At 31.4% G+C, this 57671-nt stretch carries 56 protein-coding genes (1 of these 56 running past the window's edge); 34 read left to right on the forward strand and 22 right to left on the reverse strand.

Translation table 25 applies throughout. The features are described 5' to 3' along the window. The 7 genes from GW846_05655 to GW846_05685 all read left to right on the forward strand — a co-directional run. On the forward strand, positions 1-118 hold a 118-nt coding region (locus tag GW846_05655), incomplete at its 5' end, for an ABC transporter ATP-binding protein (GenBank protein ID NDK10231.1). A 4-nt stretch (positions 119-122) separates the two neighbouring features. After that, positions 123-1172 carry a hypothetical protein gene (locus GW846_05660; GenBank protein NDK10232.1) on the forward strand — a complete coding sequence of 350 codons (1050 nt, stop codon included), beginning with the start codon at positions 123-125 and terminating at the stop codon, positions 1170-1172. A 110-nt stretch (positions 1173-1282) separates the two neighbouring features. Next, entirely contained in the window at positions 1283-3922 is a 2640-nt protein-coding gene (locus GW846_05665; GenBank protein NDK10233.1) for a hypothetical protein, read from the forward strand. Between the two features lie 35 nt (positions 3923-3957). Continuing rightward, a complete protein-coding gene (locus tag GW846_05670; GenBank protein ID NDK10234.1) occupies positions 3958-4185 on the forward strand; it encodes a hypothetical protein in 228 nt (75 codons plus the stop codon). 100 nt (positions 4186-4285) lie between these two features. After that, positions 4286-4522 (forward strand): AbrB/MazE/SpoVT family DNA-binding domain-containing protein, encoded by a 237-nt coding sequence (locus GW846_05675; protein NDK10235.1) that lies wholly within the window; start codon positions 4286-4288, stop codon positions 4520-4522. Positions 4523-4526: 4 nt separating this feature from the next. After that, positions 4527-6488, forward strand: a complete 1962-nt coding sequence (locus tag GW846_05680) for an HlyD family efflux transporter periplasmic adaptor subunit (GenBank protein NDK10236.1) — start codon at positions 4527-4529, stop codon at positions 6486-6488. A gap of 3 nt (positions 6489-6491) precedes the next feature. After that, a complete protein-coding gene (locus GW846_05685; GenBank protein ID NDK10237.1) occupies positions 6492-9743 on the forward strand; it encodes an efflux RND transporter permease subunit in 3252 nt (1083 codons plus the stop codon). A gap of 37 nt (positions 9744-9780) precedes the next feature. Here GW846_05685 and GW846_05690 read toward each other — a convergent pair whose 3' ends face one another. Genes GW846_05690 through GW846_05700 form a run of 3 tightly spaced genes read right to left on the reverse strand, consistent with a single transcriptional unit; the run spans position 9781 to position 11584 of the window. Next, complete coding sequence (locus tag GW846_05690) at positions 9781-9927, reverse strand: DUF2256 domain-containing protein (GenBank protein ID NDK10238.1); 147 nt, start codon at positions 9925-9927, stop codon at positions 9781-9783. Positions 9928-9930: 3 nt separating this feature from the next. Next, a complete protein-coding gene (locus tag GW846_05695; GenBank protein ID NDK10239.1) occupies positions 9931-11262 on the reverse strand; it encodes a deoxyribodipyrimidine photo-lyase in 1332 nt (443 codons plus the stop codon). Beyond that, a complete protein-coding gene (locus tag GW846_05700) occupies positions 11255-11584 on the reverse strand; it encodes a hypothetical protein (GenBank protein ID NDK10240.1) in 330 nt (109 codons plus the stop codon). The genes GW846_05695 and GW846_05700 overlap by 8 nt, the downstream gene beginning before the upstream one ends. Before the next feature lie 71 nt (positions 11585-11655). Between GW846_05700 and GW846_05705 the strand changes: the two genes are divergently transcribed. From GW846_05705 to GW846_05715, 3 genes are all read left to right on the forward strand, one after another. After that, the gene (locus GW846_05705; GenBank protein NDK10241.1) at positions 11656-12681 is read left to right on the forward strand and encodes an AI-2E family transporter; all 1026 of its coding nucleotides are present in this window, start codon (positions 11656-11658) and stop codon (positions 12679-12681) included. Positions 12682-12744: 63 nt separating this feature from the next. Further along, positions 12745-12918 carry a hypothetical protein gene (locus GW846_05710; GenBank protein NDK10242.1) on the forward strand — a complete coding sequence of 58 codons (174 nt, stop codon included), beginning with the start codon at positions 12745-12747 and terminating at the stop codon, positions 12916-12918. A gap of 63 nt (positions 12919-12981) precedes the next feature. Next, a complete protein-coding gene (locus GW846_05715; GenBank protein NDK10243.1) occupies positions 12982-13188 on the forward strand; it encodes a CsbD family protein in 207 nt (68 codons plus the stop codon). A gap of 47 nt (positions 13189-13235) precedes the next feature. Here the strand turns inward: GW846_05715 and GW846_05720 are convergent, their stop codons facing one another. Beyond that, positions 13236-14780, reverse strand: coding sequence for a hypothetical protein (locus GW846_05720; protein NDK10244.1), 1545 nt, complete (start codon positions 14778-14780; stop codon positions 13236-13238). Positions 14781-14914: 134 nt separating this feature from the next. On the opposite strand from GW846_05720, the gene GW846_05725 reads away from it, so the two are divergent. Beyond that, positions 14915-16009, forward strand: a complete 1095-nt coding sequence (locus GW846_05725; protein ID NDK10245.1) for a DNA topoisomerase IB — start codon at positions 14915-14917, stop codon at positions 16007-16009. Here the strand turns inward: GW846_05725 and GW846_05730 are convergent. Next, positions 16006-16773 (reverse strand): hypothetical protein, encoded by a 768-nt coding sequence (locus GW846_05730; GenBank protein NDK10246.1) that lies wholly within the window; start codon positions 16771-16773, stop codon positions 16006-16008. The genes GW846_05725 and GW846_05730 overlap by 4 nt on opposite strands. Positions 16774-16824: 51 nt before the next feature. Here GW846_05730 and GW846_05735 point away from each other — a divergent pair, with 51 nt between their 5' ends. The 3 genes from GW846_05735 to GW846_05745 all read left to right on the forward strand — a co-directional run bounded on the left by GW846_05735 (position 16825) and on the right by GW846_05745 (position 19076). Further along, positions 16825-16971, forward strand: a complete 147-nt coding sequence (locus GW846_05735) for a hypothetical protein (GenBank protein ID NDK10247.1) — start codon at positions 16825-16827, stop codon at positions 16969-16971. A 107-nt stretch (positions 16972-17078) separates the two neighbouring features. Further along, positions 17079-18542 (forward strand): hypothetical protein, encoded by a 1464-nt coding sequence (locus tag GW846_05740; GenBank protein NDK10248.1) that lies wholly within the window; start codon positions 17079-17081, stop codon positions 18540-18542. Between the two features lie 93 nt (positions 18543-18635). Next, positions 18636-19076 carry a hypothetical protein gene (locus GW846_05745; GenBank protein NDK10249.1) on the forward strand — a complete coding sequence of 147 codons (441 nt, stop codon included), beginning with the start codon at positions 18636-18638 and terminating at the stop codon, positions 19074-19076. Between the two features lie 34 nt (positions 19077-19110). Here the strand turns inward: GW846_05745 and GW846_05750 are convergent, their stop codons facing one another. Both GW846_05750 and GW846_05755 read right to left on the reverse strand, forming a co-directional pair. Beyond that, positions 19111-19776: a DUF2461 domain-containing protein gene (locus GW846_05750; GenBank protein ID NDK10250.1), complete on the reverse strand. Its 666-nt coding sequence runs from the start codon at positions 19774-19776 to the stop codon at positions 19111-19113. Between the two features lie 144 nt (positions 19777-19920). After that, positions 19921-20958 (reverse strand): hypothetical protein, encoded by a 1038-nt coding sequence (locus tag GW846_05755; protein NDK10251.1) that lies wholly within the window; start codon positions 20956-20958, stop codon positions 19921-19923. A 67-nt stretch (positions 20959-21025) separates the two neighbouring features. Here GW846_05755 and GW846_05760 point away from each other — a divergent pair, with 67 nt between their 5' ends. Genes GW846_05760 through GW846_05780 form a run of 5 tightly spaced genes read left to right on the forward strand, consistent with a single transcriptional unit; the run spans position 21026 to position 25944 of the window. Beyond that, complete coding sequence (locus GW846_05760) at positions 21026-21454, forward strand: DUF2177 family protein (GenBank protein NDK10252.1); 429 nt, start codon at positions 21026-21028, stop codon at positions 21452-21454. Further along, entirely contained in the window at positions 21454-22218 is a 765-nt protein-coding gene (locus tag GW846_05765) for a DUF1295 domain-containing protein (protein ID NDK10253.1), read from the forward strand. Before GW846_05760 ends, GW846_05765 begins: the two co-directional genes overlap by 1 nt. 8 nt (positions 22219-22226) lie before the next feature. Beyond that, entirely contained in the window at positions 22227-22898 is a 672-nt protein-coding gene (locus GW846_05770) for an arylesterase (GenBank protein ID NDK10254.1), read from the forward strand. A 3-nt stretch (positions 22899-22901) separates the two neighbouring features. Beyond that, the gene (locus GW846_05775) at positions 22902-23561 is read left to right on the forward strand and encodes an ABC transporter ATP-binding protein (protein NDK10255.1); all 660 of its coding nucleotides are present in this window, start codon (positions 22902-22904) and stop codon (positions 23559-23561) included. A gap of 58 nt (positions 23562-23619) precedes the next feature. Continuing rightward, positions 23620-25944, forward strand: a complete 2325-nt coding sequence (locus tag GW846_05780; protein NDK10256.1) for a hypothetical protein — start codon at positions 23620-23622, stop codon at positions 25942-25944. 13 nt (positions 25945-25957) lie between these two features. Here the strand turns inward: GW846_05780 and GW846_05785 are convergent, their stop codons facing one another. Next, a complete protein-coding gene (locus GW846_05785; protein ID NDK10257.1) occupies positions 25958-26830 on the reverse strand; it encodes a hypothetical protein in 873 nt (290 codons plus the stop codon). A gap of 140 nt (positions 26831-26970) precedes the next feature. On the opposite strand from GW846_05785, the gene GW846_05790 reads away from it, so the two are divergent. Then, the gene (locus tag GW846_05790) at positions 26971-27648 is read left to right on the forward strand and encodes a hypothetical protein (GenBank protein ID NDK10258.1); all 678 of its coding nucleotides are present in this window, start codon (positions 26971-26973) and stop codon (positions 27646-27648) included. A 30-nt stretch (positions 27649-27678) separates the two neighbouring features. Further along, positions 27679-28158: a hypothetical protein gene (locus GW846_05795; protein ID NDK10259.1), complete on the forward strand. Its 480-nt coding sequence runs from the start codon at positions 27679-27681 to the stop codon at positions 28156-28158. On the opposite strand, the gene GW846_05800 is transcribed toward GW846_05795, so the two are convergent. Genes GW846_05800 through GW846_05810 form a run of 3 tightly spaced genes read right to left on the reverse strand, consistent with a single transcriptional unit; the run spans position 28155 to position 29935 of the window. After that, the gene (locus GW846_05800) at positions 28155-28922 is read right to left on the reverse strand and encodes an adenylyltransferase/cytidyltransferase family protein (protein ID NDK10260.1); all 768 of its coding nucleotides are present in this window, start codon (positions 28920-28922) and stop codon (positions 28155-28157) included. The genes GW846_05795 and GW846_05800 overlap by 4 nt on opposite strands. After that, the gene (gene ribH, locus GW846_05805; GenBank protein NDK10261.1) at positions 28915-29364 is read right to left on the reverse strand and encodes a 6,7-dimethyl-8-ribityllumazine synthase; all 450 of its coding nucleotides are present in this window, start codon (positions 29362-29364) and stop codon (positions 28915-28917) included. The genes GW846_05800 and ribH overlap by 8 nt, the downstream gene beginning before the upstream one ends. 1 nt (position 29365) lies before the next feature. Further along, a complete protein-coding gene (locus GW846_05810) occupies positions 29366-29935 on the reverse strand; it encodes a riboflavin synthase (protein NDK10262.1) in 570 nt (189 codons plus the stop codon). Positions 29936-30032: 97 nt separating this feature from the next. On the opposite strand from GW846_05810, the gene GW846_05815 reads away from it, so the two are divergent. Further along, positions 30033-31100: a prepilin-type N-terminal cleavage/methylation domain-containing protein gene (locus GW846_05815; protein NDK10263.1), complete on the forward strand. Its 1068-nt coding sequence runs from the start codon at positions 30033-30035 to the stop codon at positions 31098-31100. A gap of 68 nt (positions 31101-31168) precedes the next feature. Here the strand turns inward: GW846_05815 and GW846_05820 are convergent, their stop codons facing one another. Further along, entirely contained in the window at positions 31169-32479 is a 1311-nt protein-coding gene (locus GW846_05820) for a type II/IV secretion system protein (GenBank protein ID NDK10264.1), read from the reverse strand. A gap of 173 nt (positions 32480-32652) precedes the next feature. Between GW846_05820 and GW846_05825 the strand changes: the two genes are divergently transcribed. Together GW846_05825 and GW846_05830 are read left to right on the forward strand one after the other, a co-directional pair. Beyond that, positions 32653-34164, forward strand: coding sequence for an MFS transporter (locus tag GW846_05825; GenBank protein NDK10265.1), 1512 nt, complete (start codon positions 32653-32655; stop codon positions 34162-34164). Between the two features lie 48 nt (positions 34165-34212). Next, positions 34213-34506 (forward strand): hypothetical protein, encoded by a 294-nt coding sequence (locus tag GW846_05830; protein NDK10266.1) that lies wholly within the window; start codon positions 34213-34215, stop codon positions 34504-34506. A 40-nt stretch (positions 34507-34546) separates the two neighbouring features. Here the strand turns inward: GW846_05830 and GW846_05835 are convergent, their stop codons facing one another. Genes GW846_05835 through GW846_05855 form a run of 5 tightly spaced genes read right to left on the reverse strand, consistent with a single transcriptional unit; the run spans position 34547 to position 39045 of the window. Then, positions 34547-34828 carry a hypothetical protein gene (locus GW846_05835; GenBank protein NDK10267.1) on the reverse strand — a complete coding sequence of 94 codons (282 nt, stop codon included), beginning with the start codon at positions 34826-34828 and terminating at the stop codon, positions 34547-34549. Between the two features lie 4 nt (positions 34829-34832). Beyond that, entirely contained in the window at positions 34833-35495 is a 663-nt protein-coding gene (gene rsmI / locus GW846_05840) for a 16S rRNA (cytidine(1402)-2'-O)-methyltransferase (GenBank protein ID NDK10268.1), read from the reverse strand. Between the two features lie 35 nt (positions 35496-35530). After that, a complete protein-coding gene (locus tag GW846_05845; protein NDK10269.1) occupies positions 35531-35971 on the reverse strand; it encodes a hypothetical protein in 441 nt (146 codons plus the stop codon). Positions 35972-35994: 23 nt separating this feature from the next. Then, a complete protein-coding gene (locus tag GW846_05850) occupies positions 35995-36726 on the reverse strand; it encodes a hypothetical protein (GenBank protein NDK10270.1) in 732 nt (243 codons plus the stop codon). A 6-nt stretch (positions 36727-36732) separates the two neighbouring features. Beyond that, positions 36733-39045 carry a type IV secretion system DNA-binding domain-containing protein gene (locus GW846_05855; GenBank protein ID NDK10271.1) on the reverse strand — a complete coding sequence of 771 codons (2313 nt, stop codon included), beginning with the start codon at positions 39043-39045 and terminating at the stop codon, positions 36733-36735. Positions 39046-39344: 299 nt separating this feature from the next. On the opposite strand from GW846_05855, the gene GW846_05860 reads away from it, so the two are divergent. The 6 genes from GW846_05860 to efp all read left to right on the forward strand — a co-directional run bounded on the left by GW846_05860 (position 39345) and on the right by efp (position 48967). Then, the gene (locus tag GW846_05860; protein ID NDK10272.1) at positions 39345-39797 is read left to right on the forward strand and encodes an RNA methyltransferase; all 453 of its coding nucleotides are present in this window, start codon (positions 39345-39347) and stop codon (positions 39795-39797) included. A gap of 15 nt (positions 39798-39812) precedes the next feature. Continuing rightward, positions 39813-42959, forward strand: coding sequence for a PKD domain-containing protein (locus GW846_05865; GenBank protein ID NDK10273.1), 3147 nt, complete (start codon positions 39813-39815; stop codon positions 42957-42959). Positions 42960-42974: 15 nt separating this feature from the next. After that, the gene (locus GW846_05870; protein ID NDK10274.1) at positions 42975-44072 is read left to right on the forward strand and encodes an AI-2E family transporter; all 1098 of its coding nucleotides are present in this window, start codon (positions 42975-42977) and stop codon (positions 44070-44072) included. A 107-nt stretch (positions 44073-44179) separates the two neighbouring features. Then, positions 44180-45979 (forward strand): BspA family leucine-rich repeat surface protein, encoded by a 1800-nt coding sequence (locus tag GW846_05875; protein ID NDK10275.1) that lies wholly within the window; start codon positions 44180-44182, stop codon positions 45977-45979. Between the two features lie 169 nt (positions 45980-46148). Beyond that, positions 46149-48305, forward strand: a complete 2157-nt coding sequence (gene pnp / locus GW846_05880; GenBank protein NDK10276.1) for a polyribonucleotide nucleotidyltransferase — start codon at positions 46149-46151, stop codon at positions 48303-48305. Positions 48306-48403: 98 nt separating this feature from the next. Continuing rightward, positions 48404-48967, forward strand: coding sequence for an elongation factor P (efp, locus tag GW846_05885; protein NDK10277.1), 564 nt, complete (start codon positions 48404-48406; stop codon positions 48965-48967). Between the two features lie 10 nt (positions 48968-48977). On the opposite strand, the gene earP is transcribed toward efp, so the two are convergent. After that, a complete protein-coding gene (earP, locus tag GW846_05890; GenBank protein ID NDK10278.1) occupies positions 48978-49910 on the reverse strand; it encodes an elongation factor P maturation arginine rhamnosyltransferase EarP in 933 nt (310 codons plus the stop codon). A gap of 122 nt (positions 49911-50032) precedes the next feature. On the opposite strand from earP, the gene GW846_05895 reads away from it, so the two are divergent. The 3 genes from GW846_05895 to GW846_05905 all read left to right on the forward strand — a co-directional run bounded on the left by GW846_05895 (position 50033) and on the right by GW846_05905 (position 52306). Beyond that, the gene (locus GW846_05895; protein NDK10279.1) at positions 50033-51283 is read left to right on the forward strand and encodes a CYTH domain-containing protein; all 1251 of its coding nucleotides are present in this window, start codon (positions 50033-50035) and stop codon (positions 51281-51283) included. 79 nt (positions 51284-51362) lie between these two features. Beyond that, positions 51363-51914, forward strand: a complete 552-nt coding sequence (locus tag GW846_05900; GenBank protein ID NDK10280.1) for a CYTH domain-containing protein — start codon at positions 51363-51365, stop codon at positions 51912-51914. A gap of 215 nt (positions 51915-52129) precedes the next feature. Beyond that, positions 52130-52306: a hypothetical protein gene (locus tag GW846_05905; protein ID NDK10281.1), complete on the forward strand. Its 177-nt coding sequence runs from the start codon at positions 52130-52132 to the stop codon at positions 52304-52306. Here GW846_05905 and GW846_05910 read toward each other — a convergent pair. The 4 genes from GW846_05910 to GW846_05925 form a co-directional block, all read right to left on the reverse strand. Continuing rightward, positions 52290-52886, reverse strand: a complete 597-nt coding sequence (locus GW846_05910) for a polyphosphate polymerase domain-containing protein (GenBank protein NDK10282.1) — start codon at positions 52884-52886, stop codon at positions 52290-52292. The genes GW846_05905 and GW846_05910 overlap by 17 nt on opposite strands. A gap of 246 nt (positions 52887-53132) precedes the next feature. Beyond that, entirely contained in the window at positions 53133-54506 is a 1374-nt protein-coding gene (locus GW846_05915; GenBank protein ID NDK10283.1) for an inorganic phosphate transporter, read from the reverse strand. A gap of 93 nt (positions 54507-54599) precedes the next feature. Further along, positions 54600-55649: a UDP-N-acetylglucosamine--N-acetylmuramyl-(pentapeptide) pyrophosphoryl-undecaprenol N-acetylglucosamine transferase gene (locus tag GW846_05920; GenBank protein NDK10284.1), complete on the reverse strand. Its 1050-nt coding sequence runs from the start codon at positions 55647-55649 to the stop codon at positions 54600-54602. Position 55650: 1 nt separating this feature from the next. Further along, positions 55651-56238 carry a phosphatase PAP2 family protein gene (locus GW846_05925; protein NDK10285.1) on the reverse strand — a complete coding sequence of 196 codons (588 nt, stop codon included), beginning with the start codon at positions 56236-56238 and terminating at the stop codon, positions 55651-55653. 115 nt (positions 56239-56353) lie between these two features. Here GW846_05925 and GW846_05930 point away from each other — a divergent pair, with 115 nt between their 5' ends. Further along, positions 56354-57671: the 5' portion of a hypothetical protein gene (locus tag GW846_05930; GenBank protein NDK10286.1), read on the forward strand. Its footprint extends 11 nt past the window's final position; only the first 1318 of its 1329 coding nucleotides appear in the window; the start codon lies at positions 56354-56356; its stop codon lies off the right edge, out of view.

Genomic DNA, 57671 nt, shown 5'->3' on the forward strand with positions numbered 1-57671 from the left:
TGCAGATGATATTATAGTAATTGAAAATGGGAAACTCCTCGAGAGATGAACTCATAAAGAGCTTGTGAAAATGAAATGATTTTATAATGAAATGCTTGAGTTACAAAGTTGATTTTAAACTTATGAAAAAAATACTACATCTCACGATTGCCCTGATTTTTATTGTAGGTTTTGGTTTATATTTTGGTCCAGAATACTGGCAGTTTCGTGATGCTCAAAAGCTAGAATCTAGTAACGCAGAGGTAACTTCGCAATCTATCAAAGATTTTTCTATCAATTCTGTCCCAGACTTTAGGTGAAAATTAGAACTCTACTCAACTCCAAATAAAGAGTTTTTAACACAAATAGTTTCTGAAATAGACGCTGCTCAAAATAATATATATGTAGAAGTCTATATCTTCACAGAAAAGGATATGAGAGACGCAATTATCAGAGCTCATAATCGATGAGTAGAAGTTAAAATACTCCTTGAAAATAATCCATATCAAGCTCCATATCTCAATGATAAGCATTATAATTCTTTTGTAGATGCTGGAATTGATGTGAGATGGTCAGATCCATTGAATTATTCACTCAATCACGCGAAGCTCTTGATGATTGATGAATTTGCCTATATTTCCACATGAAATTTTTCTTATTCATTATTTACTAAAAATCGAGACTTACTTGTAAAAATAGGTGATGTGTGATTTGTTCAAAAATTACGTGAATTATTTTTACTTGATTATGAGAGGATTGCTGGATGAGTGATTGATTCAAGACTCGTTTTATCTCCATCTCAAAGCCGTTTTAAACTAGTGTCGCTTATAGAATCTGCTGCAACAAATTTGGATATTTATTTCCCATATCTTGCTGATGATGCATTGGAAGAACTAATAATTAAAAAATCTAAAGAGTGAGTGCAGGTTCGTCTTGTAGTCGAAAAATTGTATTTTAATGAAAATCCAGAAGTAATTTTGAAACTTACGAATGCATGAATTATGGTTCAAGCTATGAAATGACCTAAACTCCATGCAAAATCTATCTTATCAGATTGAAAACTTCTCTATATATGAAGTATTAATTTTTCCAGATATAGCTTAGATGAAAATAGAGAAATATGAATATTGTTGCAAAATAAGGAAATAATCGAGAAATTTACTCATATATTTAGCTCTGATTTTGACTCATAAATTATCGTGTAGATTCTTTACAAAAAAATATATATGTGTTAATCTTTACTCATATACCTATTAGAAAAAAATCCATGAGATTTATTTTCCGTGTTTTATGAATAATTATTATGACTCTTTGATTCATGGTTCTTATTGTAGTATGATTTTTTTCTGAGTCACAGTCATCTAAAGAAGAAATCGGTTTTTTGCAAAATAGTCTTGTAGATATCTCACTTTCTGAAATAAATAATTGAATTGTATCAACCCATTTCTCTCAAAAGGAATCACTCTATAGTTCTAACAAGACAATTACTAAAAAGTGAACTGATTCACTTGAAGTAGATGTATCTGAGCCATGATTATACCTTAGTTCATTTCGAGACTTAAACTCACAGCATAGTTTTAAAGCTTCTTGATTTGAAATAATTCAAAAATGAATTGGAGAAGTTTACATTGATACACAAACACAAACAGGAAGTGTTATGATTTTTGCACTTAATACTCCAGTTCAGCTTACTCTCAAGAGTAGCGAAACAACACAAAAGTATACAGATATATATCTGCTACCTCATATGTATATTATTTTTGAACCAAGTAGATGAAAATTTTTAGAAAGTGCAGACTTTGTTAGAGTACAAACGGTGTATCAACTTTGATATCTCAGTGAGTCACTGAGTAATATCTTACAAAAAGATAATATAGGAGTATATAAAAATAATTTTGAAAAATTTGTACTTCCACTTATGACGGACATTTACGCAAGAGATACGATACAAAAAAATAATCTCATGGAAATTCAGTCGCAGAACATATCTAATATTCCTGCCTACGATATGATACAACAATATTCAAGTTTATTTTTCAATAAAGAAAAGAAAATTGTGTATTACAAGAATCTTATCTTACAGAATTATCTCGATATTTCTCGAATGAAAGAGATTGACGATGGTTTAATAACAGAAACAAGAGACAATTTACAATCATTAAAATCTTTGAGTTCTGATTCATATATTGAAATGATAGAATTCAAAGAAATATTTGAATCACTTTTAGTTTCGAGTGTTTCAGCTTGAGATAGTATTTCTAGAGTATGATTTGCTCTATTAGATAATAAAAACTCTAATATGAACTCATTTCTCTTTTCATCATATGGGTATTCATTATATTGAAACTTAGATAAAAATCAGAAATATAATGAAGATATAGCAAAAAAATATATTCAGTCATTTCCTGTATTTAATTCTTATATTTCTAAAACAACTCAGCAGTCAGAGCTTTTATACCAGTATTTCAGTTTATTTTTAGAAAAACAACTTACAAGTTTTCTCGATGATGAAAAAGTAAGTCAAAATACAACCATCATAATTGAAACACTGTCTCGATATATTGAAAACTCAAATCTTGCGTTCTCTCGTTCTAATATACTTAAAATTACATCATTATATGTATATAGTTCAATATTAGAAAAACTCGATACGTATATGAGAAGCGCATATTTTCAACCTGAACGTTCTGACGAAAATATACTTGTTCCAAAATCTGGACAAATTCTTTGATTTAAAGATCTTACACAACTAAAAAAACAAATTGAAATAATTTCATCTTTTTACAAAAAAACTTCGTATTTATTAGAGCCAAGCAATACGAGAGATAATGCCATTTCCATTAATATACAAAATTCTCTTACTGATATTTCAGAATATTTTATTGCCTTAGAAAACTATGAACTTTATATTGCGGAATATGATGTTTCAAAACAATGACTTTTTAATCCTGATTCAAATTCTCAGGATGAGGAACTTACTGAAGAAAAAGGATGAGATTTTATATCACAATTTAACGATGTTGTACTTTCAAATACTTCTCTTAAAGTTATAAATAATAACTATTATGAATTTAAAAATGTAGTAATCCAGGGGAAACGCTTTGATTTTGACCTCTATCCTAATGCGTGAAATAAAATTCAAAATATCTCACTAGATTCTAAAAAATTAGGCTTTGTATATAGATTAGATCCGATTCAAAAAGAATGGGAAGAAAAATTTAAATCAGCATCTGAAGAGGAGAAAGATATTTATAACTTTTCCAATTTTTTCCAAATTACATTTTTACAAAAAACTGAATCATGAGTTCAGGAATTTGAGGATAAAAAAGTCATATTAGATGAAGATGCGTCTGAAGTGGTATTTAAAAGAGATATTTTAGTGGCTTCGGAATTTAAGCCTATTAAAAAATTTATAGATATTCAATACAATGATATAACATTAGAAAAAAATAGCTGAAGGTATGATACCTATATTAATGATGTTGAGGTACTCGTACCACAAAATGCTAATGTACAGTCAGAGTATATATCACTTTTTAGTATGCAATATATGTACGGTGAAAACGAAAAATATTTTAAAAATATTAAAGTTAAAATCAAGAAATCTCTAAATTGAGTCCGTGTAGATACTTTTGGGTGAGAGCAAATATCCTTTGCATGAACGATTTCAAAAAATGAATTTATTTCATTTTATGAAAACTTTTTTCTATCACTGATAGATTATTCTGATGTATATGATACAGTGAGCTCAAAATATAAATGAGTTCAAATTGATGTGAGTTATAACAGTATCACAAAGAAGTTAAGCTTAAAATTTGATTCTGCTTGAAAAAAATATACTATTTTATTAGAACAAGAGTGAGTCTATAAAATATTTGAGGGGACAAGAAATATTTTAGATGCTCCAGTTCCTCATTCAGATATACGTACTTATCTTCCTTAATGTAATTTTTAGAAATGAAATATAAACAACGGCTTATGCCAAAAGTAATAGCTGGTATAGCTCTTTTAGCTTTATTTTGAGGTATACTTTGAACATGACTTCTTGTATTAGCAAATATGGCTAGTCAAAATAGTGCTCCAGAAATATCTCAAGATGAGCTTCAAGATTTCCTCAATACTCTTAGTGGTTCAGCGTCCACATGATCTGAAATAGACACTCAAAACTGAGATACTCCTTCTCAAAGTTGAACGAGTAGTAACTAATATTATGGTATAATATAGAAAAAATATTAAAATCCTTTGATTTTAATATTTTTTTTGTATGATTAGTATTACTTTTCATACTTTTATAATTTACCGAGATATGTCTTGTGATAAAAAACTGCAAATTCAATTGTGTGGAACCGCAAATATAGGTTCAAAAGGACAAATAGTCATCCCTAAACAAGCTCGAGAAGTACTTTGACTTCAACCAGGAGATAGTGTGAGTATTGTTATTAAGGATAACAATGCTATTTGTATTATCCCAAACGAATCAATTGAAAATCTCTTAAAGTATATACAAGAAGATGAAAATATGGAACTTATAACTACTCAATAATCTTATGAAAAAAATAGCTCTCTCCATTTGAATACTTTTACTTATCGCGTGATGTAGTTCAAATGATGAAGTAGTTGTTTCAACAGAAAAACAAGATTTTATTGTTGAAACAAAACTTTGAAGCGAATTTCAAGATTCTAGTTTTTTAGAAAAATCTGGAAGAGTTTCTTCAAGCCAAGATATTTTACTCACCTCAAACGCTAATGGGAGAATTAAAACTCTCAGTGTTAAAGTTTGAGATAGTATAAATGCTGGTCAAACTATAGCAAGACTTGATGATACACTTTGAAACTATAGTTTTGCTCTCCAAAGGGCAAAAAACTGAGTTGAGAGATCAAGTATTAATTTTGATTCTCAGAAACTACAACTTGATAAACAACTATTTGATGCCCAAGTGAATCTTCAAAATCTCGAATTGAGTTTAGATACAGCGAAAAAAACAGGTGTACAAAATGTTATTCAAGCTAAAGATTCCATTCAAAATAGTGAATTTACAAATACGAATACTCCTACAAATTTACAAATTGAACAAATAGATAATACTATATCTAGATTAGAACTCGAATATCAAAATAAAATTATTTCAGATCAAGAGACGATTGAGTGATTTAAATCTAACATAAAAAAAGAAATTATATCTCTCACATTTTCAATAGATGATATAATTGAGTTCTCTGATAATATTCTTAAAGTTTCAAATAACGATATTAATAAAAATATTAACTTTGATCAATTGCTTTGAGCGTGAGATTCTGTTCAAAAACAAAGAAGTAAGGATATATTACGAGAGCTCATAGATTATAGAAATAGTTCAACCTACATAACATATCAGGAAAAGCTGAACTCTTGAAATGTAAGTGAGGGAGAACTTTTGGAAATCATTGATTATCTTAATGTGTGATATTCTACTTCAAAAAATCTCCTCACTAATCTCGAAATCACACTTAACAACTCATTGGTGAGTATTGGCCAACTCAGTCAAACTCAGATTGATGCTTTTGTTTCTCAAATCAATTGATATGAATCGAGTATCCAATGAAGTTACAGTGCTTTTATATCTCTTTCAAATACGATTAAAAGTTTTCTGAGAACCTATGAAAATACACAACTATCACTTGTTAAAAATATAGACTTACAAAAAAAAGATAAAGAAATTCAAATAAAAAATAAACAAATTCAGGAAAATAATCTTCAAGCTTCTGAGTTGAATGCTACGATTTGACTAGAAAAAATACAAATATCAAACGCGGATACCATTGCATGACTCCAAAATCAAATTCTTTCTGCCAAAAATACCATTTCAAACTTAAAATCAAGCTATGATGTATCTCTTAGTAGTTTGAAAAATGCAATTGCAGAATCAAATATTGCTCTCGCGTCTGCGCAGAATGATTACGCGAAACTTACTATTCGATCTCCTATAAACTGAACCGTTTGAGAAGTATTTGTTGATGTGTGACAAGAAGTAGCTTCATGAACGCAAATAACTAATTTGCTCAGTGATAATACTCCAGAAATACAAGTAGCATTTTCAAGAGAAGAACTCCAGTATATTACTATTGGTCAGAAAGTATTAGTAAATACAGCAAATGAGTCTATCTCGTGAACTGTATATTCATTATCAGATATTGCAGATAAAAATCTCAATTATGTTTCAACCATAGTATTTGAGAGTGGAGTAAATTTTATTTGAGATTTAGTAGAGGTCCAAATACCTATCAGTACCTCGCAGACTCTCTATCCTATTAATATAATTTCAACAAATGGAGATGGTTCGTGAACGATAAATATTCTGAGAGTTGATGGAATTAAACAAGCACAAGTTGTTCTTTGAGGTATTTATGGTGAATATGTAGAAGTAATATCTTGTACTTTTGAAGAGAGAGATTGTGAAAATCAAAAAATTATTATGACCGATATTTCAAATTATGAGAGTCAGAAATTTATGCTCGTTGAAAAAAAATAAAATATGAAAAAAATAAAACCAGGATTTTTTACTTTTTGGGTTGAAAATTATAAGACATCATTTTTACTTCTTTTTCTCATTATTCTTATTTGAGTTGCGTCTGTAATTGTAATTCCAAAAGAATCAAGCCCAGATATTAAGTTTGGTATCATATCTATTGCTACATTGTATACTGGAGTGAATCCTCAAGATATAGATAGTCTCATAACTGAAAAGATTGAAAATGAGATAGAGGATATAGATGGAGTGAGTAAAATAACTTCAACTTCTTCTGTTTGACTGAGTAGTGTTACAGTTGAGTTTGAAAACTGAATCAATACGAGAGACGCACTGACAGATATTAAGGATGCGGTTGATAGTCTCACTCTGCCTACTGACGCTGAAGATCCTATCGTTCAAGAAATATCTACCAAGAATGAGCTTCTATTTGATGCTCTCTTATATGGACCGAGTGAAGAGTATGATATTTTCACTCTCACATCTCTTGCTATAGAGATGAAAAATGAATTAGAAGGAAAGTGATGAATAGCTTCTATAGATATTTGATGAGCGAGTACAAATCCACTCTGAGGATCTTCATCGTGAGAGAGTGAATATGAGATTCAAGTACTTGTATCAAAAGCGAAGCTTGATAATTTGAACCTGAGTCTTTGAAGTATAGTTTCATCTATCCGTACCTTCAATAAAAATACACCACTTTGAAATTATACTATTTGAGATTTAGAATATGACTTTCGTATAGAAGGAGAACTATCGGATATTAAAGATTTAGAAAATATTATTGTTTCAGGTGACTGAGTTTCGAGAGTCAGACTTTGAGATATTGCGACATTTCAAAAAGAATATCCAAATCAATGAATTAAAAGCCTTTGATTCTATGAAAAAACAGGTCAAAACTATGTAGCACTCTCATTTAATAAACAATCTGGGGATAATGTTTTTTCTGTATCCAAGACTGCAAAGGCAGTGTTACAAGATTATATACAAACACAGCCAGAATTTAAGGAATTGCAAGTTAAATATTCCCAAGATCTCGCTGAAACAATAATTGAGGATTATAAAAACCTTGCTAATACAGCCATTCAAACTCTCGTATTAGTCTTTGTTGTCATATTTCTCTTTGTAGGTTTGAGAGAATCACTTATAACAAGTATACTTCTCCCACTTTCATTTTTTATCACATTTGCAGTACTCAATATCATTGGGATTTCTCTAAACTTTTTGACAAATTTTTCACTCGTTCTCACTCTTTGAATAGCTATTGATACTATTATTGTAATTATAGAATGAGCTTCAGAGCGACAAAAACTGTGATATAGTAGGAAAACTGCAGTCATTCTCGCTGTGCAGGATCTCAAGTCACCACTTATAAGTGGTACTGCAACAACACTCGTTGCTTTTCTCCCCCTTATTTTTCTCCCTGGAATAGTAGGGAAATTTCTCTCATTTATTCCCATAACTGTTTTTGCAACACTTGTTGCTGCTCTAGTACTTTCTCTTACACTGGCTTCTGCATTATTTTATAAGCTGGCTGCCAAGAAAAAGATTTATCATAGTGATCCAGCTCATGAAGAATCACTTTCTGATGAAGAAAAAGCATTTTTACTCGAAGAAAGAGTATGAAAAACAGAAAGGAAAGATGATAAAAAAAATAGAAGAGAAATAGTTCTTGAAAAAATCTCAAACGGATATTTCTATGTTTTAGGAAAATTTATACACAATAAATTTTCGAGACTTATGGCTATTGCGATTCCATTTGTATTACTTGTGCTAAGTTTTGTGTTTCTTTCACCATCAATTTGATTCACACTTTTCCCAGCTTCTGATGAGGGAATTATTAATATAAATATAGAAGCTCAAACGTGAACAGATGAAAAGTCACTTGAAAAATTTATTCCTCAAATAGAAAATACTATCTCGTCTTTTCCTGAGCTCAAAGTATATTATGTTACTGTGAAAGGGAATAGTATGTCAGTGTATGTAGAGCTTACAGATGCAATTCAAAGAGAGGATGATTGACTCAGAGATGTGTTTGAAGTAGAAGAGGAAATTCTTGCTGGCCTTGACTCACTCGTTTCAGCCTGACTCAAAGTTGAAATAGCAACTCAAGCGAATGGTCCTCCTACGTGAGCTCCAGTTTGAGTGAAGCTAAACGCAGCAAGCAGTAATGACATTTGAATCCTCAAAGAAGTTGCCAATGACTTTAAAGAGTATCTGGTTGGAGTTGCTGGAACAAAAAATGTTTCTGTTTCATCAAAAGACAATCCAGGTCAATTTGTATATCGATTTGATACACAAAAACTCTCTTTTTCTTGACTGACTCCTGATGATATAACAGGGTGACTTCGAGCTAATCTTTCCTGACTGAGTGCTGGAACCATAGCATCACAGTATGAGGATAATGAAATCAAGGTTCAAATTGCTGAATATAAAGACTCTGTGAGTCCTACAGATATTCAAAATATTATAATATCTACAGCTCAGTGACAAGTACGAGTAGGAGACTATCTCGATTATTCTTTTGAGCCAGCTCTTTCTAGTATTAATAGACTTGATGGTAAGATTAATATATCAGTAGAATCTGAGCTTGAAAATGGGACTCTTCCAACTGATGTCCAGCCACTTCTCGAAGATTTTGCTGCATCCTATAATTTTCCTTCTGGAGTGAGTTATTCTTCATGATGAGAGAATTCTGAAAATGCAGCCCTAATACAAGCGACCGTATTTTCATTTTTTATCTCTCTCTTTCTTATATTTTCAATTCTTGTTCTTCAATTTAATTCCTACACACAACCTGCTATAATACTTTATTCTGTGATACTTGCACTGTTAGGAGTAAATATAGGTCTCTTTGCTACTGGTAATCCATACTCAATGACTTTTGGTATTGGTTTTATAGCACTTACTTGAGTAGTAGTAAACGATGCAATTATATTGATTGATAGGATTAATAGAAACTTAGATAGACTCAACTCAAATTTTGCACCTGGGACTTTAGTGTTGGAGGATTATGTAAAATGACTCGTTGAAGCTTGAAAATCTCGACTTCAACCGATAATTGTTACGACTCTTACAACGGTATTTTGAGTGCTTCCACTCGCTCTCCAAGACCCATTTTGGGCAGGACTCTGATTTACTATTATATTTGGTCTTGTAGCAGGTTCTGCCATGACTTTATTTGTTATTCCAGCACTGTACTATACTATCTACCTCAAGAAAAAAATGAGGGAATGAGAGATAAAAATAGAAGAATAAAATTTTTTATATCTAACAAAAAGACTCAGGAATGTTCCTAAGTCTTTTTATTTCTTTTACACCTCTCGCTACAGTATAAGACTTCATCAAAAGTATGCTTCCATTTTTTACGAATCGTAAATGGCTTTTGACATATTTTGCATAACTTTGCCTCTTTTATTTGTCATCGGTCTAATATTTTCATAATTTAATCTATGGTATTTTTCGTATAGGATGCTTTATAAATTTCTCTGGCAATTTTTGTTTCTTCTCTATGATCTACAATAGTTCTTATATATCAAAGCTTATTTTCAAGTGGATCATGAATCGATTTTAATTCTTGGTTTTCAAGTTCAGGAATGTATTTTTTTATATATGTAGCTTTTGCATCAAATTTTTGAGATTGTAAAATAGGATTAAATATTCGAAGTGGTTTTGGATCAGCTCATACACTTGCTGACCACTGCCAGTTTCACAAGTTAATAGCTTCATCGTAATCAAGTAATTTAGAAGCAAAGTATTGTTCTCAAAGTCTCCAGTCTATATGCAGATCTTTCGTCAAAAAACTTGCGACTACCATTCTCGCTCTTCCATGCATCCAATTTGTACTATTTAATTGCTTCATAGCTGCATCAACTATAGGATATCATGTTTCTCCATCACACCATTTTTGAAAAAGATATTCATCATTTGACCACTTAATATCCCTATATTTCTCTAAGAATTCTTCTTGTTTTGTATTCGGAAAATTATAAAAAATATGATGCCAAAATTCTCTCCACGCAAGCTCTGATACAAAACTCTCGCTAGTATATTTAGCTTTGTTGTAAATCTGACGAATAGAAAAAACTCAATGTCTATGATAGGGAGAGAGTCTTGAAATCCCATCGATTCATAGGTCATTTCTGTCTTGGTTATAGGATTTTTTGATATGATTTTTGAATCTTTCCTGACCAAATTTCATAGTGAAGTACGGATGTTTTGGTGTATCAACAAAATCCTTTGCTTGAGTTTGCTGGGTAGTTTTGAGTTGTGTAAATTTTTTGAGTTCTAACTCATGAAATTCAAATTCTACTTTTTGCCAGAGTTTATAAAAGGGAGTAAATACTTTTCTTTGTTCCACCTCATGTGGTTCAACGAGTAAAAAGTCTTTATGAGATTCAAATTTACATCAAAGATGCTTTATCTTTTCAGCTACTGTTTCATCTCTTTTTTTTCAATAAGTCCCATAACTTGTATTTGTAAATACACATTCTATTTTATACTCGTGTACTAGACTTGGAATAATATCTTCGGGTTTCCCAGAAAAAACTATAATTTTTTCACCTCATATATTTTTTAAATCTTCAGATGCATATTCAAGTGCTTCTCTGAGAAATCAAAATTTTTGATCTGTAAGTCATCCGAATTTTGGAGTAATGTTTTCATCAAAAATAAAAATAGGAAGCACTTCCTCCGAGTTATGTACTGCCTCAAACAATCAAGTGTTGTCTTGGATTCTGATGTCTTGTCTGAACCAGAAAATTGATTTTTTATACATAGCTTTTTATTAATTGTTTCATAACTTTTATTTCTCACGATTTTATGGGGAATCCATCTTTGAGTATTTCGGCATTTCAGGTTTCTGAATTTTTTATAAGCATAAGATTATCCCAGTTTTTAACTTGGCAAACCTTCGACCACACATTTATAAGATTTATTCTATCTTTTTGTGTGATTTCTAGAAACTTATTTTTAAGAGCTCTGTCGTATTTCATCTTCTCAAATGTATGTAGGTGATGGGGAACTCATCTTGATCCTAGATTAATTCAAGACTTATTTCAACGAACTAATTGGTCTATATGTTCTAATTTTATTTTCATTTGTTTATAAAATAAGTGATTATTTAAAATACTTTGTATACTATCTTATAGTATATTAATAATAATGCTGTATGAATTTAGATAAAAAAATTGCAATGCCTCTTTGGATTATGGTGATATTTTTGTTATTTGTAGTATTATACTTATGAAAAAGTATATTTGTTATGCTTACATTTACATTTATTTTACTCATATTCTTTTCTGGATTATATAGATATTTTTTCAAAATATCACATTCAAATATAATATCAGCAAGTATTACTGGATTTATATTTGTATGATTTTTTGGTATTATTGGATTTATCGTTTCGACTCAGATAGAGAGCTTTACTGAAAATTTTGATAAAATAGGAAAATGATTTCAAGGTCTTATTTCAAGTAATTCTCTTCTAAATGTTTATTTTAAAGATTTTAATATTCAGCAGATATTTTCAAATGTAGATTTTTCTGCCCTTTGAACGAGTGCACTATGAATTATTAGTTGATTTGCAGGATGATTAGTGACAGTTGGTTTACTTTTAGTATTTATACTGATTGAAAAAGATACCTTTGTAAAAAAAATTGATATTATTTTTTCTGATAAATCGGAAAAGAAAATAGAAAATATATATGGTAAAATTTATTCTGATCTCAATATATTTATTGTTTCAAAATTTCTTATAGCACTCCTTAACTGAGTAGTGAGCTGAATTATTATGTTATTATTTTGATTAGAGTTTGCTCTCTTATTTGCCTTGTTTGTTTTTATATTGGATTTCATTCCCTCTGTATGAGGGGCTATTGCAATGACTCTTCCATTTTTGTTTTCCTTTGTACAATTTGATCAAAGTTATATGTCATTTGTCTTGCTAGCGTGTCTTATGGTTCCACAATTTATAACAGGTAACATAATTGAGCCTAGAGTAATGGGGAGTAGGCTAAACCTCAGCTCATTTGTGATTATACTCTCTCTCATTTTTTGGTCGAGTTTATGGTGAGTTTCAGGTGCTTTTTTAGCTATTCCACTTATGGTTAGTATTAATATTGTATTATCTAAGTTTAGCATTACGCAACCAATTGCTATATTTTTGTCTCAGGATGGACAAATAAAAAAATAATTACAATTCTCTTACAATTTAAGATTAATCTTAATATACTTTTAATTTAATAAATTTACTATTATGCAATACGGATGAATACTTTGAATTATACATATTATTATCTTCATTTGGGCACTTGTTCAAATTTTAGGATCAAGCATGCCTTTGGTTAACAAAATAATTTGGTTACTTGTTGTAGGTCTTCTTCCAATAGTAGGACTTATTATATATCTTCTAATAGGAAGAAAAGCGTAATCATACATTTTTTTTACAATTTTATTATAAAATTGAATCACTTTAATATTTAATTTATACATTATGAATTGGGATATCGTAGAAGGAAAATGGGAACAAGCTAAAGGACACATTAGAAAAAAATTTAATGAACTTACAGACGACGAAATAGATGAAGCAAAAGCTGATGGACAAATTCTATCAGGTAAACTCCAAGAAAAATACGGTTGGACAAAAGAAGAAGCTGATGATAAGGTTAATGATATTCAAGATGAAATTTCAAAAATGTAATTTTGAACATCATAAAAAAACTCTCGATTATGAGAGTTTTTTTTGCGTTAAAATAATGTTGTTTGATTATTTTCTGATGTGTGTTTCTTTTTTGAAGAAGTATTATTTTTTCTATCTGAGTGAAATGTACGACTTGCGTGTTTTTTTATAATTTTATTTTTCGTTTCTTTGGATGTATTTCACTTTATTTTCCAAAGTATATCTTTAGCTTCTTTATTTGCTTGTTTAATATCGATAATGGGATGTGGATATTCAAGTGTTTCAAACAAGTCCCAAAGATGTGGTTCATGAATAAAGTCTATTGGTACTGTGCGTAATTCTGGGAGATATTGATAGATAAATTTTCAGAATATATCTTTTTGTTTTCAGTTATATACTGGATTATAAATACGAATAGTGTTTATTCCAGTCGTTGCTGCCTGCATTTGAATTTGTGGATAATGTATACCCGGTTCATAATCTGTAAAGAGTTGAGCTATTTTTGAAGCTACTGATTGCCATGGCTGCATACAAGTATTACATAAAAAACTTACGAGAGTAGCTCTCGAACGAAAATTTGTCCATCAAGTTATCTGTAACTCTCTTACTGTAGCATCTATATAGGGAATTCATGACCTAGCAGAAAAAACAGCATCAATGAGTCACGTATCAGTATCATTTCTAATACTATTAAAATCTGGATTCAAATTTTTGATTTCCATTTCTGGTTCGTCTTCTAGTTTCTGGATGAAGTGTGATTGCCAATGAAGTCTTGATAAAAAATATTCAAGTGATTTTATATGATTTTGAGCTGCTGTTGATCTAAGTTGTCCAAGTTCAAACATTCTTTTTTGAGTTTCTTTGAAAACGTATTTTACTGAGAGGCATCAATATGTTATGTATGGAGAGAGTCTAGAGCAAGTGCTTTGAGATTCAAATGGTTTTGATATATTATACATATAAGAACTACTTCTAGTGCTTAAAAAATTTTTCAAAATACTTTTTCAAAGTTCTTCTCAGCCTTTTTGAAGATTCCTTTGTTGAGCTATAGTTTCAAATAAATGTTTATAATATTTTCTACAATTTTTAGAATTAGAGCTGAACTCTGAAATAAGCTCAAAATCACAAGTCGTTTTCTTTGCTTCATATATTTGATGAGACATACGAGACTTCCATATTTTGTTCCATGAATCTCTACTTTTTAATCTTCGGACCACTCAGTTTGTAGGATATTCGATAAATTTAATATTATTTTTATTAGTGTAATGTATGACATCTTTATCTCGCTCAAAACTTTTCAAATTTCAGGTTTCTTCATGAGCAAATATTTTTTTAATAGAATAATATTTTCAAATATATTCAAGACCATCTACGGCATTGAGAGGAATATAGAGGAGTTGAATTCATATTTTTTTAAGAGAAGACTCTAGGTGAATCAAACTAGAAACTATAAATTGTAAATGAAAATCTGAAAAATCTGATTGTCGTATTATATCGCTTTCAAAAAAATATACTGCAATGGTTGGGAGTGATGTTTCGTACTCAAAAAGACACTGATTATCAGTAATTCTTAAATCTTTCTTAAACCAGATTATATTTATTGTGTCTTTCATAGCATATACATTATATATACTTATGATATTTATATTTAAAATATTTACAAGATGTGACCCCTTGAAATATTTTATTTTCATACGATATCTATACAGAGATTATCTATATTATATTAATAATATTAAGGATATATATGGTCGAAAAAATCGAAATACTCAAGAACTTATATACAGACTACGAAGCCTGTGCGAGTAAATTTTGACTCAAGTATTGTGAAGATACCAGTGATTGGATTGTCAGAAAAAGAGCAGGTAAGGGCTTTTACTATAAGGATACACATAAAAATAAAATAGATGATTCCAAAGTTTTAACATATATTAAGGATCTGGTAATTCCACCAAAGTGGGAAGAGACTTTTATTAGCCCCGACCCTAAAAATCATATGTTGGCCATTGGTTTTGATGAGAAATGAAGAAAACAATATATCTACAACGAGGATTGGTCGCATGCACGTAATCTTATCAAATCATATAAAATGATACTGTTTTGAAATACTCTACGAGATATACGTAAACAAGCATGAACAGATATAAAATCTAAAAACTATAGTTTTGAAAAAGTTATGGCTACGCTTCTAACGGTACTTGATGATACGGTTATTAGGATAGGGGATAATTATTATTATGAAGAAAACGAAACAGTATGACTTACTACAATGCATCAGTGTCATTTGGATATTAAAACGTGAGTTGCACAATTAGAGTTTCAGTGAAAATCAGGGAAGGAACATACTATCAAAATTAAAAAAAAGAAAATTGTAACAGCACTCACAGCTCTTAAAAACCACAAGCAGGAAAATCTATTTTCATATAAACAAGATTGAGAGTGGCATGAACTTGATGCTACGAAAGTAAACTGTTATCTCCATGAATATGGTTCTGACCTCATCTCTGCAAAAGACTTCAGGACTTGGCATGCTACAAGAATTGTTTTTAAAAAACTCATAGCTGAGACTCAAAAAAAGGATTTTAAAAAACTCAGTGATACGAAACGAAATAAAATACTTCTCGAAAGTTTTGATCTTGCAGCTCATAAGCTATGAAATACGAGAACTGTAATAAAAAATAGTTATGTACACGGAGATATGGCTGATACATTTCGAGATAAAAAATTTTCTGATTTTTTTCATGAAATTGAATCAACTCGAAAAAAGAAATATTTGTCAAAAACAGAATCCCAACTTTTAGCTTTTTTAGAATTTTTATTTCAAGAAAATTTTGCACTTTAAAAATCTCTCGATATTTGTATCCCAAATTGACAGTATTTTCAAACACCTAAGTTATATGGATTCTTTATAAGACTTCATTCATCTCAATATACTGGCTCTATACAGATAAAATCTTTGTCCTTCATAGACCATATCCAGAAATCATTTAGTATTCATAAACTCTCAATTGTGAGATTTTTTGATTTTTCTGAAATACAAATTTGAGATACATTTTTCAAGCTTATTGTTCCATTATTTGCCCATATGTGTATCTTGGATTGAATTACATCTGTCAGTTTAGAAAACGTGAGTTCTAACTTGTTATTTATTTTAAAATAGGGATGAAGTCATGGAGTAAGCGGAAATTCGGTCTCTCCAGTGTTTATTACGGTATAAATGATGGAACAAGATCACTGGATGAGGGTAATTTTACATTCAATTTCAAAACTAAATGGAAATTCTGTATTTCTAGCGTCAGATTCAAAGCTCATCTCAACACTTCTATCTGTAATATGCTTGAGTTTCCAAGGTCTTTGCCTGAGTACACCATGTTGAGGAAGGTGATATCATACCTCTTTTGAATCAATTTCGCTTATTGGACCAGCTTGAGGAAATAATATTGGAACTCATCATCTCACACTCTTTGAGTCATCAAAAAGTGTTTCTTTGAGCAGGTCCTGATACAGTATTTCATCTCCATGTAATATAAGCGATGTAATGATTCATCCTCTTTCAGGATAAAATGCTACACTATTATTTCACTCTTTTAGTAAATATCTTTGCATATATTGGTTTGTCATTATAATATTTACACCATTATAACTAATTATATTACTATGAAAACAATATTTGCACTTCTTGCTCTTGGTCTCCTTCTCGTTTCTTGTGGTGGAGCTGATGAAAATGAAGATAACTTAGATACGACAATAACTACTGACAACGGAACAATTATCACAACTGATGATGATGTAGTAATTGATTAATAATTATTGATGCAATAACAAAAAACTCTTGAATAAGAGTTTTTTTTGTTAACTACTGTGGAATTCATACATTAGATGTATATAATCTGAAAAAATAAATAATACACATGTCAAAAACTGCACAATTTATACTCTACAATCAACTCAGAGAAGACTATCTTGATATGTCACTTGAGCATTTTTGTTATGTACATCATACGGGAAAAATTAACTTTTTAGAACAAGAACTCAAACTCAATACTGCCAGTAAAGTCATAGATTATGCTGGATGATATAATCTCGTAGAGAGCTTACAAAAATCATGAAAAAATGCTGAATTTATCTGTGCTGCTAATTTTTTTGAGTGAATGCTCACTTTTGCTCAAAAAAATAATATTTCTAGTTTTATTATCATAAAACCAGTAGAAAATTATGTATTTGAAAATATTTTAAAGCTTCAAAAAAAATTAAAAAAACAAAATATAGAATTAGAAATGAGAGAAGATACGCAGAGTTTTTTCATATCTCATGCACTTTTTGAAAAGCAGTACAGCAAACCTCCTGTTATGGAAAACTTTTACCGATATATGAGAAAAAAGTTTGAGATTATGGTCGATAACGACTGAAATCCAGAGTGAGGAAGTTGGAACTATGATAGTGAAAATAGGTCTTTTGATAAAAAGCATCAAGCAACAAAATTATTTAGTTGAGATAAAAATGAGGGACTACAAAAAGCAGAAGCATTTTATAATTTTGAGCTCAAGATATTTCAACCAACAAAGAGAGAAGAAGCACTTCTAATGCTTAATTATTTTGTACAAAATCACTTAGAGCGATTTTGAGAACTTGAGGATGCGATGTATCAAAATGACCCGTATGTCTATCACTCGATGCTCTCAACGAGTATTAATTTTGGTCTATTATCTCCCAAAGAAGTAGTACTACGAGTAGCAAATACTGATACAGCGCTTAATAATAAAGAGTGATTTATCAGGCAAATTCTTGGATGGAGAGAGTATATGTATCACTTTTTTCAACACTATAAAGACTCTATGTACTTAAGGAATCACTTTGAACATGAGGCAGATCTCCCAGATTTCTTTTGGAGTCAAGTAGAGAAGTCAGATATGAACTGTCTAACTACAACACTGAAGCAAGTTCAAGACGAAAACTTTTCTCATCATATACAGAGACTCATGGTGATAGGTAATTTTTCACTTTTGACTGAGCGTGATCCTCATGAACTCAATAGATGGTTTTTTGAATACTATACAGATGCCTTTGAATGGGTTGTGAGTCCAAATGTGCTCGCTATGAGTCAGTTTTCTGACTGAGGAAGACTCGCAACAAAACCTTATATTGCGAGTGCAAACTATATAAACAAAATGTCAGATTACTGTAAAAACTGCAGTTATAATTACAAAGAAAAATACACAGAAGATGCCTGTCCATTTAATTATTTGTATTGGGCTTTTGTTGATAGAAATAAAACAGCATTTGAGGGGAGGCAACCTTTTGTGATTTCTAATCTTAAGAAAATAGATGTTGAAAAAGTACAAGAACTCAAATCAAAATTTATGAAAAAGTTATAAAAATTTTTGACAGAAGTATATATCCTGAATATAATTAGCACAGAAATTAGTTTTGTGCTAATTTCTAACATTTATATTTTAATTTTTGGTATTATGTTTCAATGAAAAATATATTCCTACCAAAATGTAAATGGTCAGGAAAAATCATTTGAGAAATCTTTTGATAACTATGAGGAGTATAAGAGCTTTATGGGAGGAAATAACTTCTTTGGAAATTTCTTAGGTTCTGGGAATAGTTTCTTTGATTTATATCTCAATAACTTTTTTGATAGGAAATTGGCTTTAACTGGATGAGAGATGCAGGATAAAGAGTCATGAGATCTTCCAGTAAATCTTGATAGATATGAGCAAGAAATTCAAAAAATAGAAATGAGTGAAAAAGAAAAAGATTCTAGAAGGAAAAAGCTAGAATCTGCAAAGACTCGTCTTTGAGAGTATAAAAATAAATTTGAAACTTCAGGAAAAAAAGAACTTTTGAAAGAACTCGAAGAAGATATGAAAAAAATCGATGCAGAGATGAAATCTCTGTCATAAAATATAAAAAATCTCTCAATATCGAGAGATTTTTTTATATATGAATTGCGTTTAACCAATCATTTAGGGGTTTAAGTGCCATAATTCTTTTTTCATATTCTCTGTATCCGTCTTCTGATTCTACTTCTATATCTGAGAGATAACTTCTCACAGAAAATGTTTTAAGATTGAGTAAATCGATATATTTGTGATCTTTTGAATATCATCGGGGAGAGGTTTTGAGTTTGTTTCTTTGATTAAGTTCTCAAAAATATTTCTTAAACTTTTTTTCGTTTAGTATTTCTTCGAGTTCATGTCAGTGAGTTGCTACTTTTTCTCGAATCTTTTCTAGATATTCTCGACTTGGAGCATAGTTTCCTCCACCCATAAAATTATTAAAGGGTTCTATATGCAGATAATAACATGCTCTAAATTCTTTATTGGCTTTTCAACCTGGGCAAACATATCCACTCATGTGAGCTTTATAGGGGAGTTTGCTTTTTGAGAATCTCACATCACGATTTATACGAAACATATGTTTTTCAGCTTCTGCGTTATCTATATTTACATCAACTTTTTCAGCAAGTTTCGTAAAAGTATCTAACTCATCCATAAAATTTTTTCTCGCAATTTCATAATCCTTTTTATGACTATGAAACCACATTCGGTCATTGTGTTCTCGCAGATTTTTGAGAAAATTAAAAGTATGTTCTTGAATCATCTAACAAAAAAATAATAGTATATTTGTGAATATACTATTATTTTTGGGTATGAGAAGTGTAAAAGAGATTAGTTAGTTTTATTTCTATTCGTTGAAATTTCTCTTCTGGTAATTCATATTATTTATCTATATTTCAATTAAAGTTTAAAATAAACTCAAACTACTCCCAAACTCTAACTCTTCTACATATCCCTCCTCAAACCCTCTGACTTTAAGATTTTCGAAAGTGTGAAAATCGTGAGTTCAGGATTGTATCTGTGCGTAACAGACAAGATAGGGAGTTTCGTGCTGACTGTAGGATTTAATTTCTGGAGGGCGAACTGAGAGCTCGAGTCCGTATTTCTCTGAGAAGTAATTCTGAATCATAGCTCTTGGATCAGAGGTATTTCTTCCTATGAGAAATGGAGAGAATTCAGTGTATTTGCTAAAGTATATTTTGTGATTTTCGTGAAGGATTGCTATGACGTACGCTTGTTTGGTTGGAAAAGTAGATTTTTTCTTTTCCTTTACTGGTTCGAGTTCTCAGCGAGTTTGATAAAATTTAGATTCGGGAAATGGGTAGGTTTCCCAGTTTATTCCAGAAATATTATTCAGAGAAACGGTCGCTCCGTAATCCATGAGAGCATTGTTGATATCTCGAGCTGAGATATCTGATTTTTGAAAATCACGCATGATATTTTCTTTATCCTCTTTACTCAGCTTCTGAAATTTATTTCCAAAGAAGTAGCGAGAAAATATTTTTTCTAAATTGGTATCAAAGGAGAGTGTTGGAATATCGTAGGCAAAAGCTCTAATAGCTTCGGCTGTGTAGGGTCCAACTCAAGGAAGCGTTCGAAGGAGTTCTGTTTCTTCTGGAAAAACTCAGCCAAAATCAGAGACAACTTTCTCAGCTGCTTTGAGCATATTACGAGCTCTCGAATAATATCAGAGTCATTTGTAATATGGAAAGAATTCTTCATAGGTCGCAGCTGCTAAATCCTGAATTGTAGGAAAAGCCTCAAGAATATTTTCAAAGTAGGATTTTACTCGCTTAACTTGCGTTTGTTGAAGCATCGTTTCAGCGAGCCAGACTCTGTATCCGAGCTCTTTTTCAGAGAAATTATAATCTCTCCAGGGAAGTGAAGTTCGTCAGTTAATTTGATACCAGGTATGGAGCTCTAAAAAAGGAAATTTGGAAATCATATTCTTACAATTGTAATACAAGTTGAGACTAGTATACTGATATAAATTATATTTTAAATTCGTATATATGGATATCTTGAAAATAATCCTAACTTTTGCAGTTGGGTACGGAGTTATCCTTATTGGTGATGCTATATTTTTGGGGAGGGTGATGCATCAATTTATTATCGATAAGTTTGGTCCATTAGTTGAATCCTCCAATGGAAGTATCAATATGAATCTTGGAGTAGGACTTGCTGCGTGGTTTGTGATCGTGATGATGATATATGTTTTTGTACTCAAATCTGGATATGCAGTGTCATATTGAAGTATTGCATTGTGATGAGCAATAATGTGATTTTTGATGTACTCGATGTATGACCTCACAAATCTTACTTTTTTGAAAGATTATCCAGTAAGTTTTGTTATTACAGATATAGCGTGGGGAACTTTTCTTTGTTCAGCTATTGCTGTTGCTATGTACGCGTTTTCTATTTGGATAAATAAAGTAATCTAATGTCTGAAGTTCTTATTTTTCTCGTCATATCTTATATTATTCTTTATGTAGTATCCCTTAAACTGAGAGATAACTCAATAGTAGATGTATTTTGGGGTTTTTGATTTGTTGCAATAGCCTGGATTACTCTTATTTGAAATGATACATACATTCTTCCTCAAGTCTTACTTACGCTCCTTATAACTGGATGGTGAGTGCGATTAACTTTGAATATCTTATCTAAAAAACTTCCATATAAATGAGAAGATAGACGATACGCGAGATGGAGAAAACAATGGACATACTTTAAACTAAGAAGTTTCTTTCAAGTATATGTGCTTCAAGGGGTTCTCATGTTTATCATTTCTCTTCCGATAATATTTTTAAATACTCAAAGTTGATTTGAAACTAACTTTGCTCTTACACTTATTGGATGACTTTTAGCTCTATTTTGACTTTTATATGAATCCAGAGCAGATGCTGAACTTGCTTGATTTATAAAAAATAAAAAGGATTGAGATATTCTTATTTCTGGTCTTAGAGCATTTCATAGGTTCCCACAGTACTTCTGAGAATCAGTATTTTGGTTTGGGATTTGTATTATAGCTTCTCAAATAAGTATTCTCGTATTTGTATCTTGGATACTGATTACTTTACTAGTTCGATTTGTTTCTGGTGTACCTCCAATGGAAGAGCATTATAAAGATAGTGCGAAATACCAAAAATATTCAACTCACACTCCAATATTTTTTCCAAGATGGGGAAAAGCGTTTTGTATAAAATAATTTAAATTATGAAAATATTCCTATTGCTTTGATTTCTCTGACTCTTACTCAGTTCATGTTTAAATTCAAATGAAACATCTATGATTCAAAATAACGAAGATAATATCTCTGAAATAACTCAAGATAAACAAGTTATAATTGCACTATGAGACAGTCTCACTGCTTGATATTGACTTGATATTTCTGAAAGTTACCCGAGTAAATTACAGCAACTCTTATCTCAAGATTGATACAATTATAAGCTTGTCAATGCGTGAGTGAGTGGAGATACCTCTCAAAACTTACTCAATCGAGCAAATCTGTATCTTGACCAAAATCCCGATATAGTATTACTGATGATTGGATGAAATGATGGACTGAGAGGACAATCGGTTGATGATTTGAAAAAGAATATTCAGAGTATAATAGATATGTATTCGTGAGAGTCTGAGATTGTTTTATGAGGAATGGAAATTCCTGCTAATTTTTGATTAAGTTATACCAGAGAGTTCAAAAAGATGTATTTTGATATAGCAAAGGAAAATAAAGACATATACTTTTTAGAATCATTTCTCAAAGATGTATGATGAGTAACTTCATTGAATCAAGGAGATAGAATACATCCAACAAGTGCATGATACGATATAATAGCTCAAAATCTCTATGAGTTTTTACAAGACGAGGAAATACTTCAAAAATAAATAATGATAGAAATACAAAAATTGGAAAAACACTTCTCTGTTGCAGGGGAACGTGTAGATATATTTAAAGATGCTGACTTTAATCTTTGAGATGGAGATTTTATTGCTATTGTTTGACCAAGCTGAAGTGGAAAATCTACTTTTTTAAATATTCTCTCATGAATCGACAGAGAATATACTTGAAGTGTTACAATCGATAAAAATAATATATCAAAACTGAGTGACGCTTCAATGACTCGTTTTAGAGGACAAAATATTTCTTATATTTTTCAAAACTTTAAACTCATTGAAAACTTAACTGTGAAAGAGAATATAGATCTAATTGTTGATTTAAATAAACTGGAAAGAAACTTTAGTACGAAGGAAATACTTACCATAGTTGGGCTTGAAAACAAAATAAACTCGTATGTATACAATCTCAGTTGAGGAGAGTCTCAAAGAGTTGCGATAGCTCGAGCCTTTGTTTGAAAAACAAAACTTTTACTTGCTGATGAGCCAACTTGAGCTCTTGATATTGTAAACAAAAAAATAGTTATGGAACTCATTGTCCGATTACAAAAACAAATATGAAATACGATTGTCCTGATTACGCATGATGATGAAGTAGCAGAACTTGCTGAAAAAATATATAGAGTACACGATTGAAAACTAGAACTCACATAACCCCTCACTCATGTTATTTACTGTTTCAAAAATTATTTACCAAAGTTGAAAGAGCTATTTGCTCTTTATTTTTCTTGCTACTTTTTTAAGTCTTTTTTCTTATATACTTTCGAGTAATATAATTTTTTCTGTAAACGAGTATCTCAAAGAGCAAACTCGACCATTATTATGAGGTGATATTGTCTTTTCTTGAAATTCAGAGTTTGATAGAGCTTATTTTGATGAGACCTATACAGATAAACTCAAAATTGCACATACTATAGAAACTCAAACAAGTATTTTTGACACGCAGCAGCAGCCAAGTCTTATTGATCTCGTATATCATGATGAATCCTATCCTATTTATGATACTTTTTTGTATGACATAATCAATGAATCTGGAACACTCATAATAGATGCGTGATTATATGAAAAATTTTGAGAAAATATCACCATATTTTGAAAAGAATACTGAGTTTTATGAGTTATTACAGCGTCTCCACTATGAAACCTATCAGCATTTGCTGTAAGCTCAAAAATATATTTACCCATTTGAGAGTTTGATGCATCATTAAATAGTTCTAATTCTCGAATTGATAGAAAATATTATGCTTGATTTTACTGAGATTATAATCCTGAGATAGTTCAAACTATAGAAAATGATTCCAAATTTAGTTCAATGAGAATAAGAAGCTTAGAGGATAGAAATGAAAATATTTGAGAAATAACAGATAGACTTGGGCTCTTTATAAATTTCTTCAATCTGATAGTTTTTGTACTTACATTTTTTATAATTATTCTATCTTTAGAAACATTTTATAAAAAACTGAAACAAACTCTTGGATTATTAACCATTCTTGGTCTTTCCAAAACTAAAATGTTTATGTTTAATCTTGTTTTTATTGCTGGAATTTTCTTTATTGCTCTCATATTTGCAATTGTAATGAATGCTCTTGCCTTAGTGTTTTTATGAAATCTCTATGATTTTTTAATTTTTCATCCAGAATCTATTGTTCAGGGAATGTTAATCACATTAGTATTACTTTTGATTTGAGTATATTCTCCGTTTTACAAAATTTATACTTCGAGAATTAGAGATTTACTCAGTGATAGTTCATTTTTTTCAAATTTTGGGTTTGTGAATTATTTTGTGTATCTCTCTCTTATTTTTATTGGATTTTACGCGATAAGTGTCATATCTAATATACCTGTGTTTGAAGCATTCTTATATAGTTTATGATTTACAGGAACCATTATTATTCTCTATATTTTAAGTAGTTTATTATTGAAATTTATATATTTTCTGAGTCGATGACTCCTTAAAAAAATAAGTTTTTATAGTTTTGATGCTGTCCGTTCTACTATTAAGCCAGGAAATGTATCTTTTTTTATAGTATTTTCCTCATTTATTTCATTTCTTTCTATATTTGTATTTTTTGTATTTTCAGGAAGTTTCTTAAATTTTATTTCAAATTTTACAGCTACAAGTAATGATAGTTTTATTGTCGATGTATCACCTGATGATATAGAAATTACGAGACAATATTTTAGTGAAGAGGAAATATATACAATTACTCCACTCAGAATTTTACAAGTGGAAGGGATAGATATTTTAGAGTACTCAAATAGAATATGAGCTCGGCCAAGGCAATTTTCTCGAGAGTTTCTTTCAACTACAAGAAATATGGACTGAGATATCATAGTTTGAAATCCTATAAGTTCAAACTGAGTATCTGTAGACGAAGACTTTGCTTGAGAGCTCTGAATTGATATTTGAGATGAAATACTTTTTAGTTCAGCCTGATTAGAAAAAATTCTCACTGTCGAAAATATTCGAAAGGCTGTACGATCTGGAAGTAATCCATTTTTTTATTTTTCTGTATTTGAGCCTGATTTTGAGAACTTTCCTAAGAGATATTTTGTTTCTTATAAATCTGAGAATAAAGCTGAAAATATTCAGTTTGAATATTCACAAGCTGTAGGATGAGATGTAGTATTTATAAACGCGAAGGAGATTCTAGAAATAGTATTGGATGTGGCACAAAAAGTTCTCCTTATTATTTATTTCTGTCTCACATATGTTACTATATTTTCATTTCTTACATTTTTAGTCTCTATAAGTTTCTTGCGTAGTTTTAAAGATGGAAAGCTCAAACTTATGCATATTTTATGAGGGCAAAAAAATAAGCTTGAATCAGCAGTAACAGGAGAGTATATTTATCTCATGATCTTTTGACTCACCATTGCAGTATCTCTTTGAACTATAGCACTATTAACTCTTGAGTATTACGTAGAGTATTTTACTCTCGATACATCTTCATACATTCAGTGATTGTTGCTCGTTTTTTGACTCTTGTGACTTATGTCTTTATACCTGTTTTTACTAAAAAAATCTAAGAATTAATTCTTAGATTTTTTTAGTAACTCATGGCATTAATAACCTTAAGTCAGAGTTGAGCTATAGGCATAAGCGTTTCATACAAGCGAGATTTTAAGAGGATTACATCTGCGTGGACTATTTCAAGAAGATAGTGAATAGGAAAGTTATTTTCATAATCACTATACGCGTGATAGGCAATTGGAAATACTTTGTAACTGTGAGATATTTCTTGGGCAATTTCCGTCTCTATACTGTTTATAATAGTTGGAAGTTCTGTCAGAGTATATTGGTCATCTATTTTTATATCCTGACCATACGATTTACGCATCTCACTTTCATCTGCGAATCTATCTAATTGTGCGTAATATCATTTTAGGTATTCTAAATAATTTACGTAGGTACAAAGTTGAGTCGTTGTTTCCCTGAGTATGTTGAGTTTATTTTGAACGGTTTGATTATCACTCAGTGTGCACCCCAATGTATTACTAGATATTTCAAGTCTTTGGAGTCTTTGATCGAGTTGTCATCAGATAGAATCTTTCAGTTGACCGGAGTTTTCCTGTCAGAGCTCTTTATTTAAGAAATTTAATGAGTTTATTTGGGACTGTATGATGGCACATTTATATATGTTTCAAATATTTGCTCTGTAAAGCTCTTTAGCCGCATCTAATGCTGGAGCAGCAGCTTTTTGATTTTGGAACGCTGGGGTCGCGTCTCACGCATTTTCAAAGGGAAGTACGTTATACGTTGGTTTAGCTGACTCATATCCTTTGCATATATTTTCGTTTCTACATGTATAAAGTCCAAATCAGCTTTGAGATGCGCAAATTTCTTCAGCTCAAAAAACTCACTGGTTTTGAAATGTGAAGACCAGGAGTAGAATCAAAAATGATATGTATTTTTTTTTCATAAAATGGGTATCGCTAATTTATGAGTTTTAGTATAAAGATTGTTCAATGTCACGCAAGTTTTTGCCACTTATTTGACTTTGAGAAGCTTTTTTTTAGTATAGTTACAGTAAGCTGTTTTTCTCTATTTTTCAAATAAATCATGAAAATAATATCTATATTTTTTACACTTATTCTTACAATTGCTTGGGGATATACATCTTGGTACTGGTACACATGTAATGTAAAATGATTCTGTACTGACACTATTGCTGCAAATACGCTCGTTTCGAATACTTGAGCTCTCACTGAAGATAGCTTTGATGAGATAAATCCATCTTCGTCATCTGATTCAAGTGGAACTCAAAGTCTTTCTAGTAATGATGTCCTCCTTTGAAATAATGATCTATCTCAGTGAAGTGTTAATACTGAATTAGACGTTCCAGAATCATCAACTGGAAGTTCGTGAACACTGTTAGAAGCTCTCGAACAAGAGACTATGACTCAAAATGGAGATTTAATCAAAGAAAAAGTACCTGTATTTTCATCAAATACTTGAACGAGTAGCTGAGATTGAGTATGTTCTGATAATTTCGTTGGCCCTATAGCCTTCGGTTGAAATAACAGTACAATACAAGTTCAATATCTTGAAAATTTTCTGAATTCTATAGGAAATAATCTTACAGTAGATTGAAGTTATGATGCAGATGATTTTGAAGCCGTAAAAGCTTTTCAACTACTCTATAGAGCAGATGTTTTAGACCCGTGGGATATTAACCAGCCTACATGATACGTGTTTACTACTACTATTTCTAAAATGAAAGAACTCGCTTGCCAATAAGATTCAATTAAATTATTATACACTCATCCTATGTTTGAATACCTACCCTCCGATGCAACACTCTTTGAATCGAGTTTTGAGATATTAATTATCCTCGCTGGAACATTTTTTTTAGGAATGATGTTTGGTTGGCTGATTAAACCAGTTTCAAAAATTAAAAATTACACTGAAGCCTCTAAATTAAACTCTCTACAAGAAAAAAAAATATTTGAGAAAGATGATGATGAAATATTTGAGGAAATAGTCACTTGAGATATTACACTCATAATCTGAATAGACTCAAAAATTAAAAAACTTTTAGCGTTAAAATGAGTACATAACTTTGCAGATATTGTTCGACTTGATGTCGCATGATTAGAACAAATATTACTTGAAGCGGGGAATTGATATACTAACTATATCCCAACTACTTGGCCTGACCAAGCGAGACTTGCTTCTCTTTGAAAATGGACGGAGCTTGAAGAATATCAGGAAATACTCTCACATTCAAATCAAAAAAAACAACACTAATGAGTGTTGTTTTTTTGTTTTAGGAGTGAGCTCTTAAATATTTCAGGTTGAAAAGCTTTTATTGTGATAATATGACTACTCAGTCATAGCTCTTTGAGGGTTTTAGGAAGGGAGTCTACATATTTTCAACGTTGATCATATCCTAGGCATATAGAAAAGGGTTTATATTTTTCAAGCCATTGCATAGGACGAGTATTACTTCAAGCTTCGATGATATCAGAAATACCAAGCGCATTTAATGAATGTATTCTATCACTCATAGTATAGTCAGGTTTTTTTCATTTAATTCTTTCTATATTTTCATCACTTGCCACAACAGTAATGAGTGTATTTCAAAATTTCGATGCTTGTTTGAGATAATATTCATGTCATGGATGTATGTGATCAAAACTTCAGAAAGTGAGCACGGCTAAAACTATATTTTCTGCTTCAAATTTGTCTTGAGTAATTTGTCATCTTAGTGCGTCAAAACTATCAAATTTCTTATTTTCTCGTAGTTTTTTGAGGAGAATTATTTCCACTATCTCCCCATAAATTTCTTGACTGAAGTTAAATATATGGGCTTCAAAGAGGTTTTTTCCTTCTAAATATGTTCCAACTCAATCATATATTTTATTACATATAACTGCTCGAATAACATAGACTCAAAAATGTATTGTACGTGAATCTAAATGAATATTGAGGGTAGGAAATCAGATAGTTCTTCATAGTTTTTTCCCATGAAGCACTACTCATGATATTTGCTGTATTGTAATATTAGACATCGAGACTTGCTGATAATAAATTGAGTCCAGAAATACCAAGATTTGCGTTTATACGCTCTTCAACTTGTTCTTTGTTTTCACAGGTAAGAAGCCCAAAAATAATAGGGGTTTTATACTTCACAGTTGCATTCATGATTCACCTTGCTGTTTCATTACATACGTAGTCATAGTGACTGGTTGCTCAACGTATTACGACTCAAAAACAATAAATAAGATCAAAATTTCAGTGCTTCATAATTCTTTCTATCATACCTGGAATTTCAAATGCTCCGGGAACTCTAAATTTTTTAATGTCTCTGAAATGATGTTCCTCGAGTAATTTTTCAGTAAGATTTTCAAGTTGAGTTGTATAGAGACTATTAAAGTCAGCAGTGATGAATGCTATTTTTATATTTTTTGGAATATTTGAAATACTATTGAGTTCTTGGGTAAAGTCAGCCATATTATTTTGTATTAAGTATATATTTTCCTAGAAGATCAAACTCAATGTTTATACAATCAGATAGATTGATTTCTCATAGATTTGTCCAGTCTTGAGTTAAGGGAATGAGAGAAACGAGTATATATCAATCTGACTTTTCTGCAATAGTAAGACTCACTCCATTAAGTGCAATTGATCACTTTATTATAGTATACTTGGAAAAAGTTTCAGGAAAATTAATTCCTAATAAAAGTGATCCATCATCTAAGAGCTCTCTTTTTTTTACTAGGCCTATACAATCTATATGACCACTTACAAAATGTCAGTCTATTCTATCTGATACTTTGAGGGAACGTTCTAGGTTAAAAAAATCTCATGTTTTTTTAGATCAAAAATTTGTTTTAGCTAAGCTCTCTAACATTACAAAAAAACTATAGCTTTCTGAAGTAAAACCATTTATCGTCATACAAGCTCAATCATGAGCTATAGACTGTCCAAGTGTTAACTCGCTTCAGTACAAGTTTTCTACAGTATAGGTTCCATTTTCTATAGAAAGTATTTTTCCTTTTTTTTCGATAATTCAGCTAAACATTTTATAATATGATTATATAGAAGAGCAATCTATTTTTATTGCTTTATATGAGCATTTTAATAATATAAGTCTGTTTATAAAATAATTTTCTGACTTTATGATCTTTTCACAGAAAATAAGAGCCTTTACACTTGTAGAACTTATAGTTGTTATCACGATTATAGGAATACTATCTACAATTTGATTTGTCTCTTATTCTAATTACCTTACTTGAGCTCGAGATTCTAATAGAGTTTCACAAATGGTTAAACTTAATGACTCTATTCAAGTATATGGATCAAATAAATCTCTTCCACTTCCAGATGATTATATAGATATTACAGCAAGTGGTGCTACAAATATCATAGGATACCAAGGTTTTCTATGAGTAGACGTACTTGAAACTATTGATTATACGAACTGATGAACAGATCCTAAAGATGGAACATACTACACATACTATGTATCTAAAGATAGAACATCATTTCAACTCCTGACACTCCTTGAGGAATGAGGGTTAGTTTCTAAAAATACATTTTGAAATCAAGCAAATGCTGTTAATTATGATGAAAGGTTTGTAAAAGTTTATGGTAAGAAATTATGAATTCTCACTTCTACAGATCCAACTATTTACAACACTCCAGTACAAGATATTTCTTGACTTACGAGCGTCGACGTAGTGGCAACTACAAATACTTACATAGCTCATTTGTCAGATACTGATAAATTAGAGTGAACAGGAACTGTTCTGAGAGCAGCAAATCCAAAGGCAAACTGTAAGAGATTGAAACAAACTGGTAATGGAAATAATAGCTGAATTTATGAAATAAATCCAACTGGATCAGCAGTTGTAAGTGTATACTGTGATATGGAAATAGCAGGTGGTTGATGGACTCTTGTTGCTCGAAGTGTTACCTGAGGAACAGGAACTTTTAATCTTACTACTAATAACTGAACACTCACAAACTTAAATGCAGCATATACTCTAGCTTCTTCAAATTTGAAATATTCTGCTCAACTCTTCACAAGCTATAGTTTTGATAGAGTCATAGATAAATCGAAAGAAACTGCAGTTACAGCTGCAAGTTTAACGAGTGCTCCTCATACTCTTTCTGGTTCAGGTATAACAGGTTGAGTCGCTAATGACGGATACAACGCGAAACAAGGTATGTTATTTGTGAAATAATACATAATTCAAAAAAAGTATTCAAGGTATTAAAAAAATCTCTCCAATTTGGAGAGATTTTTTTACAGTTATATAACTCTAATTATTTCTTCGATAGTAGTAAATCATTTTAGAGCCTTGAGAATACCATCTTCTTTCATAGTTATAAGGTCTCAATTTCTCGCTTCATGAATTACCTGCTCTACAGAACCTCAAGATCTAATGATTTCTTTTATTTTTTCATTCAGGGTAATTATTTCATACACTCAGATTCGTCCTTTATACCCGGAATGATTACATTTTTCACATCAGGTTCCTTCATAGAGTTTCATACTTACACTTGATACTATATTCATTCCTGTTTCTTTCATCATAGCTTCAATGAGAGCGGTTTCTTGATTTGATTTTTCTCGCTGCACTTTACAATGAGGACATATTTTTCTTACGAGTCTTTGAGCAATAATTGTATCAAGTGCTGAAGCAAGGATATATGGTTTCAGTCCCATGTTTATAATTCTATCGAGCGTATCAGCTGCTGATTTAGTGTGTAGAGTAGAGAGAACGAGATGACCTGTAAGTGATGCTGAAGTAGCAGTTTGTAAAGTTTCAAAGTCTCTGATTTCTCATACCATTATTATATCTGGGTCTTGCCTGAGACATGCTTTAAGTCCACTCGCAAAAGTAACTCAATTTTTATCATCAATTTCCGATTGTACGATTCATTCAAGCTGATATTCGATTGGATCTTCAAGAGTAATTATCTTTTTTTCACGAGTATTGAGATGATTGAGTATGGTATAGAGAGTCGTAGTTTTTCATGAACCAGTAGGTCATGTTACTAAAATCATTCCTGATTTTTTTGATATGGCCTTTTCAAGCATTCTTTTAGATGTCCAAAAAAATCAAAGGTCTTCGAAATCAATAATAGCTTTTTGTGAATCTAGTATACGACATACAATGTTTTCTCCATAAGCAATAGGCAGGGTAGAGACTCTGACGTCAATTTTTTTCTCTCCTTCTAATTCAAAAGAATACTTCCCATCTTGAGGTATATTTGTAATATTAAGTTTTAAGTTTGAAGAGTATTTGAGTCTCTCAACTATTTTTTTGTACTGTATGTGTGTGAGTTTGAAAATATCAACGAGTACTCAGTCGATTCTAAATCGCACTAATACGTATTTTATAAAACACTCATAGTGAATATCCGAACTTCATAGTACCAAAGCTCAAAGAGTAATATCTTTGAGTACTTGTTGAGTATCTTGTTTTGCAAGTCACTCTATGACTTGAGATTCGATTTTTGAAAACCTTGAAGAAGAGTACTCTTTTTCAGGTGTTTTTTTCAATATTTCTTCTTTGAGTTTTTCTGTATCTACGCTTTGGATTTTGCCTGAAGCCATGATTTTTTAGATAATATTACAAGATACTTTCAGTATATCATATATAGAATATTTACACAAATATAGGAGTGGTGAGATAGAAATTTGATCTTAAAAAAACAAGTGAGATTTTTGAATTAAATAGGGAAATATGCTATCATATCGTATATACATATTTTTAAGACTACAATTGTATGGCCTGAGAAAAAAAAGTACTTGTTTCCGTTGATGGATGACTTACATGAAATCGTCGAAGGAATCTCCATTTAACAGTGGGGCTTTTGAGTTTCTCAACGATGATGTTTCATTTTACCACAGTATATTTTTTTACGCTTCAACTCCAATCACTTGCACTCGTTTGAATTTTTCTCTGACTAGGGAACCTCTTTGCATTTTTATTTGATGTGCCTATTGGTATTTTACAGTATTACTTTAAATCAAAAACGCTCTATCTCATGTGAGTTATATCACAGGTTGTTGCTATTCTTATATTTTGAAACTTTATTTTTGAAGTTACCAACTTTATAGCTGTGAGTGTCTCTGAAAATGCTTGAGTGTTAGAATGAGTATTACAGTTTTTTCTTTGAAGTGCTTTAAATCTTTTACTTTTGCTCATTGCTGCAATGTGTTATGGTTTCACAAAGGAGGTAAATGATATAACAAATATTTCATATGTCTTAAGTAATGCTACTCCTGATCAATACAAGTCTATTATCGCTCAAAATAATTTATTTACCTGAATTGGGTCATTTTTATGACTTCTCACTGCTTGATTTATTTTGACCTTTTCTCCTAAACTCATTATATTTCATATATTAGTTATCATTGTACTTATATTTGTACTCATGTACCGTTACTTTGATAATGAAACTACAACTCTCAATATTCATGAAGTTAAAAAGTTTCAGGTTTATTTCAAGCCCTGATTTCTTAATAAAACAAAGGAAGTTGTGGTAAAAACCGTGAGTAATATAGATTTAAAAAATACACTCTCTCAATCTAAATTTATATTTTTAAATCCGATTAAAATATCGGATGATATGATTTCTCTCTCTGAAATGAGGTCGAAAACATTAAAGAGTTTCAAGGAAATTTATGAAACACTTTCATATGCTTCTCATAGTTATCTCATTGTCTACTGGTCATTTATAATGTTGTTAACTTTTTGATTTTGGGATACTTTTGCCTCAACATTTCTTATTGAGTTTTTAGATCAAGTTCGGTCAGGTTGGAGTTTTATTCTGCTGGGTATTATTGCTATTCCTGCCTTTGCTCTGCAAGATATGTTTTGAAAACTTGCTGATAAAATTTGAGTGTACAAGGTTGCTGTTGCGTGACTTATACTCTCAGGTTCATCACTGATTATCATGTGATTTTTCGCAAGTGATCCTCAGTTCCTCATAGTTATGCCACTAGCTCTCCTAAACTCAGTTGGGTATTCTATTTGTATGAGTTTATCAGTTGCTACATTTCTAGAGAGTTATAATACGACCTACGCAGAAAAAAAGTGACTCAAACAAATCGATGCAAATGCTTCAGCTGCACCGATGAAAATCCTACAGAATTTTGCAAACGTAGTAGGACTCTTCCTTGGTTGAATCATATTATCTATCGCGTGATATGGTGGATTCTTTATAAGTTTTGGAGTATTTATTATCTGTTTCTTGATCTGGTCTCTTATTCACAAAAAGAAAATAATATCTTAAAATGCTCACTCAGGATATTTGCATAATTGAGACAGTTTTTTTGACTCAATGAACAACTTATGAGATACTCTATGTATTACTACTAATTGATACGATTGCATGATAGAAACAGTTATACGAAGCTATTACATATTTTTTGATGAGAAACTAAAAAGTAGTACATTTATAGTACTCGCTATAGCAGGAGTAGTTATGACTGTAGGGTCATTAGTTTGATGAGTGAGTGCTTCTTGACTCAGTGCTAATACACTCCAAATATCTCAGCAATATAGCCTAGACTCTAACATTATAATAATTGATGGGGTGAGTTATAAAATAGAACTTACAAAATTGAATCAATAAAATTATTAAATATAAAAAAACTCTCAAAGTTGAGAGTTTTTTATATAAAACTGAGTGTCATATTTTTGAGAGAAGGGAATCAAAGTTTTGTAATCTTCATGTCAAGGATTTCATGAATATTTCAAACAAGTAGTGAGAGCTCACTATTTATGAGCTTGTTATCAGTTTTTATAAATATCTTCTTTCACTTAATTTGAACTGATTTTACACTCACAGTATTTCAAGTTATATTTTTATATACTTCCTGGACACTGAGCGCAATTATAGATAACACAGTTATCTCATCTCGAGCATTTTTACGTAAAGATGTGCCTAAATCCATGAGATTATATTAGTATTACAAATTCTCATTTTATTTTTCCTGGGTTTTCTGAAAAATAAGCTATAACTTCCGTTACCGTTCCTCTTTGATAATTTTCAAATTTTTTAGTGAGTTCTCTTCCAACTACGATATGATGATCTGCTCAAAAGTATTTTAAGATATCCTTAAGAGTTTTTTCTAACCTATGAACACTTTCATAAATAACGACTGTTTCAGTTTTGTTTTCAGAGATACGTGTTAAGAGTGTTTGTCGTCACTTTTTAATTGGAAGAAATCAAAGATACAAGAAATGATGAGAACTCATTCCACTCGCTGATAATGCCGTAATTACAGCACTTGGACCTGGAAGAGCTGTGATCTCAATTCATTTTTCCAAGACAGCTTGGACCAGAGCATAACCTGGATCAGAGATACCTGGAGTTCACGCATCAGATATAAGAGCTACAGATTTTCCATTTTCTAGCATATCTATAATCTTTTCAACTTTTGCTATTCAAGAGTGTGAGTGATATGAAAGTGTTGGAGTATGAATATCATAATGCTTGAGAAGCACTCATGAAGTTCTCGTATCTTCACATGCAATATATTCTACCTCTTGTAAAATACGAACAGCCCGAAAGGTCATATCTTCAAGGTTTCAAATGGGAGTAGGGACGATGTAAAACATAAGTTTTGTAGGAAGTATATAATGGGATTTTAAAATTATTTTTTTCCCATTCTTGTAAGTCTATCTTTGATGGTACTGAAATCATAGTTTACATTGCTGACTACTTTTTCAGTTTCTTTTTTTGTGAGTTCTAATTTTTTATCAGAATCTTGTTTGAATTCTCAGAGTTTTTTATCAAATTTGTCTTCTATATTTTTAATGAGTTCCCCTTGTTTATTTAAGAGTTTTGATTTGAGCTCGTAGACTTCGGTTTCTAAACTTTTTATTCTTCTATTTGTAAATACCTTTCCAAAACTCAGGCCTGCCCAAATCATGAGCATATAGATAATAAAAAATAGAGTGATAGTAATAACCACAGGAATATCAAAACGAAAGAGCCAGAAGAAATTAATTTCTCTCGTAAGTGAAAAAATACCTATATTTATAATCAATAGAGCAATGAAGATAATTGCTGGAACAACAAGTAAAAATTTCATATTTTATTTGTGAAAAAAGTATATTAATCAGTATTTAATAATATGTAAATGAGGCAGTTTTTCTCATACAAATTTCAAATACAAAGTTCTCTACATATTTTTGTATCCTGTAAACTGAGACTTCATTGATGTCTTTTTTCTCAGACAGCATTTGAATTTACAAGTTGCTCTAATTGTAGGAAAAAATCACTTTCAAGCAAGGATTTTTTTAAAGATGAGTGAGAGTGAATATACTGAGAAAAATGCAACAAGTAAAGTCCATCTATTTTATTATTTTTAATTTTTTGGAGTGCCTGATAGAGTCTTCAAAGTCACAGAGTATAATGATTTGCATTTATGGCATAAAAACTCTTTTCAAGAACTTTATTTTCTGGAGCATGAGAGATTCACTTTTCTTGAATAAACTTACGAAATCACTCAGTTATTTTTATTTCTACTAAAAGATCTAGTACTTTTTGGTATCCTACTATTACAGCTGTCCCATCGAGATGGTAGCCCTCTAAAATATGCTCAAATAGTATTTCAGAGGACCTTATATTTTCTATAGTTCACTGTGGAATATCTTGAGGTGAAAAATCTTCTAAAAAATATTGTATCTTTTGTGTTACATTAAACTCTTTTCAAATAATAGTTGCATTATCTTTGATAAGCTTATTTTTACGTACTTGTTCTGCGTTTTCTATTTCTCGAGCCATCCATTCTTGGGCATGCTTCAGTTTTTTTTGAAGAAGTTCTATGTTTTGTGAATCTGTCATAGGTAGTTACTTTATTCAAATTCTATACTCTATTTCTTTACTGACAAATGCTTTGTCTCGTCAATATTTCAATCGAGATAGTTCTATAAAAGCTTTTGCTATTTTAGGATCTCAGGTTTCCAAGTAGGGATTAGTTGGAATAATTGAGAAAGGTGTAGAAGGTTGATTATCGATAGCCAGTTTCATAACTCATTTAAATTTATCCATATTAATAAGATCTGCGTCAGAAAATGTAGGTTGAAAATACTTTGCCATAAATTCTCCATCTTCTGGACCAACTTTATAACTCATGACTGATCATACATTTCAGAAAATCGCGTTTTTAAGATTGAGACTTGATTTTGTGAGCGCGTCAGATTTTTCTAGTTGACCAAGATATTGATGAGCCAGAACAAGTCAGAGTCGATACTTTCGAGCTTCAGAGAGAATAGATTCTATTGATGGAGTGACATAGTTTTGAAACTCATCTATATAAAGGTAGAAATCCTTTCTGTCTTCTTTTTCCATTCGTTGACGTTGCATCGCAGCTGTTTGTATTTTACTCACCACAATCATACCTAGGAGTTGAGAATTGAGGTCTCAGATTAAACCTTTTGAAAGATTAAGAAGAATAATTTTCCCCTCTTGCATTGACTGAGCAATATTAAACGAACTCTTTGTCTGTCAGATAATATTTCTCATAGTAGCATTTGTGATAAACCCTGAGAATTTAGCTGCAAAATACGGAATTATTTCTTGTTTTTCTCTTTGTCACATAGAAGCGTAGGTTTTTTCCCACCATGCTTTTACGATTGGATTTTTTACATTTCTGACATGATCTTTTTGAAAATCATCATCCGTAAAGAGTCTGATAATATCTGTGAGGGCTCAACCTTGGGGATACTCCATAAGAGTCAAAACTCAGTTGAGAAAATAATCTTGAAGTCTTGGGCCAAATACTTCGTTTCAAAATAGTTTTATCATTATATTAGTTGCATCTTGTGCTACCATATCTCGTTCTTCGGGAAGTGCTTCTAAGAGATTGAGACCAATTGGTCTACTCTCATCAGATGGATCAAATATGATGACATCATCAGCTCTTTCTCTTGGAATAAATGGGAGTAAATCTTTTACCAAATCACCATGAGGATCCATAATAGCAAGACCATCTCCATTGACAAAGTCTTGACGTGCCATTGCTTGTAAAATAGATGATTTACCAGTACCAGTTTGCCCAATAACATAAAAGTGTCTAAATCTATCTTCTGTTTTGATTCTGACTTCTTTTTTTACTCCTCTATGAATATTCTCTCAGAGTAAAAGTCATTCTTTTGGCATATCTTTTGGTGCTTTTACTATTTTGAAGTTTTGCCATTTTATTTCAGGTGTTTCATTATATCTTATATGTGGAAAATGAAATATCGAAGCAAGTTCTTCAGTATTTAAAATCATTTTTTTAAGCCAAAATGGCTTCGTGAAATATCTATAAATATAGTTTTTGATAAGTATTTTCTGATTATGTCGAATCGTGGGGTAGAATTTATTGAAGTCAGGATGTGAAAACTGTGTAAAACTACTTATTATATTTTTCAGTTCTATTTCAGTATCGTTTTGCTTATTTCCGGTTGTAATAACTCTAATAATTACTTCATATCCAGTTTTATCTCACTTCTCATCAACTGTTTTAGATCTATCTTGTGTGAGGGCACTAGAACTGTTATCCTGAGAACTTTTATCATCATTGTCATTATTTTGAAAAAACATTTCAAAGAGTGAAACTAACATCCTAATAGGATTGAGAGTAAAATGAGAACTTTTAGAATGCATCATGGTACTTGATATCTTTGTAGATTTACTTTGCCAATCGTCATCAATAGGTTTTACAAGAATTTGAATGGCTGCTGATTGATCTTCTTCTAGTTTTGAAAAAGCATTCGTAATGTTATTTATTGGGTCAGATTCAAGTTTTTGATATGTTTTTATTGGATAGGGAAATATCTTTTTAGTATTGAGGTAGGTATTTGCATATGATGTACGGTCTTTGAAAATATTCACTTCTTTCGTTTCTTCTATTATAGCATCTGGATAAAATCCATTAATCTGTTTTTCCAAAAGTTTTTTATAGTCTTTTGAACAGGTTACATAAAAGAGTATTTCTCCATCATGAGCTATATATTCAAAAGTAAGAATATCTTGGCCAAGAATTTTTGTTAGTATTTTAGATGAATGTGTACTTTTCAAAGAGGATAAAAGTTGCTCCATGAGTGAAACCATTTCTTTAAAATCTTTCGTGGTTTCCTTTTTTGCATCTGAATCAGAGTTCTTTTTTGGAAGTGTCACACGTAAAAAAACCGTCTTAAGTGTACGGGAATAGTTGTAACGTTTTTTCCAAAAATATAAAATAATGGAAAATAGTACAACCAACAGAGAAATAATACTAAGAGTTTCAAACATATTATATAGTTATATACATCTAGTATACTCTATATAGCTGAAATAATAAATCAAAACGTACTAGTTTCTTGAAATATATTTTGACTAATAGATGTTTTCATCCATCACTCTGCTTATTTTTATTTGAATACATTGACTTTTCATGCTTTTTTTTCAATATGAGTATATAAATCAATAAATAAATTATGAAAATTCTCTTACTCGACAATATCAGAAGCATGCAAAATGTGTGAGCTCTTTTTAGAAATGCTGACGGATCTGGTTTTCAAAAAATTTTTCTTACTGGATGTACTCCCACACCTCCTCGGAAAGAAATTTCTAAAACAGCACTGGGTTGAGAAAAATCTATAGATTGGGAATATTATTCAAGTGCTCAAGAGTGTTTACGTTACATTAAAAAATCTTGATTTACTATATACAGTATAGAGCTGGATGAGAAAAGTATAGATTATAAAAACCTGTATAATAATACACCATTAAACATCTGTCTTATATTATGAAACGAAATTAACGGTGTTCAAAGAACTTTGCTTGATGAATCAGATGAAATAGTTATGATACCTATGTTAGGAAAAAAAGAATCTCTCAATGTTTCAGTTGCGTGAGGAATAGTTATGTACGCTACGGTGAATACTTAGTAAATAAGAATATTTTTGAAAAAAATACTTTACATATTTCTCTTCTGGATACTAACTTTTGTTCCTGGATTTACAGCTACTCCTCTTGTTGAGGATATCTTTAGCGATATTTCTGCTGATTACGAGTATAGAGATGAACTTCAAGCCCTCTATGATAGAGGAATGATCATCCCAGATGGATCATCACGTTTCAATCCTCAGACATTTTTAAATCGAGATGAGTTTGTTTGAATCTCAATGGAAGTTATTTGTGAACGTTGTATTGCTCCGCACACTGATTATGAGCTTATTCAGGAGTTTACAGGGAAAGATGTCTATTTTGATATAAATGCGAGTAATCCATATTTCTATTGCGTTGCAGAAGCAGATAAACAAAACTATGTTCGTGGATATGATATATCTCAGAGTTGTGAGAATGGAACAACTCGTTTTTGAGAAAGACCTTTTTGTCCAAGTAATCGTATTAATCTAGAAGAAGCAGTTGCGGTACTTTTACGTAATTCTGGAATTTTTACTATCAATGATAACCAAGTAGTTATTGAAAGTATCTTAAATGGAACAACAACTGAAACACTGTGAAGTGATGTCAGAGCTAAAGACAGTGCTGGAAATCCATATACCTTCTATGGATATATAAGAAAAGCCATGACTTATGAAATTACAGAATATGACACAAGTTGAAATGAAAAAGTATTAAAACTCTTAGAAACTGACGCACAGTGAAATATCAATCCAAAACAATCAATAACTAAGGAGCAGTTTCTCAGGATGTCATATATTGCACTCAAATCGAATAGTTGTAATGAAGTCACACAAGATGAGTTTGCTCTTGCGCTGGATATATTTGAAAAAACTTGTACTCCATGACAAGTAGATTGTAAACTTTCAGATCTTAAAGATCCTTCAAATACCTATGATTTTCATGCAGACGCGCAGGGAAGTTGTGAGTCTGGAATCACAAAACCAAGTTGATATGTTTGGAGATTTATACATCAATCAACTGGACAAGAAACTTTTAAATATTGAGAATTTATAGATAATTTTGAGTTTCAAGATTCATGAGAATGGAGAATTATTTTAAGAGTCACTGATACTTGTGGTCAAAGTAGTGAAGTATTTTCAACTATTTTTGTTCCTGAGTCTTCTACTGAAACTGTAAGCCAACAAATAGATGTTGATATTGATGTTTTTGATGATAATTGTACTCTAGGAAATAATACCTGTAAAAAAATAGATTTCACTAGTTGAGAAGATGATGGAGATAATATTTTTGATTTTGCTTGAAAAGTAGATACAAGCTGCAAGATATGAATCATTACATATAATTGGACCTATACTCATAGTGCCTCTCAAACGGAGAGAAAATCAAACGGAGTGTATCAAGATAACAAAGTTTTTGATATTGATGGATTATGGAATATTACACTAGAGGTTCGTGATGGATGTGGAAATACGTGAAGTGAACAAATGTCCTATACTGTTTATCCAGAGACAACAAAGAATTATATTGATGCTGATATAGATGTATTTGATGATGGGTGTATTTGAATAGATGCAAATTGTCAGGAAATATCATTTTCCAGTGATGAAACAGACGGTGATAATATTTTTGATTTTGCTTGAAATGTAGATACAAGCTGCAAGGTTTGAAATATAAGTTATAATTGGAAATTCCAATTGCAGGGAACTTCACAAGTTATTTCAAGGCAATGAAGATATGTAGATAACTTTTCATTTTTAGATGCTGGAGTATGGAAAATATCTCTCGAAGTGAGAGATGGATGTTGACAATCAGCTCGCGAAGAGATGACCTATATTGTTCCAAAGGTTCAAAAAATAGATGTGAGTATTGATGTATTTGATGATACCTGTTCATGAGTAAATGCAAATTGTACTCCGATTGATTTTACAAGTGGAGAAACAAATGGAAATAATATTTTTGATTTTGCCTGAAAGGTAGATACAAGTTGTAATATTTGAGTGACAAAATATAATTGGACTTTCGAACATCTAGAGAGTGGAACAAAGACGCTTGCCACTTGATTATTTCAGGATAATAGAGCATTTCCTTTAGATTGACTGTGGAGCATTCAACTCGATGTCATTGATTGATGTGGAAATACGTGAAGTGAAACAATGAATTATACTGTATATCCAACGAAGCAAGTCACATATATAGATTTAGATATAGATGTGTTTGATGACACTTGTACCCCAAAAGATACAAATTGTAAGGAAATATATTTTTCTAATCAGGAAGATAATTGAAATAATATTTTTGATTTCTTGTGAGAGGTTGATACAAGCTGCAAGGTTGGAACTATAAAATACAACTGGAAATTTAACAGGGAGTGAACCACTCAGAGCATACAAGCTCAAGGGAGATATGTAGATAATTTTTCATTTTTAGAAAGCTGAGTTTGGAATATTGAACTCGTTGTTGCTGATGGATGTGGTCAAACTGCAACAGAACAAATGACGTATATAGTAACTGATACCAGTGCAACTGAATGACTCAGCGTTGATATAGATGCTACACCTATTTATGGTTATGAAGATTTACTTGTAAATTTTAATGCGAGAATTTCTGGATGACAAGGACCTTATACTTATGAATGGTCATTTTGAGATAGCTCTACTCCATTTTATGCGTCTAATATAGATCATTTGTATCAAAGTAGTTGAACGTATAATGTATTACTTGTTGTTACAGATTCTTTATGAAAAACTGCAAGTGCGACAGTTATTATTCAAGTTCTGGATGGGGAAGCTTGTTTACAAGATAGCGACTGAGATGGAATCTGAAACTGTGAAGATATGTGCCCACTCATAGCTGGAACAGCTAATAATCTTTGATGTCCGATTTTAGAAACTCAGTGTCAAAATACAAATCAGTGCCCAAGTGCGTATAGTTGTGAAAATATTTCCCCAGATACTGGATATGGAGCATGCATCCCGACATTTAATCCAGCTAGAACCTGTTTATATAATCCAGATATAGGAAGTATCTTTTGAAATGCCATTTGCACAACCTGTCCATGTAGTGCAAGCGTAGATTTTCTAGCTGATGTACGAAAGTGTGATCTCATATTTCCAGCGATTACTTCAGCTGATGGTTCTGAGATATATTCGAGGTGAGAGTATTGGCAAATAAGTGAATAATTAATAACGTAATATATGAAAACAAAGTATCAATCATTTATAGCAATCAATTTGTGACTTATTAGTCTCTGATTTTTTGTATATGTACTCTATATCTGAGCTCCCATAATTATCCCGTTTGTTATAGCAATACTCTTATCCTTTATAATACTTTCACTTTCAGGATTTTACAAACATATGTGAGTTCCTTCATATTTCTCACTTGTGTGTTCACTTGTTACGATATGACTTTTTTTCTACCTTGTATCTCAAATAATTAATGCAAATATTGAGCAAATAATCTTAGGAGCTCCAGGTTATGAAGAGAAACTTAGCAATATCATAAATACGCTGACATCAAAATATAATATTGATGGAACGGTATTGAGTAGTCAAATAATGGATTCATTAGATTTAAACTATATATTTTCTCAAACTGCAGCGATTATTGCTAATATAGTGAAAAATACTGGAATGATATTATTTTTTACTATTTTTATTCTTTTGGAGAGTAAATCATTTTTTAATAAAATGAGAATTATTGCTGGATGAGATAGAGGAGCATTTTTCAAAATATTTGATCAGGTTCAGGCTGATGTAAAGTCATATTTTCTTATAAAAACAATAGTAAGTCTCTTGGTAGCATTTATAAGTTTTATGATCATGTACTTTTTCGGACTAGATTTTCTAATATTTTGGGCATTTCTTATTTTTTTATTGAACTATATTCCAAACATAGGTTCTATTATTGCAGTATTTTTTCCAGTTATTTTTTCACTGATCCAATTTGAGTCACTGTCACTTACTTTTATTTTTCTAGTTCTTATGATTTCTGCTCAAGTCTTGATATGAAATATCATCGAACCACGACTTATGGGAAACAAACTAAACCTGAGCCCACTCGTAATTCTTATTTCACTTATATTTTGGGGTACGATTTGGGGACCAACAGGTATGTTGCTTTCAGTACCGATTATGGTAATGATTAATATTGTATTGGCTCATATAGAGGTTACAAGACCGATTGCTATACTTCTTTCTGAGAGATGAATTGTTAAGTTCGCAAATATGAAGGAACTTCCAACAGGAAAACTCAGTATCAGAAAAATGAGAAAATTATTAAAAAGAGGTTAATAAAAAATATTGCTAGATATGAATGAGATTTCGTCAACCTGAACTCCTTGCAAGCAGCTTCCTAATCCTTATAAATACAGTATTAGTTTTTTTATAAGTACAATTTTATGAATTATTTCAAGAAACAAGCTTTTACACTTGTTGAACTCATAGTTGTTATCACGATTCTCGCAATTCTAGGGACGATAGGATTCATTTCACTCCAATGATACTCCGTAACAGCACGTGAATCAGCACGAATTTCTGATTTAGCTACGATTCAAAGAGCACTTGAATTTTTTCAAACAACAGAATGATATTATCCAGATCCAACTGATTTTATTAATGTAACATACTCAGGTTCACTCGCTTGGAAACAAGGAGTCTTTGGAGATGCTACAAGAAATACGGTACAAAGAATTTCTGAAACTCCTACTGATCCACTACTGTGATCTCCGTATGCATATTCTACGACGAATACAAGACAAGAGTATGAACTTTGAGCCATAAGTGAGAGTCCACTTACGAGCTTTAATTTCATGACGAATCAAGCCAATGCAGCTAATACTTTTTACACTAATATTGTGTGAAACTATAATAGAGAAATAGTTGCGATTCAAGAATCAGATTTTGTATATATACTTTGAGTTCCAACTATAATAACAAGTGAAATAGTAGATGTTACAGTTGAGCAAATCTTTGCAAACCAAAGCTTTTCAATTAAAAATTCAAAAAATCTTCCTTGAAACCTTACTAATTTTATACCACAGTGACAAACACTTAAGGAATGAATTAGTTTCACTCCTTGAGTACTTACGAGTGTTACCGCACCTGTTTTATATTCTGGACCAACTATTTCACTTGCAAACACTAGCGAAAAACAATTGTTTTGAGAAAATATTATTTCATACTACACAAACTCAAATATTTCTGAGAATCAACAATATGATAACCTGAAAAACAAAACAGGGAGTGAAATAGCTGTTGTTGATCAAATACTCCTAAATAATAAATCTGGAATTGATTCTAGTAATTTAGTAAGTTCATCATCAAGTACTTGACCTTCTATTGATTGTTATGATTCTCTCAATGTCTGAAAAATAGGAACAGGTGGAGAATGTTTAAATATGCTCATTGTAGATACTGCAATGTTGAAATCTGTTTCTAGCGGAACAGTGTGATGAAACGCTACATATTCTTTAACATGACCTGACAGTAATGTTTACACATTTGCTAACTCAAGTTACAATATTTTTACATGACAAGTCACTGATATGGCAGGTTTGTTTTATAACCAAGGTAGTTTTAATCAAGATATTTGATATTGGAATACCAGTAATGTAACGAAAATGGACTACTTATTCTATAATGCATTAGTATTTAATCAAAATATTTGAGCTTGGAATGTTTCAAATGTAACAAATTTCGAAAGTACTTTTCAAGATGCGAGAGAATTTAATCAGGATATTTGAAACTGGAAACCTATAAAAGCAGTAAATGCATATAATATGTTTAGAACAGCTGCAAAATCTAATCAAAATATATCTTCATGGGATACGAGTAAAATTACTTCAATGAGAAATATGTTTAATCAAGCTATAGTATTTAATCAAGACATAAATACAAAAATTATTACAAGATGAGATGGAAGTACTTATAAGGCCTGGGATACGAGTAGTGTTACGAACATGAACTGAATGTTTATTTGAGCTTCACAATTTAATTGAAATATTTCATCGTGGAATACAAAGAATGTTACCATAATGACATCACTATTGTATTGAGCTACATCTTTTAATCAGGATCTAAGTACATGGTGTGTTTCACAATTTGCCAGTATACCAGCTTGATTTGATACAGAGACACCAGCTTGGACTCCAAAAACAAATCGTCAACCTAAATGGTGAGTTGTATGTCCGACGAGTTAACAAAAAAACCTCTCAGTATTGAGAGTTTTTTTACTTTTTGCTTCTTATGCTTATACTCTTTTTAAGCTTGAATATATATAAAAGGCTTATTTGAAATTCTTATATCTTTAAGAGTTTTGCATAAGTTTTATGATATATTTCAAGTGCTATATTTTTTAAATTATTGTGTATGTACGGACTTTCAGATAGCACGGCTATTACCATGCAACCTCTCAAAAAAGAGTATACTATTGCTGGAAAAAAACTCAGTTTTGAAACAGGAAAATTAGGACTTCTCGCAAATGGTGCGATTACTATGAGTGATGAGGGAGGAAATATGCTCTTCACGACTGCAGGCATAAAGGAAGTTGGACTCAATCTAAAAGCTGACTTTTTTCCACTGGTTGTTGATTATCAAGAAAAATATTATGCAGCTGGAAAGATAGGAGGAAATAGATTTATGAAACGTGAAGCTCGTCCAAGTGACGCTGCAACGCTTACTTCTAGAATGATTGATAGACCTATCAGACCCATGTTCCCAAAAGGGATAATTAACGATACTCAAATTATCGCAACAACTCTTTCAAGTGATAATAACTGTGAAATGGGAAGCTGGGGAATAACTTCAGCATCACTTGCACTTATGGTTGCAGGAGCTCCATTTGAATGACCTGTTTCAGGAGTGAAAATAGTTTTAAATCAAGATGATAGCTACACATTTGAACCAAATTTTGAACAAGAAAAAAATGCAAAACTTCATCTTGTCATTGCTGGGACATCTGATGCTATTACTATGGTAGAAGCTTGAGCAAGTGAAGTCTCAAATAAACAAATGTTGGATGCTTTATCTCATGCTCATAGCATTGTAAAAGACTTGTGTGCAGCACAACTTGATTTCAAACAATTTTATGAAGCACAGTATGGAGTAATTCACTTGATTGAACCAAGTTTTAATCTTCCGGATACGAGTTTATATGATACTGTGAGAGATTTTTTGACAGAAGAAAAAATGCAATCTCTCTACAATGTTGGAAAAAAAGAATTTCAAGCAGTACTTGATACTTTTGATGTTGAAACACGTGATTATCTTCTAGAAAAAAAGTATTTAAGTGAAGACGATGACACTTCAGGAGTTGGTGCAATGGTCTATAAAAGAGTAAAAGAAGTCATGAGAAAAAATATTCTTAGTACGGGAACTCGCCTTGATGGTCGAAAAACAGATGAAGTGAGAAAAATAAAATCAGAAGTATGACTCCTTCCAAGAACCCATGGTTCAGCATTATTTCAAAGAGGAATGACACAAGTCCTTAATATCTGTACTCTAGGTGGACCTGAGGATAATATGCTCGTTGATGGGATGTTTGATGAATCTACAAAGAGATATATACATCATTATAACTTTCCTCCATATTCAGTATGAGAAGTCAGAATGATGCGAGGAACTGGTCGAAGAGAAATCGGACACGGACGACTTGCTGAAAGAGCACTTGAACCAGTTCTCCCAAGTGAAGCTGAGTTCCCATATATGATACGAACAGTATCAGAAGTTACGACCTGTAATGGATCAAGTTCTATGGCATCTGTGTGTGGCTCTACGATGAGTCTTATGAACGCGTGAGTCCCAATTAAAAGACCAGTTTCAGCAGTTGCTATGGGGATGATATATGATGAAGAGAGCGGAGAATATAAAATACTTTCAGATATCCAAGCGCAAGAAGATTTCTTATGAGATATGGATTTCAAAGTAGCACGAACATCTGTAGGGATTACGGCTATGCAAATGGACGTCAAGATTAAATGACTGCAAATGAAGGTCTTTGAAGAGGCTTTTATTCAAGGTGAATCTGCTACGATGTATATTCTGGGTGAAATGCTGAAGACACAAGCAGAAGTTGCTCCAGAACTCTCTCCATACGCTCCACTTATTATGAGTATGCAAATAGCTGAATCTCAAATTAGAACAGTTATTGGAAAAGGATGAGAAACCATTCAAAAAATCCAAGCGACGCACGATGTCATTATCTCAATTGCTGAGGATGGACTCACGACGATTACAGCAAAAACACAAGACTCTTGAAAAGCTGCCATTGCAGTTATTACTGAACTCCTTTGGGTTCCAGAAGTTTGATTTATTAGTTCTGGGAAAATCGTTAAAATAATTGATGGAGTTGGAGCCATTGTAGAATTTAGAGGGAAACAATCAGGAATGATACATATTTCAAAACTCTCAAAAGAAAAAGTAGAAAAAATCGAAGATATAGTTAAGGTAGATGAAATGGTTGATTTTGAAATTATTCAAGTTGATCTTGCAAAGGGGAGAATTGGACTGAAGAGGATGGAAAAATAAAACTCAAAAAAATCTCAGAAATATTTCTGAGATTTTTTTCAAAACTTGCTTTTTAACGATTTTCGATACTATTTGGGTATTATAAATTATTTTAAAGTATGAAAACAGCATTTCAATCACGATTGGGAACAGTTCTGAGGATAGATAACGAGTTATATCTTGTCGTTAAATTTGAATATAGAAGAGGTGGACGAGGAGCAACAACCATTAATCTGAGACTTAAAAACCTTATACAAGGAAATAGTGTGGATAGACAATTTGATTGAGAAGTAAAAATGGATGATGTGACACTCGATAGGGCAAAATTTGAGTATCTCTATGAATCAGCTGGAGAATATTTCTTCATGAATAACGAAACTTTTGAACAAATAGAGCTTTGAGAAGATAATATCTGAGATAATAAATATTATCTCACAGAAGGTATGATTGTTGATGTACAACAATACGAAGGAAAATTCATCTGAATTTCCCTTCCTACATCAGTAAGACTCACTATTGAAACCTGTGATCCTGGAGTGAAGTGAAATACGGCAGACTGAAAAGTTATGAAAGACGCAGTTACTAACACTGGACTTAATATAAAAATCCCAGGATTTGTTGAACAAGGAGAAGATATTATGGTCAATACAGAATCTGGTGAATATTCAGAACGTGCAAAATAAAAATGAGAGTTTAACTCTCTTTTTTTTGTGTAAATATTTTATGTACTACACCATATTTATACTCTAAATTTCATAATTTTTGAGCTCTAACATATTCATCTCAGTATCAATTCAATTTTAAATATTCACAAAAATCGTGTATTTTTTCTCTATGTGCACCATTATTCTCTTTATAAATATCCCAGTAAAATGGTTTTCAAGATTCCATAGCGTTAATCATACTATTTTCTCACCGTACTATATTTCATTCACAATAATGCAGGAGAGATGCGTATTCTTGCATTGAAAGAAAGGGCAGAGTCATACTATTTTTATATGAAAGTACTTGTTTTCAAAAGCTTAAAAATATATAATCGTCTCAAAATGATTCAAAAAATCATGTTTTTTCAAGTTCACTTTGAGTTTCAGGATAACAGAAAACTGAGATCCATTTTTTATTTGTATTCAGATGATATTTTTCTAAAAAATATTCTTTTTCTAATATTTTTGTTTGGTAAATTTTTTCTGAAAATGCCCCTCAGGTAAAATTTAGAAGTGAAACACTAAAATGTTTCACGGTCAAATTACTGTGCGTTGATATTTTATCGTGATACTCTATTATTCATGGTTTATAGATTCAGTCTTTCGCTTCAAGAGAGAAATATGTAAAATCAGTCAGATGAATAGGGAACTCAAAAGACTCTAAAAATGAGTAATGTATCTCTATCTCAAACAAATTGAGTATCTTTGAGCTTGGAGTATAGGATTGTACCTCACTCAGATTATAATATGTTACTTGAGCACTTTCTAAAAGATTTTTTGAAAATACATCATAGAGATCTCTGTTATTGGAAAAGAATCGAAAACTCTGTTCTTTTTTTTCAAAGGTGTAGGTATTGATTACCTTGATAGCAAAAGCCATATCTCAGTAATTATCTATAATGTCACAGTATAGGTCAGTCATTTCTTTTATTGATTATAATATATAGCATCATAAATATATATTTTTTAAAGCAAATATAAGCTTGTTTTTTAAACATTGCTTTGCCTTAAATATATTTTTTAGTATATTGTATAATATATATTATGTTCAATACACTTATTATGGCATTAGATACTGGCCCTTTCTGATTATTTCAAGGACAAGATTCTGACGAGTCTACTATAATTAAAGATATTCTTTCTCGAGAATGAGCTCAATGAATAATCCGTATTTTATCTGAGGATGTTGTTGCAGATGTAAATCTTATCATATCTCAATATTTACAAGAACACTCTTGAAAAGAGAGTATAGCTACTATTACAAGTATTGGTGGAGAAATAAAAAAAGTGGTAGAAGAAATTGAAAAAGTCCTCAAAGGGAAGATAGTATGAAAATATTTTAGAGGAACCATTAAACCAAGTTTGAGTTATAGGCTCTATATTAATTGGGTATTAGAAAAACTACAACATTCATGATTTATTCCACAAAATCATAATTATAAAGATGTTCCTACAGCTCATGGTGAAGATATTTTTAATATTCTTCAAGACAAAGCACTGACCTCATTTTTTATGGTTGCAAAATCTTTTTGACTCTTAGATTTTAGTGAAAATCAAATTAATACCTATGAAGAAGAAAACGAAATTAAAGTTTTAGATACTTCAGCAGCTCATGTTTCTGAGTCACTTTTTTCATGGCAAGAATGAGATGATAATGTATCTATTGAAGAACATGAAGAGGTGAGTATTTTGGATGAATATTATGATGATGAAAACCTCAGACTTGATAGACAAAAATTATGAAAATGATCTAAAAGAAGTCTAAGAATTCGAACTAAAACTAGTATCTCTTGAGAACATGAGACCTTCTATACTATTAAAAGAAAAATTGATGAATCTCAAACTAAGACAAAAAAATGAGAAATTGAATCTAGAAAATGTTTTGAAAAAGAATTTGAAGTCAATGACTCAATAATTTTTTGAGAATTCCTTTGAAATGTATGATTAAAGAAATCTCGAGAGAAATCTAAAAAAAGAAAATCTTATAGTATTTCTTTTATGTATAGAAAGAAGCTCGTACACGCAAAATTAGATATTGATAATTATGAAAATGGAATACCAGAATTTTTAGAAATTGAGTGTGATGATAATAATGCAATAAAATATATTATAAAGAAACTGAAACTTCAGAAGAAACAATTACTCACAGATGGTTCAAGATGATTGTTTGATCATTATTGATTAGATGATCAATATAAGAGATATTATAATGTAGATGGAAATTGAAGTGTTGAGTGGAATGATGGAAATGTTTGAAATATTAATGCTTCTCCTGCAATTAGACTCAGAGCATAAAAAAATAAAACCCACTTTTGGGTTTTATTTTTTTATAAAACTATGCTATAATTCAAACATATAATTATTACAAAAATACATGTTAGAAAAAGAAATAAAAATACTCGAAATAAACAAAGAAGAAATAGTATCGAAACTAGAGGCAATGTGAGCAAAAAAATCCTTTGAATGATTTATTCATGATATCTATTATGATTTTCCAGATGATGCTCCAAAGAATAAAATGGACGCAAATGGGAGAATGTTTCGTCTGAGACAAAAGTGAGAAGAACACATCTATACTATCAAAAATAAACGAAAAGAAATAAAGAAAAAAGAGTGAGTGGTAGCAAAAGATGAACACGAAACTCAAATATCTAATATTGAGAGCTTTGCAAAAGTTCTTGAGAAATATGGTATGGAAAAAACAAGAGAAAAGAAGAAACATAGAGTTTCTTACACACTTGAAAATATGGAGTTTGATTTTGATATGTATGAAGGGATTCCAGAGTTACTTGAAATAGAATGACCAGACGGTGTTACGATTCAAGGCTGGGTAGAAAAATTAGATCTCCAAGATTATGAACAAATGCTCGGGGGTTCACGTAAGATTTTTAAACATTATGGGATACCATATTTAAATATAGATTAAAAAAATACTCTTATTCTTGAGAGTATTTTTTTGTCCTAATTAATTTTATAAATCAAAAAACTCTCAATATGATTTGAGAGTTTTTTGATTATTATGCTGTTTGTTTTACTTGTTCAAGTGAAGTTTTCTTGAATTGAGAATTTACGGTTTCTTCTACATTTGTCATAGATTTTTGACGTTTCTTTTTTACAACTTCCATTCTAATTTCTTGTATTTTGTTGATAGTTGTTTGGAAATGAGACCATTTTTCAACGAGACCTGAGTATACAACTCAAAGAGAATATTTAGAACATGAACTTGCCCGTTTTATTCCGTGACCTTCGATGATTCCTAAACTTTTACAGTTATCAGAGAGTGATTTACTTTCGATGATTACTAAATTTTTAGTTTAATATCCTTGGCTTTTACGTTTCGAAGATCTTTTACTGAGATGTTGAAATCAATAGTGAGTCTCTCTTCTCCTGACTTACTCACGAGTGTGAGTCTATTGTATTTCGTTTGCATAGCGGGAGAGATATCTGGAGCTTTTTCACTATAGAGGCTTTGGAACACTCCTTCAAAAAATCTCTTTTTTCCTTTAGTCATAGTCCCATGTTCATCAGCAGGGAATTGGTATCGAAACTTTTTAGTGATACCATTTTCCTTTTGTTTGTATTCAAAAAATGCGAGATCTCCAGCGTCAGTATAGTGTCTCGTTCGAATTTTTGTTCGAGAAGGGACTTTATCTTGGTGTTGGTGGTAGAAGAGATAATCAGCTGTATCCATATATACGTTATCATAGAGGAAAACTCTTTTTCCATCAATTTCTAGTGATCGGAAATCTTCTGAAAGGTCTTCCAGAATATTGAGAAACTCTTTTTCAGTAAGTAGAAATTTTCTATCTATTCGTTTGAGATAACTTGCTGTAGCATTGAGTTCTGTTAAATTAATTGCAGAGAAACCAGAGAGTCTAGAGAGTAGTGCAGATCCCATATTTGTATTTTTGTTTTAAAAAATAATGTCACAGTAGAAGCAACTTTATTTTGAAGTACTTCTAGCTATATATAAATAGTAGCACAGAAAATTTTAAATGTGTAGTTAATTGTAAGATTTAAGTAAGAGAACATCTTGACGAATTTATTTTTTTTGTTATCTAAAAATAATTTTTAGTATTATGATATTAATGCATAAAAAAAAAGACTTTCTAAAATGAGAAAGTCTTTTAATCATAAAGATTATTTATAGAAAATATATGATAGTTGTATAACTTAAACCTGCAATTAAAGCTGAAGCAGGAAGCGTTATAATCCAAGCGAGAAGAATTTGTTTGAGTATAGATTTATCAACATATATTTTAGCATTCTTAGATTCTCGTTTTTGCCATTCTCTGAAAAATCAGATTCATAGTATTCAACCAATTGCTATATGAGTTGAACTTACTGGAAGCCCCAGAAGACTCGCAACGATAACGGTAACTGCTGCTGAGAGTGCTACACAAAACGCTCGAATTTGATTGAGTTTTGTTATTTCATTCCCAACGGTTCTAATAAGCTGTGAACCATAGATTCAAAGTCCAATTGCGAGTCAAAGTGCTCAGATTATCATGATCCATAATGGGATTCCAGCACTTGCTTCGATGGTTCCAGAACTTACTGCGTCGTATATAGCAGCAAATGGTCCAATAGCATTTGCTACATCATTCGCTCAATGAGCAAATGAGAGAAGTGCTGCTGAAAATACAAGTGGGAGGTTAAAAAGATGATTAATTGATTTTTTTGAATTTTTAAAGACACCAGAAAATTTAACCAATAGATTTCTCACTACAATATAACTCAGAAGTGCAGCTCCTAGTCCCATAGCAAATGCGTGAAGTTCAGAGAGATGTATAATTTGTTTAAGACCTTTTAAGAGTAGGTATGCAGTGAAACTCCCAGTCATAAGAGCAATATAAACAGGGACCCAAGTTTGAGCTGCGTCATGTCGAGACTCTTTTTTCATAATAGTTTTATCTATACTCCACAGTAGTAAGGCAGCAACTCCTCACCCTAGAACCGGTGATATTACCCAACTTGCAAGTATTTCAACTATTTTTTCCCAGTGAATCACATCAACCCCTAGAGCTACGATTCATGCACCTACAAGTCACCCTATAACAGAGTGTGTTGCTGAAACTGGTTTTTTAGTATAGGTTGCTATATTGATCCAAAGCGCCGATCAAAGAAGGGTAGCGAGCATAATACCTATATATACTTTTACATCTACTATTGCTGTAGAATCAATAATTCAGCCTTTGATAGTTTGTACTACATCTCCACCTGCAATAATGGCTCAGGCAGCTTCAAATATTCAAGCAAGAATAATAGCTCCTCAAATAGTAATAGCTTTTGATCCTACAGCTGGTCACATATTATTCGCAACGTCATTGGCTCATATATTGAGAGCCATATAGAATGCAAGTGTCGCACCTATAATAACCGTGAGAGAAACAACACTTCCGGAAAAGAATACTACAGAAATGATTATTCCAAATAATACGAGCAATGGGAGCAGTAGTTTTCCAAGTGTACTTTGAGCTTGGAGATTATCCAAAAATGCCTCTATTTTATGTGTCATACTTTAGTAATAAAAATAATATATTACAAATAGTATCATACTATTATTTCACACGCAAAAAAAGAGCTTTATTACAAGCTCTTTTATATTTTTCTATGTAATTTCTGATTCTATCTTTTTGAGTCCATCGAGGAATCCTTCAAGATTGAGTTTTGCTTTTCGAAGTGATTTGTAGCTTTGAAGTTTTCTAAATATTTCTAAATTCAGTGTGTCACTGTCTTCGTCTAAGAGATCAGATTCAAACTCTTTTTTAAAATACTCTCAGTTATGTGTTTGATGATTTCATCCTGTTGCTTTAAGGGGAATAATAATAGAGTGAATCCCAAAATAGTATAATTCCCAAAGGGTAGAGCTTCATCGAGTGATAGCAATATCACTATTTTTCATAACTTTTCCGAGCTCTGCCTGCGAAATGTAGCCATGCGTTTTTACATTGAGATAATTATCAAATCTCGACTTAAAGTCTGAGTTTTGAGTTCCAAGAATAATATTAAAATCTATATCTTTACAGTCTGGAAGTATCTCAAGAAGGTTTGTAAATATTTTTTGAGACCCCTGACTTCCTGCTATTACCAGTACACTGAGTCGCTCATTTTCGTCCGGTTTCATATTTTTCAGTCCATCAAGGAGCTCAGGATTTACGAGAGGTCAAGAGTGTATATATTTCTTTCCATCTATTTTCTTATTTGGAAAACTAAAAAATACTTTTGTAGCAAATCGTGATGCAAATGAATTTGCTGAACCCATGACAGTATCTGATTCGTGTATATATATATTTTTTCTTAGTACAAATGCTGCAAGACATACCGGGAGAGATACGTATCAACCTTTTGAAAATATGAGAGTTGGTTTAAACTTTAGAATAAAATAAAGAGCCTGAAAAAAACCTGTAAGATTTTTGAGTGGCTCATAAAAGTTTCTCACATCAAAATACCTTCTTATTTTCCCAGCAGCGACATCGTGAAATTCGATATTATTTTTGAGGGCAGCTTCTTGTTCAAGTGAATCTCTCTCACCAAGCCAAAGAGCCTTAATATTTTTATCTTCTTCTTTTATATAGTTATATAAACTTATGATAGGAGTAATATGTCAACCAGTTCCTCATCCAGCGAATAGTATACGTGTCGTTGAGCTGTTTCTCATTTTATAAATATATTTTAGATAATAGATTCATTATCAGAGAATTTAGATTTTTTACAAATTTTATTTTTGGGAGGTATCTGAGTGCAATATATGCTGAAATAATTCATACTACGGTTCATGCTACTATATCAAATGGCCAATGCACTCCTGCAACTACTCGTGACAAGAGCATCAAAATTACAAATGGAAGGTATATCCAAAATACTCTTCTAAACCCTGCAAGCAGTATTCAAGTTAGAAATGCTACACTGACTCCGGCATGATCAGATGGGAAACTCGCATCCGGTATATGTGATAATAAAAGTCTTCCAGAATTCGTTATTGCCGTTTCTGGTCTCTCAAGATGTATAAATGATTGTATGATGATTGCTATTACTATAGCTATTACACATCAATAGAATATATATATAAGATTACATTTTTTCTCTTGATTTTTTTCAAAGTAGCTGAAATATATCCAGTATCAAACCAAAAATATTGGGATAAAAAATATGGGAAGATCTGCGAATATAGGACTGATGAGAGCTATAATCTCATTGCTCGAAAAATTATTTAAATACTGAAACAGAGCTCTGTTAATTTCTTGCATATAATATACTTATAAATATTTGCAGTATTGTATAAGAAAATTATTTGAAAACAACTTTGAAAAGCTCTTTTTTTAGCTATACTATACTGTATTACTTACTTCCACCACACAACATATGGAATCAACCGTCGAAAATAGACTCCAAGGTACTTCAGATGTATTTCCTGAGGATCATATCTACCTAACATTTTTGAAAAAAGTGTTTCGACACGAGTTAAGAAAAAACGGTTTCAAACGTATTTCTACTCCTCTCTTAGAACAAACAAGTCTTCTTCGAAAAATATATCCAGAAAACCAAAATAGATATGGACTCTATAGTTTTAATACAAAAGACGATATAGATGTATCACTTCTTCCATCTGCAAGTGTTGGGATTATGCGAGCCTATATGCAAAATGAAGTATTTGAATGACTTCAACCCGTTTATTACTATTATATGGAACGTGCATTTCGTCAAAATAGACTCAGAAAAGAGTATTATACCATTGGATGAGAAGTGATTTGAGAATCTGATCCAGTTATCGATGCACAAAATATTTATATGGTGTATACAGCTCTCAGTAAAATTGGTCTTTGAGATGATATTACACTTAAAATTAACTCATATGGAAATGCGAAAGAGATGGAAAAATACTCTCTAGAACTCGCTAATTTTTTTGAAAACAAAAAACAAGTTATGTCAGAAGAGACAGCTGCAGCGTATGAAAATAATGTATTCGCTCCTTTTTTCTCTCAGGATGAAGATGATAAAATACTGGCAAGTAGCGCTCCATCAATTGTGAAGTTTCTCAAAAAGGATAACAAGAAGCATTTTGAAGACTTCAGTTTATATCTCACTGATTTAGATATTCCGTTTATTCATGACCATACACTCTTTTTTCAAGAAGGATTTTATACAAATATAGTATGGAAAATCGAGGACTCACATTGAGTAGAACTTGCGTCTGGATGACGATATGACCTCCTTGCTCGTAGTTTAGGTTCACCAAAGGATTATGGAGCTGCTGGTTTCTCTATAGACGCGATGAGAATCATCGAAAAACTAAAAAAACGAGCTATTTCCATTAAAAATAAAGATAGCATTGATCTCTATTTTGTTCAGCTTGGAGATGAGGCAAAACGAGTAGTATTCCCATTATCACTTCAAGCAAGAGAAAGAGGAATAAATACACTCACATCACTTGGAACTCCATCAATGAAAGAGCAGATGCTCAAGGCTCAAAGAATAGGATCTAAATATGTAGTACTTGTGGCAGTAATGGAAGCCAGAAGTTGAGTATTTCAAGTAAGAAATATAGAGGCCTGAACACAAGAAGAAGTAAAAAAAGAAGACCTCATCGATTATATTATTGGTAAAATAGGGAAAGATAGCCTCAATTTTTATGAACCGAGTAAAGACCTCGTACAATGAGTCGTAGTGGAAGAATGAGAAA

This window comes from Candidatus Gracilibacteria bacterium (assembly GCA_010119145.1).
In the GTDB taxonomy this organism is placed as follows: domain Bacteria; phylum Patescibacteriota; class Gracilibacteria; order BD1-5; family UBA6164; genus JAACSU01.